Raw genomic sequence first — 55,300 nt, 5'->3', positions numbered from 1 at the left:
AGGTCGTGCGGGAATTCCCCATCATGCTGAACCGGGCGCCTACTCTGCACCGACTGGGCATCCAGGCTTTCGAGCCGATCCTCATCGAAGGAAAGGCAATCCAGCTCCATCCCCTCGTGTGCACGGCGTTCAACGCTGACTTCGACGGGGACCAGATGGCCGTTCATGTGCCACTGTCCATCGAGGCGCAGACTGAAGCGCGCATTTTGATGATGTCCACCAACAATATCCTCAGCCCGGCCCATGGAGACCCCATCATTGTGCCGTCTCAGGATATCGTTCTCGGCATCTATTACATGACCCGTGAAAAGCCTTTCGCCAAAGGAGAAAATCGCATCTTCTCCAGCAGAGGTGAAGTTCGCTGCGCCTACGATGCCGGTGAAGCCGACCTCCACGCCCGCATTTTTGTCCGCATGGGGGGCGAGCGGGTGCAGACGACGGTGGGAAGAGTCATTCTTTCGGAAATCCTGCCCGACGGGTTCCCCTTCTCGGCCGTCAACCGGGTCATGAACAAGAAGGTTTTGGCCCAGCTCATCGACATGTGCTACCGGACCGCTGGTGTCAAGGCAACGGTCATTCTCGCCGACCGGCTGAAGGATCTGGGCTACGCCTTCGCCACGCGCTCGGGAATTTCCATTTCCATCAAGGACATGACCATCCCCCGGCGCAAGACGGAGATCCTGGACCAGGCCTTTGAGCTGGTGAAGGAGATCGAGCGTCAGTACAACGAAGGTCTCATCACGGAAGGTGAGAAATACAACAAGGCGGTGGACATCTGGGCCAAGGCGACGGAAGACGTTGCCGCGGAGATGATGAAGGAAATCGCCACGGATGAGATCACGGATGCTGAAGGCAAGACAAAGCAGACGGAGGCCTTCAATTCCATTTACATGATGGCGGACTCCGGGGCCCGAGGCAGCAAGGACCAGATGCGGCAGCTGGCTGGCATGCGCGGCCTCATGGCCAAGCCCTCTGGTGAAATCATTGAAACGCCCATTACCGCCAATTTCCGGGAAGGCCTCACGGTGCTCCAGTACTTCATTTCCACCCATGGCGCCCGGAAAGGCCTCGCGGACACGGCCCTCAAGACCGCCAACTCCGGTTACCTCACGCGTCGCCTCGTGGACGTGTCGCAGGACGTCATTGTATCCGAGCACGACTGCGGAACCATGGACGGCATTGAAGTAGAAGCGCTTCTGGAGGCGGGTGAGGTCATCCAGCGCCTGGGGGATCGTATCCTGGGGCGCGTCACGCAAGAAGACGTTGTGGACCCCGTCACGGGAGACATCCTTGTGGAAGCCGGTGTTGAAATCGACGAGCACCGCGTTCAGATTATTGAAGATGCGGGCGTCGAGCGGGTCCCCATCCGGTCGGCCCTCACCTGCCGCAGTGAGCGGGGCATTTGCGCCATGTGCTACGGGCGCGATCTGGCTCAGGGGAAGCTGGCTCAGATCGGGGAGGCTGTCGGCATCATTGCGGCACAGTCCATCGGAGAGCCCGGGACACAGCTCACCATGCGGACGTTCCACATCGGCGGTACCGCAAGCAAGAGCATCGAACGGACGGCCATCAACAACCGGTATCCCGGAGCGGTGCGCTTCATCAACCTCAACACCGTGCGCAACCGTGAGGGAGACCTGGTGGCAATGAACCGTAACGGCGAAATTGTCATCATGAGCGAATCCGGGCGTGAGCGCGAGCGCTACGTCATCAACTATGGCGCAAAACTGAAGGTCCAGGACGGACAGGTCGTGGAAGCGGGAAATCTGCTGGCGGAATGGGACCCCTTCACAACCCCCATTCTCACCGACGTCGCCGGTACCGTCAAATTCGGCGACATCGTGGAAGGCCAGACGATGCAGGAAAAGCTGGACCCGGTGACGGGCAAGTCCAGCAAGGTCATTGTTGAATACAGGGATTCGGATGTCCGTCCCCGCGTCTCCATTAAGGATGAGAAGGGGAAGACGGCCCGCGTGGGGGAAGGCGGCGCAGCCCGATACTTCATGCCGCTGGGAGCTATTTTGATGGTTTCCGAAGGAGATCCCATCTATCCCGGTGACGTATTGGCCCGTATTCCGCGGGAAACAACCAAAACGAAAGACATCACCGGTGGTCTTCCCCGTGTGGCTGAGCTCTTCGAAGTACGAAAACCCAAGGAAAACGCCGTCATCACAGAAATCGACGGGGTGATCAGTTTTGGGAAGGACACCAAGGGCAAGCGTAAGGTCACCGTGACTCCCGATGTCGGTGACCCCAGGGATTACCTTATTCCCAAGGGCAAGCACATCAGTGTCCATGAAGGCGACTATGTCCGGGCAGGCGAGCCCCTCATGGACGGCTCTCCCAATCCTCACGATATCTTGAATGTCCTCGGAGAAAAGGAGGTCGCCAAGTATCTCGTGGATGAAGTGCAGCAGGTCTATCGCCTGCAGGGCGTCAAGATCAACGACAAGCATATCGAAGTCATCGTGCGGCAGATGTTGAAGCGCGTTCGCATCACGGATCCCGGCGATTCCGAATTCCTGATGGGCGAGCATGTGGAAAAGCAGCTGTTCGAAGAAATCAATGCCGCCCTCATCGCCGAAGAAAAGCGCCCCGCTGCTGCGGAGCCCCTGCTGCTGGGGATCACCAAGGCGTCCTTGAGCACTCAGAGCTTCATTTCCGCGGCTTCCTTTCAGGAAACGACTAAGGTGTTGACGGATGCCGCCACTGCTGGCAAAGTGGACAACTTGCTTGGACTCAAGGAAAACGTCATCATGGGACGCCTTATTCCTGCCGGAACGGGGATGCGGAACTATCGCGAGGTACGCAAATAGGGGGCGTCACCGGCAGGGACCCGTCTTTCATCTATAAAAGAGCTTGACAAGGAAAGTCCCCATTTTGTAAATAGAGGAGATTTGGAAGCCAAGACAATTGGCCTTTTGCGAAGGATTTCCGAAAAGAGCGGAGTAAAAGAGAAATGCCCACTATCAACCAGTTGGTGCGAAAAGGCAGAGAAGAGATCAAGAAGAAGTCCACCACACCGGCTCTTCAAAACTGCCCCCAGAAGCGCGGAGTGTGTGTGCGTGTCTACACCACCACCCCTAAAAAGCCTAATTCGGCATTGCGAAAGATCGCCCGTGTTCGCTTGACCAACGGCATCGAGGTCACTTCATATATTCCCGGCATCGGGCACAACCTGCAGGAGCACTCGGTCGTCCTGATTCGAGGGGGCCGCGTCAAGGATTTACCCGGTGTACGTTATCATATCATTCGTGGGACCTTGGACGCTCTCGGGGTGGCAAACCGCAAGCAGGGACGTTCCAAATACGGCGCCAAGAAACCGAAATAGTGCAGCACAAGGTTAACTCTGGGGCCATGACACGGATCGAGCCGTCATGGCCTCTCTTTTCTCCTGATTAATTTAAAACGGTCGAGGAAGCGGATGCCTAGAAGAAGAGAAGTTGCAAAGCGATATGTCTTGCCGGATCCAAAATACAACAGCAAGCTGGCGGCAAAGTTCATCAACAATGTGATGCGTCGGGGCAAAAAGAGTGTTGCGGAGAATATCTTCTACGGAGCACTGGATCTCATCGAGCAGAGGTCCAAGCAGGATCCGTTGGAAATGTTCAACAAGGCCCTCGACAATATCCGGCCCATCATCGAGGTCAAGTCGAGACGCGTCGGCGGCGCCACGTACCAGGTTCCTGTAGAGGTGCGCCACGAAAGGCGTGATGCCTTGGCCATGCGCTGGCTCATCAATTATGCCAACCAGCGCTCGGAAAAAACCATGGTCCAAAGGCTTGCAGGCGAGCTGCAGGATGCGGCCCAGGGTCGAGGCGCATCGGTCAAGAAAAGGGAAGATACACATCGCATGGCGGAAGCCAACAAGGCATTTGCTCACTACAGGTGGTAACCTCCCGGACCGGATTCCATCATCTGGAGGAAGGTGTTGTTGCGAGCTCAGTGAAGCAGTCGGAAATCAGGGCTTCTTCGCTATTCCCCTCGCAATGACCTTGTGTGCAGTCAAGGAAAAACGCAAAAGGCAACAGAAAGATTTCAGGGCCGTCGGTGGGCGGATCGCTGGATCTGCAATGCACGGTTTATTCAATATCGGCGAGGAGGAAATACGATGGCGAAGAAGAAGTTTGAGCGGACGAAGCCACACGTGAATGTGGGGACGATTGGGCACATCGACCATGGCAAGACGACACTGACGGCGGCCATCACGAAGCAGTTGGCCAAGCGCGGCAAGGCCGACTTCGTTCCGTTCGATCAGATCGACAAGGCTCCCGAAGAGCGCGAGCGCGGCATCACCATCGCCACGGCGCACGTGGAATACGAGACGGAAAAGCGGCACTACGCCCATGTGGATTGCCCGGGTCACGCCGACTATATCAAGAACATGATCACCGGTGCGGCGCAGATGGACGGCGCCATCCTGGTGGTGGCCGCGGACGACGGCCCCATGCCCCAGACCCGTGAGCACATCCTGCTCTCCCGTCAGGTCGGCGTTCCCTACATCGTGGTCTTCCTGAACAAGGTGGACATGGTGGACGATCCCGAGCTCATCGAGCTCGTGGAGCTCGAGATGCGCGAGCTTCTCTCCAAGTATGGGTTCCCCGGCGACGACGTTCCCATCGTGAAGGGCTCCGCCCTGAAGGCCCTGGAAGCCGAAGATCCCGAGGATCCCAACGCCAAGTGCGTTTTTGAGCTCATGGAGGCCATCGACGCCTACGTTCCCGATCCGGTGCGCGACATCGACAAGCCTTTCCTCATGCCCGTGGAAGACGTCTTTTCCATCAGCGGCCGCGGGACCGTCGTGACGGGCCGTGTGGAGCGCGGAATCATCAAGGTGGGCGAGGAAATCGAGATCGTGGGCTTCAAGCCGACCTTCAAGACGGTCTGCACGGGCGTGGAAATGTTCCGCAAGACCCTGGATCAGGGGCAGGCCGGCGACAACGTGGGCGTGCTCATGCGCGGCACCAAGCGCGATGAAGTCGAGCGCGGGCAGGTGGTGGCCAAGCCCGGCAGCATCACGCCGCACACGAAATTCAAAGCCGAAGTCTACGTCCTCAAGAAGGAAGAAGGCGGACGCCATACGCCCTTCTTCCCCGGCTATCGGCCCCAGTTTTATTTCCGCACGACGGACGTGACCGGCATCATGACCCTTCCCGAAGGCGTCGAAATGGTCATGCCCGGTGACAACATCAGCACGGAAGTCGCGCTGATCACTCCCGTCGCCCTGGAAAAGGAGCTCCGCTTCGCCATCCGCGAAGGGGGGCGCACCGTCGGGGCAGGGGTTATCACTGAAATCATCGAGTAGTTGAACGCAGTGGCCTATCGACCGGGGTGTCTTTGAGCACTCCGGTCGCATCATTTGCATAGGAACGAAAAAATTATGATGACGAATCAAAGAATTCGCATCCGCTTGAAGGCATACGATCACAAATTGCTGGACCAGTCGACGAACGAGATCGTCATGACTGCCAAAAAGACTGGCGCGCGGGTGGCCGGACCGATTCCTCTTCCCACGAAGATTCATAAGTACACGGTTCTGCGCTCACCCCACGTGGATAAAAAGTCCCGTGAGCAATTTGAAATTCGCGTCCATAAAAGACTCATCGATATCCTGGAACCGACACAGCAGACCGTGGATTCACTGATGAAGCTGGATCTCTCTGCGGGAGTCGACGTAGAGATCAAGCTCTAGCACTTCAAGCGGGCGGTTTTTACCGAAAGAGAGCAAGCCAACATGATCAAAGCCATTATTGGACGCAAGCTGGAAATGATGCAGGTTTTCGCCGAGGACGGGACCAACATTCCCGTGACATTGCTGGAAGTCGGCCCTTGCACGGTTTCTCAAATCAAGACGCCGGAGCGGGACGGCTACTCAGCACTGCAAATTGCCTTCGGAACCTGTAAACCGAAACACATCAACAAGCCCCTGAAAGGCCACCTGGACAAGGCCGGCAAAGGCTACTTCCAGGTCCTGCGCGAGGTTCGCGTCGAGGATCCCGGTCAGTTCCAACTGGGTCAGGAAATCACCGTCGACAGCTTCCAGATTGGGGAGCGCATCGACGTCATCGGCACGAGCAAGGGCAAGGGCTATGCGGGGACCATCAAACGATGGGGGTTTCAGCGCGGTCCCGACGGGCATGGCTCCAAGAATGTGAGAGAGCCCGGTTCGACGGGTAATGCCACCTATCCGGGCCGCGTCATCAAAGGCAAGAAGATGCCCGGCCAAAAGGGCAACAAGCGCATTACCACCATGGGCCTTAAGATCGTTGACGTACGCCCCGAAGACAACCTGCTCCTCGTCAAGGGGGCGATTCCCGGCTCCAGGAATGGAATCGTATTTATCCGGAAAACCAACCGGGTCTAGTGCGAATACGGCGGAATGGACCGGAAAGAATTTGAGGATCACCATGCCAACAGTGGATGTTTACAATACCAATCGTGATGTAGTAGGACAGCTTGACCTGAACGATAGCATTTTTGCGGTCGCGGTGAAGCCCCATGTCATGCATGAGGTGGTACTTTACCAACTGGCCAAGCGTCGTGCCGGAACGGCAAAGGTCAAGGGGCGCAGTGAAGTGCGGGGCGGAGGCAAAAAGCCCTGGCGTCAGAAGGGCACTGGACGCGCGCGCGCGGGGACAAGTCGTTCTCCCGTCTGGCGCGGTGGTGGGACCATTCACGGGCCGCAGCCGCGTTCCTACGAAATGAAGGTCCCCAAGAAAGTCCGTAAGCTCGCCGTGAAAATGGCCCTTACGCAAAAGCTTCTGGATCGCGAATTCACGGTGCTCGACCAGTTTCAAATGCAGTCCATCAAGACCAAGGATTTCGCCGCTCTGTTGAACCGTTTCGAGCTTGGCAAAACCCTGGTTGTGATCGCTCAACCCGACGAAATCGTCGAAAAATCAGCACGCAACATTCCCAATGTGAAGGTTTTGCGATCTGAAGGCTTGAACGTTTACGACTTGCTCAACTACCACAACCTTCTCGTCACTCGGGAAACAGTTGGAAGAATAGAGGAGTCATTTGCATCATGAACCCCAAATCGTATGAGATACTCAAACGACCTCTGGTGACCGAGAAAAGCACGGCGGAAAAGGAAGATCACAACAAGCTTCTTTTCGAGGTGGATCGACGGGCCAACAAGATCGAAATCAAAGAGGCTGTGGAAAAGATTTTCAAAGTCGATGTGCTGGATGTCACCACCATGAACATGAAAGGCAAGAGAAAGCGCGTGGGCCGTTTCTTCACGAAGCGCCCCGACTGGAAGAAGGCATTGGTGACCATCAAATCCGGCCAGCGCGTTGAATTCTTCGAAGGTGTCTAAGTTAGAGAGGGTTATCCATGGGCATTAGAAAAGTGAATCCGACCTCCCCCGGTCGTCGGTTCCAGACGCATGCCACGTTTGACGAAATTACACGCACAGCCCCGGAAAAGAGCCTGTTGCAGCCTCTCAATAAATCGGGCGGCCGCAACAACCAGGGCCGTGTGACGGCTTGGCAGAGGGGCGGCGGACACAAGCGTCAATATCGCATCGTTGACTTCAAACGAAACAAGGAAAATATACCCGCCAAGGTCGCAAGCGTTGAGTACGATCCCAATCGATCGGCACACATCGCTCTCCTGCACTATGTCGACGGCGAAAAGCGCTACATCCTTGCTCCCGTGGGGCTCACCGTGGGCGACACCGTCCTCACGGGACCCGAGGCGGACATCAAACCGGGCAATTGTCTGCGCCTTGTAAATATTCCCCTCGGCACCGTCTTGCACAATGTGGAGCTGAAACCCGGCAAGGGCGGGCAGCTTGCTCGATCTGCAGGCTCCAGCACGCAGCTCATCGCCAAGGAAGGCAAGTATGCCATCCTTCGCCTGCCCTCCACCGAAATGCGCATGGTGCCCCTGGAATGCAAAGCCAGCATCGGCCAGGTGGGCAATATCGAGCACGAGAACCTCTCCCTTGGCAAGGCGGGACGCAAACGCTGGCAGGGGAAACGGCCCCATGTACGTGGTGTGGCCATGAACCCCGTCGATCACCCCATGGGCGGTGGTGAAGGACGAAGCTCTGGCGGTCGCCATCCCTGTACACCCTGGGGGGTACCCACCAAAGGCTATCGCACCCGGAAATCCAAGCAGAGTGATAAGCTGATCGTTCGTCGCCGCAAATAGTCAGTCAGGCGTTGATGGCTCATAGCTCATAGCCGATGGCTCAGTCCTGGCACCTGATCCGGCCGCTTCGATACTGCAATGCTATGACCCTGAACGGATATTTGAACCATGCGCTATGAGCCATGAGCTTGAAGGAGTTAGAAATGCCTCGATCTTTAAAAAAGGGACCATTTGTCGATGGTCATTTGTCGGACAAAGTTTTCAAGGCCAAAGACACAGGCGATCGCAAGGTGATTAAGACCTGGTCGAGGAGATCCACCATTCTGCCTGAGTTTGTCGGAGTCACCCTTGCTGTGCACAACGGCAAGAAGTTCATTCCCGTTTTCATTTCAGAAAATATGGTGGGACACAAACTGGGGGAATTCGCTCCAACCCGGACCTTTTACGGCCATGCCGGAGACAAGAAGTCTAAAGTGAAAGGGAAGAAGTAATGGAAGTGAGAGCCGTAAGCAAATACTTGCGTGTTTCTCCCCACAAGGCACGCCTCGTGGCCGATCTGGTGCGTGGCAAGGACGTGGGGGATGCCTTGACGATTCTCAAGTATTCGCCTAAGAAGAGCTGTCGTCTGATCAACAAGACCCTGCGTTCCGCCGTGGCCAACGCCGAGAACACCAAAACCATGGATGTGGACAACCTCTTCATCAAGACGATCACCGTTGATGAGGGGCCACGCCTGAAGCGCTTTCGCCCGAGAGCCATGGGGCGTGCCACGAGAATCCTTAAAGGAAGCAGTCACATCACGGTCGTATTGTCTGAAAGATAGGACTTTCAGCATACGGTCGTGTGCTCCCCCGGCCGAAGCAAGGCCCAAGGGGCGTGATATGAGAGACAACAGGCATACGATGAGACCGTCGTCCTCACACACAATGGAAATAGAGAGAGACGACCAGCCATAAGGCGCGGAGGTGGAGTTTGGGACAAAAGGTACATCCGACGGGATTTCGTCTGGGCGTGATCAAAACTTGGGATTCCAAGTGGTTCGCTACCAAAGACTATTCCAAGCTGGTTTATGAAGACCGCATGATCCGTGATTACATCAAGACCCGTCTGTTCCACGCAGGTATTGCCAAAGTGGAGATCGAGCGGGCGGCCAACAAGGTCAAAATTCGCATTTTCACTGCGAGACCCGGTATCGTCATCGGCAAGAAGGGGTCCGAAATCGAAGCATTGCGGCGAGACCTCGAGAAGAAGTTCAAGAGGGAAATTCTCATTGACATCCAGGAGGTGCGGCGGCCCGAACTGGATGCCACCCTGGTGGGTGAGAATATTGCGCTGCAGCTCGTTCGCCGCGTCGCATTTCGTCGCGCCATGAAGCGCGCCGTGACGGCTGCTCTCAAGTTCGGAGCCAAGGGCGTCCGGGTTGCCTCATCGGGAAGGCTTGGCGGCGCAGAAATGGCTCGTCGCGAATGGTATCGTGAAGGCAGGGTTCCCCTCCATACACTGCGAGCCGATATCGACTACGGCACGGCCCTCGCCAAGACGACTTACGGCATCATCGGAGTGAAAGTGTGGATTTTCAAGGGTGAGGTTCTCCCCTGATTGCGTCTTCCGGCGGGATAGCTCATCGCTCATAGCTTGTAGTTCAGGACCACCGGAAATGGGCTACAGCGTAAGACACCGGTATACACGACTATCAGCCATGAGCCGTGGGCTATCAGCCATGAGCTCCAAAGCGACAGCGTCCGAACGGTGACGAACAGGAGAAGTTTCAATGTTAGCACCAAAACGAGTCAAATTCAGAAAGCAGCAAAAGGGTCGCATGACCGGCACCGCATTTCGCGGGAGCGACCTCAGCTTCGGGGATTTCGGCCTCAAGGCATTGGGGTGTGGTTACCTGACTTCCAGGCAGATTGAAGCCGCACGTATCGCCATCACCCGGCATGTGAAGCGTGGCGGCAAGGTTTGGATCCGCATTTTTCCCGACAAGCCCTTCACCAAAAAGCCTGCTGAAACGCGTATGGGCAAAGGGAAAGGTTCCCCTGAGGGATGGGTGGCCGTCATCAAGCCGGGCCGCATCCTTTATGAGATCAAAGGCGTTCCCGAGTCGGTAGCCAGAGAGGCCCTTGGTTTGGCATCTCACAAGCTCCCCCTTCCCCTGCGTTTCGTATCAAGACAGGATGTACTATGAAAGCCAGCTCTTTACGCGATATGACCAGAGACGAGCTCCTCCAGAAGCTGTCCCAGCTTCGAGAGGCGCTTTTTAATCTAAAATTTCAGCATGTCACCGGGCAGCTGGAAAATACCGCTCAACTCCCCAAGACCCGCAAGGACATCGCACAGATCCTTACGGTCTTGCGAGAGATGGAACAGAAACCTGCGGCATGAGGGCACGATCTATGGAAGAGCAGAAGTCAGCGAAAAAGACGCGCGTCGGCATGGTGACAAGCAACAAGATGGACAAAACCGTTGTGGTTTCGGTAGACCGCCTGATCCATCATCAGAAGTATCGTAAATTTATTCGCCGCCAAAACAAGTTCAAAGCCCACGATGCACTCAACGCATGTCAGATCGGCGATCGAGTACTCATCGAGGAAAGCCGCCCTCTCAGCAAGGACAAACGCTGGGTCGTGGTGAAGATTTTGGAAAAAGCGGCTCTCTAGCCCCTGCGCTGCGTCACTCCCCCGCGACAATGGGGCGGTTTTGACAGCAATGCAAAAACGGAGTAAACCATGATTCAAACCGAAACTCAACTCAACGCCGCCGACAATTCCGGTGCCAAGCGTCTCTACTGCATCAAGGTACTTGGGGGAACCCGGAGGCGCTACGCCACGCTGGGAGACATTATCGTGGTTTCTGTCCAGGAAGCCATTCCCAATGCCAAGGTCAAGAAAGGCGATGTGCTGAAGGCCGTCGTCGTTCGTACCAAGAAGGAAGTGCGGCGGCCCGATGGCTCCTATATCAAATTCGACGACAATTCGGCTGTCCTCATCAACGCAGCCAAAGAGCCCATTGGAACACGCATTTTTGGACCGGTGGCGAGGGAATTGCGCGCCAAACAATTTATGAAAATCATCTCCCTCGCTCCCGAAGTGCTTTAGTGGGTATAAGGAAACTGGACCAATGGAAGTTCAGAAAAAATTTCATATCAAGAAGAACGATACGGTTATGGTGATTGCCGGCAAAGACAAGGGAAAGAGCGGCAAGGTGCTGCGACTCGTTCCCAAGAAGAACCGGGCCATTGTGGAAAAGCTCAACATGGTGAAACGCCACATGCGTCCTGGTGCTCAGAGCCGGCAGGGGGGAATCCTTGAGAAGGAAGCTCCCATCGAGATTTCCAATCTCATGTTGGTGTGCTCCAAATGTACCGATCCGACCCGAGTGGGCTATAAAATACTCGATGACAACCGCAAGGTTCGTTATTGCAAGAAATGCAAAGAAGTCATCGACTAGAGACGTCCATGGCAAGGGTTTAGGAGTGGAGGCAATTCATGGCAAGAATGCAGGAAATTTATGAGAGCGAGATTATCCCGAAGCTGCAGGAAAAATTTCGCTACAAGAGCCCGATGCAGATCCCCAAAATGACCAAGATCATTCTCAACATGGGGCTGGGCGAGGCAATTCAGAACATCAAGATTCTGGATTCGGCAACACAGGAGCTTGCACAGATCGCAGGCCAGAAGCCCGTCATCACACGCGCACGTCAGAGCATCGCCGCTTTCAAGCTGCGTAAAGGGATGCCCATTGGCTGCATGGTGACGCTGCGTGGTGACCGTATGTATGAGTTCTTCGACAAGATGGTCAATGTCGCGCTTCCTCGAGTCCGAGACTTCCGGGGGATCTCATCCAAGGCTCTCGATGGCCGCGGAAACTATACTCTCGGCATCAAGGAGCACATCATTTTTCCGGAAATCGATTATGACAAGATTGACAAAATCAAAGGCATGAACATCACCATCGTTACCAACGCTCAAACGGATGACGAGGCGCGTACACTCCTCGATCTGATGGGCATGCCTTTCAAGCGCTAAACGGGAGATGAAGGAGGCAACATTGGCTAAGAAGTCACTCATCGCAAAATCGAAGCGCACGCCGAAATTCAAGGTCAGAACATACAATCGCTGTCCCATCTGTGGACGTCCCAGAGGGTACATCCGCCAGTTTGGCATTTGCCGCATCTGCTTTCGCAAGATGTCCCTGAAGGGTGAGCTTCCAGGCGTGATCAAATCCAGCTGGTAGGCAGGCGCATCTATCAAGGAGCGAGTTTTATGGTCGTATCGGATACAATTGCCGATTTCTTGAATCGCATCAAGAATGGTCAGAAGGCGCGGTTTGACAAGGTGGACATTCCTGCCTCCCGCATGAAAGCCAGTCTAGCCCGTATTCTCAAGGAAGAAGGCTACATCAAGAATTACAAGCTCATTCGCGACGACTTGCAGGGTATCCTGCGAGTCCAGCTGAAATACGGTGAGGGTCGTGAAGGGGTCATCGCCGGCGTCAAGCGCGTCAGCAGGCCCGGTCGCCGCGTGTATGTGGGACATGGAGAGATCCCCAGGGTCATGAACGGCCTGGGCATCAATATCATATCCACCTCCAAGGGCGTCATGACGGATCGCCAGGCACGCAAGGAGCGCATCGGCGGCGAGCTTCTCTGTTCTGTATGGTAGCCGATTCCGCCCCCTCCCCCTCTTGAGCGGGAGCATATTTCGTAAGATCGTGTAGGCGTAAAGGAGCACAGTCATGTCACGTGTGGGAAAATTGCCCATCAAAGTCCCTCAGGGCGTCAAGGTTTCCATGGACGGGCCTGTTTTGACGGTTAAAGGCCCCAAGGGCACTTTGGCACGCCAGTTGCCTGATACATTGGATATCAATTTAGAGTCGGATGCGATCCTGGTGCAGCGCAGGGACGACAGCATCCAGTCCCGGTCTCTTCACGGCCTGGTGCGGGCTTTGGTCCATAACATGGTCAAGGGAGTCAGTGAAGGCTTCAAGAGATCTCTCGAGATCCAGGGCACCGGCTACCGTGCAGAAGCGCAGCAGAACGTTTTGAACCTGAATCTTGGTTATTCTCACCCGGTGAATTTTGCCCTTCCGCAGGGAATCACCGCCTCTGTCGAACGTACAAACATCATTCACCTGGAAGGCATTGACATGGAGCTCCTGGGCCAGACTGCGGCGCGCATCCGTGCCATTCGTCCCGTCGAGCCTTACAAGGGGAAAGGTGTCCGCTACGCGGGTGAGCATATCCTGCGCAAAGCCGGGAAAACCGGTTCCAAGAAGTAAGTACTATGGGGAGAAGCACAAATGCCATTTAAAACGAATCCACGAGAGGTTGCACGCCTCAAGCGCAAAAAGCGTATCCGCAAGAACATCACGGGAACAGGGGAACGGCCGCGCCTTTCCATTTTCCGCAGTGACAAGCACATATACGCGCAGATCGTCGACGACGTACAGGGCATCACGCTGGTCGCGACCTCCACTCTCTCATCGGAGTACAAGGAAGGCGAAATGGCTGCCGGCAAAGTCGGTGCAGCCAAGCGGGTGGGTGAGCTCATCGCCCGGAAGGCCCTTGAGAAGGGCATTGCCAAGGTCGTTTTCGATCGGAACGGCTTCATTTACCACGGTCGGGTTCAAGCGCTCGCAGATGCGGCCCGTGAGGCGGGTTTAGATTTTTAAATACAGGTTTTACATCCAACGGAGGCAAATAAATTGATAGCTGCGGAATCGAGCCAACTGCAATTGATCGACAAAGTGGTCCATATCAGCCGTGTGGCAAAAGTCGTTAAGGGTGGACGCCGCTTTTCCTTTAGTGCCATTGTGGTGGTCGGTGACGGTAATGGCCGTGTGGGATTCAGCCTCGGCAAAGCCAACGAAGTCCCTGAAGCCATTCGCAAAGGCATGGAATCAGCCAAACGGAGCATGTTTGATGTTCCCCTTATTGAGGGCGGGACCATCCCCCATGAAATTCTGGGGTGCTTCGGTGCCGCGTCCGTTGTCCTGAAACCGGCTTCTCCCGGTACGGGTGTCATTGCAGGGGGTGCGGTCCGCGCCATCATGGAAGCTGCCGGTATCCATAACATCTTGACCAAGTGCATCGGCTCCCGTAATCCCCACAACGTCGTCAAGGCGACCCTAGAGGGGTTGAAGCGTCTTCGCAGCATCGAGGCCGTATCCAAAATTCGTGGCATCGATGCTCAGGAGATGCGAGCATAAGGTCCTCTTCACCTGTCAAAGGAACTGAACATGGCAAAGCCCATACAAGTGAAACTGGTCCGAAGCCCCATAGGCCGCCCGGAAAAATACCGGATCATCCTGAAGGCTCTCGGGCTCACCAGACTCAATAAGACGGTTGATCTTTACAGCACTCCAACCATCGTTGGCGCCATTCGCAAAGTGATTCATCTCGTCGAGGTGACCGAGCGATAGCTCCTTAAATTTATTTTGATCACACAGATAGAACAGGTGTTTCCATGAGACTTGACGATTTGGCTCCCGCTCCAGGAGCAAAGAAGACCAAAAAGCGCATCGGCCGTGGTCCGGGCTCCGGCCTTGGCAAGACTGCCGCTCGTGGCTCCAAGGGCCAGAATGCCCGTTCCGGCGGAGGCACTCCTCCATGGTTCGAGGGCGGGCAGATGCCGCTTCAGCGTCGCATTCCCAAACGCGGCTTCAAAAACCCCTTCAAAAAGCAGTTTGCAGTGGTCAATGTGGGGGACCTCCAGGTTTTTGAGAGTGGCACCGAAGTTGCCCTTCACGACTTTTTCGAAGCCGGCCTGGTCAAAAAGCTCTTTGATGGCATCAAATTATTGGGTGATGGTGAAGTCAATTCCCCCTTGACCGTTCATGTACATAAAGCCAGTGCTGCAGCTGTCCAAAAGATTGAAGCAGCCGGTGGCCGAGTCGAATTGATCGTTCCTCAAAAAAGGAATTAAAGGGTGATTACAGGGTTTCAGAATATCGGTAGAATTCCTGAGCTCAAACGCAGGATTGGGATGACCCTTCTCCTTCTTGCCGTTTACCGCATTGGCGCCCATATTCCGACTCCGGGCATCAACAATGAGGCTTTGGCCGCATTCTTTCGGGCAGCCCAGGGAACCCTCCTGGGACTGTTCGATATGTTTTCCGGCGGCGCTCTAAGCCAGCTTTCGGTTTTTGCTCTCGGGATCATGCCCTATATCAGTGCGTCCATCATTCTTCAGCTGCTCACGGTGGTCATTCCCACACTGGAACGCCTCAGCAAGGAAGGAGAGGCAGGACGCAAGAAAATCACCCAGTATACCCGCTATGGCACGGTCGTTCTCGCCATCATCCAGGGATTCGGTATCGCCTTCGGCCTGGAGGGAATGTCGGGTCCCGGCGGTGAAATGGTCGTCCTGTTTCCAGGATGGGGCTTCCGGATCACAACCGTCATCACCCTCACCGCGGGAACCGCTTTTATCATGTGGCTCGGTGAACAGATCACCGAGCACGGCATTGGCAACGGGATTTCTCTCATCATCTATGCAGGCATCGTGGCCGGCCTGCCCAACGCTCTCATCAACACCCTGCGGTTGACCAAGACCGGTGAAATGAGCATTTTTCTCACTTTGATCCTCCTGATTTTCATGGTCGCGGTGGTGGGTGTCATCATTTTCGCCGAACGGGGACAACGCCGGATTCCCGTGCAATACGCCAAACGAGTTGTGGGGAGGCGCATCTATGGTGGGCAGAACACGCACATCCCGCTCAAGATCAACACGGCCGGGGTCATTCCGCCCATCTTTGCTTCTTCCATCATCATGTTTCCTGCCACGGTAGCGAACTTCATCCACGTGCCCTGGGTGCAGTCCGTGGCCAAGAGCCTCACACCGGGCCATTGGCTTTATTCCGTCATGTACGTGGCATTCATCGTCTTCTTCTGCTTTTTTTACACAGCCATCGTCTTCAACCCGGTGGACGTGGCCGACAACATGAAGAAATACGGTGGCTTCATTCCGGGAATCCGCCCCGGCAGGCCCACGGCGGATTACATCGACAAGGTTTTGAGCCGCATCACTTTGGGCGGTGCGATTTACATTTCGGCAGTATGCGTTCTGCCGACGATCCTCATCCAGCGGTTCAATGTGCCGTTCTATTTCGGCGGTACGGCGCTCCTCATCGTTATCGGGGTAGCCATGGATACGCTGGGCCAGATCGAGGCGCATATGCTTTCACGTCACTACGAGGGCTTTCTCAAGCAGGGACGTGTTCGCGGACGCCGTTGAGAGGTCCATAGGCTGGGAAAAAGCCGCAAGCAGGGTATCGGTATTCGCTCCATCATGGCCAGCAGTGAAATCTCATATAACGGATGATCAGTCCAACAAGCAGGGAGGAGAGGAAAAATGAACATTATTTTGTTAGGACCCCCGGGAGCCGGCAAGGGAACACAGGCAAAGCGTCTCATCGACAAGTACGGTATCCCCCAGATTTCCACAGGTGACATGTTGCGCGCAGCGTTGAAGGAAGGTACCCCCCTTGGGCTCGAAGCCAAGAAATACATGGATCAGGGAGCCCTTGTGCCCGACTCCGTGGTCATCGGGCTCGTGAAAGAGCGCATCCAGAAACCCGACTGCGCGAAGGGATACATGCTCGACGGATTCCCCCGCAACGTCAGCCAGGCCGAAGCCCTGGACAACATGCTCAAGGATCTGTCCCAGAAGATTGACGATGTGATTTGTGTCGAAGTTCCCAGCGGCGAGCTTCTCGGTCGCCTGACCGGTCGACGCACCTGTCGTGCCTGCGGAGCCGGCTTTCACGTTCTCTTCGATCCTCCCAAGAAGGAAGGCGTTTGTGACAAGTGCAACGGCGAGCTCTACCAGAGGGATGACGACAATGAAGCGACCGTTTCGTCACGTCTGAAGGTCTATGATGAGCAGACCAAGCCTCTCATCGATTATTACGAGAAGCAAAGCAAGTTGCGCCGCATCAACGGCGTCGGCAGCATGGCCGAGATTTTCGATCGCATTACCGCCGTTCTCGGCTAGAGGGTTTTTCGTTGATCACACTTCGTTCTCAACGTGAGATAGAAAAAATACGTAAAGCATCCCTCATCGTAGCGGAAGTTTTGCTGAAGCTGAAAGAGCACGTTCTACCGGGTGTTACGACATTCGAATTGAACCAGATCAGTGAGGACCTGGCCCGTAAGCATAAGGCCAGGCCCGCTTTCAAGGGATACCAGGGGTATCCCTTTGCATTGTGCACCTCGGTCAATGAAGAAGTTGTACACGGCATGCCTTCCAGGAAGCGCCATCTTCAGGAAGGCGACATCATCAGCATCGATTTCGGTGTGGTTTTCGATAATTATTTCGGGGATTCGGCCATCACGGTTCCGGTGGGCCGGATCTCCGAAGAAGCTCAGCTTCTGTGCACAGCCACGGAAGAGTCGTTGCACGCGGGCATCAGTCAGGTCGTGGTGGGAAACCGCCTCTCTGATATTTCGCATGCCATCCAGTCTTATGTCGAATCCCGGGGGTATTCGGTGGTAAGGGAATTTGTGGGGCACGGCATCGGTCAGCACCTTCATGAAAGCCCCCAGATTCCCAATTACGGTCCTCCTGGCCGCGGGGTTAAACTTAAGGCTGGAATGGTTTTCGCCATCGAGCCCATGATCAATCTGGGACGACCCGAGGTCGAGATCCTCAAGGACAAGTGGACGGCTGTGACGGTGGACCGAAAAATTTCTGCACATTTCGAGCATACTGTCGCGGTTACGGACAATGGACCTGATATCTTGAGCCACCTGTAAAGATTTTGTTTACAAGATCAAATTAAGGGGATATATTCCCAAATTTCCGAACACTAAAAAGCACATTGCAAGGAGATGATGAAAGGCATGGCTAAAGAGGACTCTATAGAAGTGGAAGGCACCGTTGTCGAAACCCTTCCCAATGCCATGTTTCGCGTGGAGTTGCCGAACGGTCATCGGATACTGGCCCACATCTCCGGCAAGATGCGGATGCATTTCATCCGCATTCTTCCAGGAGACAAGGTGACGGTAGAGCTCTCCCCCTATGACCTCAACCGAGGCCGCATCACGTATCGATCCAAATCCTAGCGCCTCTTTGCGGTGTCTTGTAGAAGGGAGTCGTTGGCATGAAAGTCCGAGCATCAGTTAAGCGTATTTGCCGTAAGTGCAAGATCATACGCCGTCATGGCACAGTACGCGTTATTTGTGAAAACCCCAGGCATAAGCAGAGACAAGGGTAAGGGGAGGAACGGGCATTGGCACGAATTGCAGGGATTGACTTACCCAAGAACAAGCGGATTGAGATTGCTCTGACCTATATCTATGGAATCGGGCGATCCACTTCACAGAAGATTCTCAACCAGGCAAACATTCCTTGGGATACGAAGAGCGACGACCTGGATGACAATCAGGTCAATACGATCCGACAGATCATCGATTCGCAGTTGAAGGTCGAGGGGGATCTGCGCACAGAAGTGTCCATGAATATCAAGCGATTGATGGATCTCGGCTGTTACCGGGGCTTGAGGCATCGCCGCGGGTTACCCGTTCATGGCCAGCGCACGCACACCAACGCGCGCACCCGCAAAGGACCGCGACGCTCCGTCATGGGCAAGCGCAAGAAATAATCTGGAGGCATTATGGCAAGGGAAAAGGGCGTCTCGCGCAAGAAAAAAGAGCGCAAAAACATCTTGAACGGTGTGGCTCACATCCGTTCCACTTTCAACAACACCATTGTCACCATCACGGATATGAGCGGAAACGCCATTTCGTGGTCCAGCGCCGGCAGCCAGGGCTTCAAGGGGTCACGGAAAAGCACGCCGTTTGCTGCGCAGATTGCTGCGGAGATAGCCGGAAAAAAAGCCATGGAGCATGGGCTCCAGAACCTCGAAGTGTATGTCAAGGGTCCCGGCTCAGGTCGTGAAGCTGCTCTTCGTGCTCTTCAGGCAACAGGCTTCACCATCACGGTCATCAAAGATGTGACTCCGATCCCCCACAACGGCTGTCGCCCTCCCAAGCGGCGCCGCGTTTAATGGAGTCCATCGAATATTATAGGTTTGTCATGCTCATTCAATAGGAGAAGAGGAGGAATCAACCTTGGCTCGCTATACGGGTTCAGTCTGCCGGCTCTGCCGCCGCGAAACCATGAAGCTCTACTTGAAAGGCGATCGTTGCTATTCGGACAAGTGCGCCGTAGAGCGTCGCAACTACCCCCCCGGACAACATGGACAAGGCCGTAGCAAATTTTCAGATTACGGGTTGCAGTTGCGTGAGAAGCAGAAGATTAAACGCATGTATGGCCTTGTAGAAAAGCAATTCAAAACCTACTTCAAGCATGCGGATCGGCAGAAAGGTGTGACCGGCACCAACTTCCTCATCCTCCTCGAGCGTCGTCTGGACAATGCCGTTTACCGCATGGGCTTTGCCGACTCTCGCGCCCAGGCCCGCCAAGTAGTTCGTCACAATCATATCCTTGTCAACGGGAAGAAGGTGAACATTCCCTCTCACCTCCTGCGCCCGGGGGATGTTGTCAGCATCACCGAAGGCAGCCGTCAGATGGCTTCCATCAATGATGCACTCGAGGCGCTCCCCCGTCGTGGACTCTCTCCCTGGCTGGAGTTGGATAAGGCCAAGTATCAGGGCATTTTCAAAACGATTCCAACCCGGGAAGAGATGAACCTCCCCGTACAAGAACAGCTGGTTGTAGAATTCTATTCTAAATAAGGTGAGGAGCTCCTCACGACCCTATGCCGGATATAGAGCTCTGCCGCGCGGTTGACTCCGTATCCGGTTTTTCCCTTTCCCCCCTGGAAAGGGGACCCCTGGTGAGATCTCTTGATGAGGAAACATTATGCAAAGGAACTGGCGCGAACTGATTAAACCCAAGCGCTTGGAAATTGAGACAAATGAACGTCCAGATACCTACGGGAAGTTTGTTTGCGAGCCTTTGGAACGAGGCTTCGGAATCACGCTGGGGAATGCCCTTCGAAGGGTGCTTTTGTCCTCGCTGCAAGGTTCGGCCATCACCAGTGTCAAAATAGATGGCGTGTTACACGAGTTTTCAACGATCCCCGGGGTTTTGGAAGACGTCACGGATGTTATTCTGAATCTGAAGGAAGTTCGGTTCAAGATGCAGACAGAGGGCCCGGTCGTCCTCGTTCTGGAGAAGGATGGCGAAGGCGAAGTTGCTTCCAGGGATATCCAGGGGACATCCCTGGTGGACGTTCTCAACCCGGACCAGCACGTGTGCACCCTTGCCAAGGATGCCAGGCTCCGCATGGAGCTGACTGTCAAACAGGGCAAAGGCTACATGCCGGCCGATCGGAATGCCGACGAGAACCAGCCCATCGGAACGATTCCCATCGATGCCATCTTCTCTCCCATCCGAAAAGTCAGTTACGCTGTCACGCAGGCCCGCGTCGGTCAGATCACTGACTACGACAAGCTGACGATGGAGATCTGGACGGACGGAAGCATCAGGCCTGAAGATGCTCTGGCCTACGCTGCGAAAATCTTGAAGGATCAACTGACGATCTTCATCAACTTTGAGGAAGAGGCGGAGACGCTCGAAGAAGAGATACGCGTTGAACCGGCTTTCAATGAAAATCTCTTCCGCAGCGTGGATGAGCTCGAGCTCTCGGTTCGGTCGGCCAACTGCCTCAAAAATGCGGACATCCGGTATATTGGGGAGCTCGTTCAGAAGTCTGAATCCGAAATGCTGAAGACGAAGAATTTCGGTCGTAAATCTCTCAATGAAATCAAGGAAATCCTGAGTGAGATGGGTCTTTCCTTGGGTATTCGAGTAGAAAATTTCCCTAGCCGTGAGGAAATTGAAGGACGAAGAAAGGAACAGGAATAGCCATGCGCCACGGAGTTTCCGGTAGAAAATTGAATCGAGTGACGAGTCACCGATTGGCCATGTTCCGAAACATGGTGACTTCCCTGCTGCGGCATGAGCGTATTTACACGACGGTCCCCAAAGCGAAGGAATTGCGGCGATGGGCTGAATGGATGATCACTCTCGGGAAGCAGGGAGATCTCCACGCGAAACGCCAGGCCTTGTCACTGATCCAGGAGAAGAGCGTCGTGTACAAGCTTTTCGAGGATTTGGCCCCTCGATATCAGAGTCGCCCGGGGGGGTACACCCGCATCGTCAAGGTGGGTTTTCGCAGGGGAGATGCTTCTCCCATGTGCATCATCGAGCTGGTGTCGGATGCCAAAGCCGTTCCCAAAAAAGCCAAGCCAACAGAGGGCGCAGAGAGCAAGGCACCGGTGTCTCCACAGCCGACCGCCCCTCCCGAAGCACCTGCGGAGTAGAGCTCCTGAGGCCATCCAAAGAAATCGATTTCGACAGAAAAAAAATAACCCGCACATGCGGGTTATTTTTTTTCTATCAATTCCAGGGAGAGAGCATCCTTCAAGAAAGGCTGTCTTCCTCCTTCAGACAATAGCAGCAGCATTCTCTGCATGTGAAGCCGCTCCACATCGCCTTCGCCGCCTTGTCCAGGCAAATGTCATAGTTCTGGCAAGCAAAATTACGAACGCCCTTCCCTTCCTTGCACATCACGGGTCCTAACGAAAACCTGCTGTTTTTGTCAGCTTGACCTGATTGCCCGCGATATCCTTTCTCCTTTGCCATACGCTTCATCTCCTAGTCGAAACCGTCGAGCTCGGCTCATTCCGCCGTCCCCTACGCTCCACAGTCTATATTGTGTAATGATGGAACACCACTATCTGTTCTAATGATCCAGGCCATCCAAGGCGCACTGACAGCTCCCAATGTCGAGGCAATTCCACAGTCCATAGATTTTTCAAGAAGGAATAAGGAAGGCTCGTCCCGAACTTGAACAAGTTAAACATGCAGTCCTCTAAAATCAAATCCCTGAACCACGCCTTGCGGTATCTCCGGGCAAGCATCGCGTATCCTATTTTAACTTTGCGTTTTTCCGTTTCAAGGTGCTTTCCGCATTTCCGAAAGGCGTGTTATAAACCAAACGGTTTAGAAAGAAACCCGTAAATTCACTCCCATGCGACAGGAACCCATGACAACCCATCGTGCCAATACAATCTCCAAGAAAAACAAACCCCTTGCTTCTCTGGTGAGTCTCGGTTGCGCCAAGAACCTTGTGGACAGCGAAACCATGGTCCCCCAAATTCTGGCCCATGGATACCAGATGACGGAACACCCCACCCAGGCATCTCTCATAGTCGTGAACACCTGCGGGTTCCTGGAAAGCGCTGTGGAAGAAGCGATCCAGCATGTACTTGAAATGGGCCGCCTCAAGGAGTCCGCTTCCTGTGAGAAACTCGTGGTGACAGGGTGCATGGTCCAGCGCTACGGAAAGAAATTGCTCTCTTTGCTGCCTGAGGTCGATCTCTTTTTGGGCACATCCCATTACCATCGACTGGGAGAGATCCTCCTGGCCTCTCGAGATGGCGATTCCAAAAAACTCTGGATCTCCAGGCCCCTTTCCCTGGCAACTTCTCAGTCTCCGCGTATGCGCTCCACATCATCCTTTTCCGCTTACCTGAAGATTGCCGACGGGTGCAGCAACCACTGCACCTATTGCATGATCCCCCATCTGCGGGGGCCGTATCGGAGCCGCACGGTAGAAGACGCTTTAGAGGAAGCTTCTCTGCTGGCCGCAGAAGGGGTGAAGGAGATCAACCTCATCGCACAGGACACCACTGCCTTTGGATGGGATCGAAAGAATGAGGGGGAGCTCATTTCCCTCCTGGAATCACTCGATACCCTAGAAGGCGTGGAGTGGATTCGTCTCCTCTACGTTTATCCCGACCGCGTCACTCCCCACCTCCTCCGCACCATGGCCCAGGCGAAAAAGATTGTCCCTTATCTCGACATCCCTTTCCAGCATTGTGTTCCGCGAATTTTGAATGCCATGCGCCGTGATGGATCCCAGGTCGATGCCGAAAGGCTCATCGACGCGATGCGCCGACACATCCCGAACCTGGCCCTCCGTACTTCACTCATGGTGGGGTTCCCAGGGGAATCAGCAGGGGATTTCCGTCGACTCCTGCAATTTGTAGAAGAGACCCAATTTGACCATGTGGGTGTCTTCGCTTTTTCTCCCGAGGCGGGGACCAGGGCTGCTAAAATGCCGTTTCAGGTTCCCCAAGACATAAAGGAAGAAAGGCGCCACACCCTCCTGGAGTTGCAGCGAGGAATCTCTCGACAGCGCCTGCAAAATTTCGTGGATCGGGAATTGCCCATGCTCATCGAAGGGTTTCATCCGGAAACCAATCTCCTGTTGTCAGGTCGCCTGGCCGTACAAGCTCCCGAAGTGGATGGGTCCGTCATCATCACCGCGGGCGAGGCTGAACCGGGAGAGATTGTCCCTGCAAGAATCACCGTGGCCCATGATTACGACCTCGAGGCTGAAATACTACCGTTCTCTGGATGATTCCCTGTGCGGAGCGAAGTGCCCAGAGCGTTTTTTTGGTCGGGGCAGAGCGTCTCCAATGAACGCTAATACGACAACGAGACATTGCTCTCCCGCGTAGAGTGGGCTTTGCCCACCAACCAATGCTTTCGGCGCAGAATGGTGGGCAAGCCCACCCTATGCGGCAACTCTCGTTGTAGTACGAAGAAACCGAAGGAATGTGGAATTGGACCCACTCCCCCGCATGCCTTCCGGAGTCCTTCCAGAGACTAAAACGCTTTGACATATGGCAAAATATTCGTTATGAAGTGGCTTTTACAGGGCGATTTTGGCCTTGGGGGCGGGGGTTACAGCTTCATCTGAATCAGATACTGAACCACCAACAGTCGATATATGGATCAAGCAGGCACATAATATAGTGGACTCTTTCGTTCTGCCCGGTACTGTTTCACCCGACTCTGAAGACATCAAGCAGCGGATTTACGCTCAGATTCGCCCTGACTTGCTGCGCATCGAGGAAGAAATCCATCGCAACCTCGCTTCCAGCGTGCCGCTCATATCCGTTGTCGCCCGTCACATCATGGGAAGCGGCGGCAAGCGACTGCGTCCCCTGCTCATGATCCTTTCCGCCCGCCTTTGCGGTTATGCCGACAACCACGACGTACCGCTGGCAGTCGTTTTCGAGCTCCTTCACGCATCATCCCTGTTGCATGACGACGTGGTGGATCATGCTGAATTTCGTCGAAATCAACCCGCTGCCAATACGATCTGGGGAAATCCCAGTGTGGTTTTGGTGGGTGATTTTCTGTATTCCAAATCGATCTTAATGACTGTCGGATATGGAAGCGTTCGCATTCTCGAGGTCCTCTCATCAGCTACCACCCAAATGGCTGAAGGCGAGGTGCTCCAGTTGGTTCATTCCGACAATCTCGAAATAGGCGAAGAGGAATACCTCAAAGTCATCACACGGAAGACGGCGGTCCTCATCAGCGCAGCCTGCCAGGCGGGCGCCATCTTCGGTGGAGGGACTCCTGAACAGGAGGAGGCGCTGCGGGCCTACGGATACTATCTGGGCATCGCTTTTCAGCTCATCGACGACACCCTGGACTACACGGGAGACGTCAAGGAACTGGGCAAACCGGTCGGCAACGACATCCAGGAAGGCAAAGCAACCCTTCCCCTCATCCATACCATGAAGACGGCCACTCCATCCGATAAAAAGCGACTCCGAGAGATCTTCTGCGCAGAGCATATCTCCCAGGAGGACTTCGGACTGGTCAGAGAGATAGTACACCGCGCGGGAGGAATCGACTACACGATCCAATCGGCCATGGATCATGTTCAGATGGCTAAAGAGGCCCTGCAGGTGTTTCCTCCACATCCCACAAAGACAGTCCTGACGGACATAGCAGATTATGTGCTCTGCCGCCGCGTGTGACCTTTTCCCCTTCTAAACGATCTTTGCTGCTCAAGCCCCAAAATGGATGTCAAGTGCGATGGTCGCCATTCTCGGGCCGAGGTCCCGCGGCACCTGTTCCATCCCATTCCCTCTCCTTGTTTCACAGTCTCATTCATGTTAAAAACAGCTACTTTTCGGAGTTTAGCGGGCAGGCTCTATTAAGACAACAAGACATTGCTCTCCCGCGTAGGGTGGGCTTTGCCCACCAACCAATGCTTTCGGCGCAGGATGGTGGGCAAAGCCCACCCTACGCAAGAACTCTCGTTGTAGTAGTACTGCCTGCCGCATGGAGCCAGCCAGGAATCCTTTGAGCGCTTCGCGAGACCAGCAGGAGCAGGACAGCCACCATGACCATGGATCGAAAGGTCGATTGAGCCGCATGCAGCCCATGTATTATCCATTGTTCGTCTCGCTGGAGGAGAGGGTTTGCCTCGTGGTGGGGGGAGGCTCCGTCGGAGAGCGTAAGATCAAAGGATTACTCCGCTTTGGCGCGACAGTGCATCTGGTATCCCAGGGGCGTACCCCCTGGGTGCAGGAGCAGTGCGAGAAGGCTCATATTCGTTTGCTTGGGGCAGAGTACAGCATACAAGCCCTGCAGGGAGTGGATCTCGTGTTTGCAGCTACCAGCGACAGGGCTTTGAATCGCCGGATCGCAGCAGATGCCCGCATGAGGAAGATTTGGTGCAATATGGCCACCGACCCCGATGAGGGATCGTGCATGGTGCCCTCCATCTTTCAACAGGGCCCCCTCACCATCGCTATCGGAACAGGAGGTTTGAGCCCTGCACTGGCGCGCCGCATCCGAGAGGGGATCGAAGCCCAGTTCGGGCGAGAATGGGCGATTCTGCTTCATTTCATGGGGCTGGTGCGAAAGGCTGTCCAGGCGTGCGGCATGGACACTGCCGAGAATCAGGCCATCTTTCAGAAAATTTCACAACTGCCCCTGACGGTATGGATACAAAACAACCAAAAGGAACCGGCCATCCGAACCATTCACCCCATCTGCAAGTCCTGCATCAGTTGGGAAGCATTGAATCAATTTTGGGATGAATCATGGAATCTGTTTTCCTCGTCATCGCTACCCTCTGCTACTGCATCGGAACGGTCGGATACCTGATCTATCTGTTGAGAGACTGGACTCCGATCCATTGGGCTTCGTGGGGGATCTTACTGGGCGGTGCACTCTTTCATGCCGCCGCCATCCTGCTTCGTTCCATGGAGCTCCACCAGCTGGCGGTGACTTCAAGCCAGGAGGCCCTCTCCTTCTTTGCTTTGATGCTGGTGACCACCTATCTTGTCATCCAGATACGGCTGCAACTGCGCATTCTGGGGTCCTTCGTCGCTCCCCTCGCGGTTCTCTTCATGTTTCTCTCCAGCCTTCTGCCGGCGCACATCATCCCCAAAGGCGGGATATTCCAGAGCGGCTGGGTGATTTTCCATGTAACGACTCTTTTTTTTGCCAACGCATTGTTTGCGCTGGCGTTCAGCGCTGGTGTCATGTATCTGCTGCAGGAGCGCCAGATCAAACGGAAAAATTTCGGTTATCTGTATGAACGCCTCCCCTCTCTTGAGCGTTTGGACAAGATCAACTATTATTGCCTGACGACAGGCTTCCCCCTGATGACCGCAGGTTTGATCACCGGCTTCGCTTACGCCAGCTCCAGTACGGTGTGGAGATCTCCGTGGAGTTGGGATCCCAAGGAGATTTTTGCGCTGATCACCTGGATCATCTATGCCGTTTCATTGCACGAACGGCTGACCGTGGGCTGGCGTGGGCGGAAAGCTGCCTGGATGGCCATTTTGGGCTTTCTGGCTGTCCTCATCACCTTTTTGGGTGTCAATTTGTTTTTGAAGGGACACCACACGACATTTATCAGGTAACATTTGCGATGTGTCATATTATCCTCCTGGGCATGAACCATAAAACAGCTCCCGTGGCCATACGGGAGCAGCTGGCGGCAGCGTGCAAGCAAGAGCTCGAACCACTGCGGATGCTGCCGCACCTGGAATACGTTGACGAGCTCCTTTTCCTTTCGACCTGTAACCGCGTGGAATTTTTGTTCACCTGCACCCAGGTGCACGAGGCGATTCAGCAAGTCACCGCGCTGCTGAAGGCCCACCTGGGGAGTCCTGTAACGTCTCACGTGGAATCCTATTTTTATGTCTACCAGAACCTGGAAGCAGTCACTCACCTGTTTCGAGTAGCCGCCAGCCTTGACTCCATGGTGGTTGGTGAACCCCAGATCCTGGGACAGCTCAAAACCGCTTATCGGGATGCTACTGAATGCCGAACGGTAAAGGTCATCCTCAATCGACTCCTTCATAAAACCTTTTCTGTGGCCAAGCGGGTGCGCTCCGAGACCTGTATCGGCTCCTGTGCGGTCTCCATCAGTTATGCCGCCGTGGAGCTGGCAAGAAAAATCTTTGGTGAACTGGACGACAAGAAGGTGCTCCTCATAGGGGCGGGAGAGATGGCCGAACTTGCCGCAGAGCATCTCCTGGCCCAGGGGGTCCGCAACATGGCCGTGGCCAACCGGACATTGGAGAGAGCGGTCCAACTGGCCCAAAGATTCAAAGCGGAAACCATCCGTTTTGATCATATCCACGATGTCCTGAAGGAAATGGACATCGTTTTGACTTCCACGGGCTCCCCCGAGCCCATTCTGAAGTATCAGGACATCAAATCCAGGATGCGCCAGCGCCGCAACAGGCCTCTTTTTTTCATCGACATTGCCGTGCCACGCGACGTGGAGCCGCGGGTCAATGAAATAGACAACGTGTACCTTTACGACATTGACGATCTCCAGGGCGTCATCGAGCTCAATCGGGAGGAACGCAAAAGAGAAGCAGAGCGCGCCGAGCACATCATTGCAGAAGAAACGCTGCGCTTTCAGGAGTGGCTGGGAACTCTGGATGTCGTGCCCACCATTATAGCCCTGCGTGAAAAGGCGGAGACCATTCGCAGATCGGAGCTCCAGAAGACCCTTTCCCGCTTCACACATCTCGGTGAAAAAGAGCGCCTGGCACTCGAAACACTCACTCAAGCCATTGTCAAGAAAATGCTTCACGACCCCATCCTTTTCCTTAAGAAAAAGGGGGAGCGCAAGAGCCGGCAGTTTTGCGTCGACTATGTGCAACAAATTTTTAACCTGTCTGATCGGATGGATGGGTTGGATATCGATTCTTGCACATTGACTCATGGGTCCACAAATGTTAAAGACTCGACTAACCTCTTGAAAAGTATTAAAAAATAGATAGGGTTACGCCATGGCTGAAATCATCGAGTTTGGAAGAAGAGCGCAGAATTTGAGGTCGGTGAAAGACTCCGGTCTCCGCCAGCGCAAGATCGAGGCATTGAAAAAGATCTTTCAGTGTACCCGGTGCATGATGAAATGCGCCAAGTGTGGAGCTCAGATCGAATCGGACTGGAACGATCCTCAGAAGTTCGCCACCCCCTATCCCTTTTGCAGAAATTGCCACGAGGAGTACGAGGAGTACAAAGAGCGGATCAACGGCAAAGGGTCTGCTCCCCGGTATTACTGGCACAATGAGGCTTGGATGGAAGTGTGGGGAAGCTGGTTGGAGCATCAACAATGGCTGGACCAGTACAGACAATCCAAAGAATTCCTCCAGCTCCTCGAAGAAGCCGAGGAGCTCATGAAACAATAGCACTCCATTTTCTCATCAAGGAGCACTTATGATCGGTGGAATCGGTATGCCCGAATTGATTATCATTCTTGTCATTATCCTCATCATCTTTGGGGCGGGGAAGCTCCCTGAAATCGGAGCAGGCCTGGGCAAGGGCATTCGTAATTTCAAGAAGGCCACGGCGGAAGCGGTGGATGAATCCGGGGAAAACAAGGAAAAGATTGAACAGAAGTGAGGATAGGATGCATTTTATGCACCATCCTTACTTCAGAAACTTTTCTGTCAAGAATGGTACGTAAAACGCACCCTACTACATCTACAAACGACGGATATACATCGGCAGGATGAATAGCTGTTTCCTGCCTGAATCCTGAAGTCCCCCTGCGAAGGGGGACTTCAGGGGGATGCATCGTAACGTCAACACCCCCCTGCCCACTTCAAGGCGGGAAGTGCACTGTTCCATGGGATGGAAACTGTCGCCAGCCTGTACTAAAAGGGAATATCGTCCTCTTTCACTCCCGAAGGGGGAGGTAGCTCTTCGCCGCCGGCGTGCCCGGAATAGGCTCCTTCACCACCAGTCTTGCCATAGGCTGCACCGCCCTGCCCCTGAGGCGCAGTTTCCTCGCCTGCCCCTCCTGCCCCTCCCAGAAGCTGCATTTCCCGTGCGATGATCTCTGTAGTATACCGCTTGACGCCCTGAGCATCTTCCCACTGCTGCGTCCGGAGAGATCCTTCGATATAGACCTGTCGTCCCTTGCTGAGGTAGTTGCCGGCTATTTCCGCTGTCTTTCCGAAGGCCACCACGCGGTGCCATTCCGTACGCTCCTTGGTCTCGGAAGAGGGATCGTAGTCGTTGGTTGCCACATTGAATTTCGCCACAGCGGTTCCGCTGGCGCTGTAACGGATGTCCGGATCGGCACCCAGCCTGCCTACCAAAATGACCTTGTTGACTGTACCTTTCGCCATGTCCTTATCCTTTACAGAGGGATAAAAATTTGGATTCTGGAAATGATTTTTATAACTTAAAAAAACGTATAGCACAGGCAGCGAACCCGGAACAAGCCTTAATGAGGACGGCCAGTCCGACTGTCCGAGCATTGTCTCGAGCCGGGATACATACGCTGAAAACGGTGAAAAGTACCACTGCGGGAAAATGCCCGGTTGACTCGATTTGCGAAACAGTTTACATTCCCAGCACGGACAGAATAATACAACCATTTGTTTTTTATACTTAATCCATATCGTCTTTTGTTGATTCAACGGGCCAGAGAGGAAGTCCATGAAGACGCTGCGCTCTGTTTTTTTTTACTTCACCATCGTTTGGTCCACCATCCTTTTGGGAGCGTCAGCCGTAATCCTTTTTTACACAACACGAAAGCACGCCGCACCGCATGCCTGCAGCAGACTCTGGGGAAAGGTGCATCTCTGGGCTGCCGGGGTGCGGGTTGAGGTAAAGGGCCTGGAGAACATCGATCCCACAAAGCCTTGCATCTATGCAGCCAATCACCAGAGCTGGTTCGATATTTTCGCCATCCTGGCAAAGCTCCCGGTAGAGTTCCGTTGGCTGGCCAAGGAAGAGCTCTTCAAGATCCCGATTCTAGGGATAGCCATGACTGCCAACGGTTATATTCCCATCGATCGCAGCGACCGCCGCAAGGCATTTGCAAGCCTCAATCGCGCTGCACTCATCGTGCGGAATGGGGCATCCATCGTCATCTTTCCCGAAGGGACCCGCAGTCCGGACGGCGTCCTCCAGGATTTCAGGATGGGCGGGTTTGTCCTTGCCCTCAAGTCCCAGCAGCCCATCGTTCCCATCAGTATCAGCGGTTCCTACCGCATCCTCCCCAAGCATGGCGGCTGGAAAATCCACCCCGGAGTGATTCAATTGACGATCGGCGCCCCTATCCCTACGGCGGGGCTGACATCCAAAGACCGGGAGGACCTCGTCCAGGCTGTGAGGCAAGCCATCCGCGCACACCTGACGGAGCGCGAGGGCGGATTGCTTCCAGATCATTCATCTGTTTGAGCATCTTTGTTTTTCCATTGTCACGAAAGGATCTGCTCGTCAATCATGACTAATCATTCAGAACCATTGCAACCCCTCAAAGTCATTCCCCTGGGTGGGCTCGGAGAAATTGGGCTCAACATGATGGTCGTCGAATACGGCGAGACGATCTTCCTCATCGATGCCGGCCTCATGTTTCCCGAAGACGACATGCTGGGCATCGATATCGTGATTCCGGACTTCTCTTACCTCCAGCAGAACCGACAGCGCGTCCGTGCCCTTGTCGTCACACACGGACATGAAGATCATATCGGCGCCATTCCCTTTCTCTTGAGAGAATTTCAGCTTCCCATCTATGCGACTCCCCTGACCCTGGCCCTCATCCGGGAAAAGCTGAAGGAGCACGGACTCCTGTCGCGGTCGGAGCTCATTCAGGTTCTCCCGGGTGAAGAGGTCTCCATCGGTCCGTTCGGAGTCGAATTCATCAGAGTATGCCACAGCATTCCAGACGGAGTCGGGCTGGCCATTCGCACCCCTGTGGGCGTATTGGTGCATTCGGGGGACTTCAAAATCGACACTACTCCCATTGACGCTCGGCGGTTTGATGTGGCGCGTTTTGGAGCATACGGCGAAAAGGGGGTTTTGGCTCTCTTCTCGGACTCCACCAACGTGGAGCGGCCGGGATACACTCTTTCAGAGAAGGACGTCGGACAAACCTTGCGCAGCATTTTTCAGGAATGCTCCGGACGCATCATTGTGGCTGTATTTGCCAGCAATCTGCATCGCATCCAGCAGGTCATATGGCTGGCACGGCAATTCAAGCGGAAAGTGCTTCTCAATGGGCGGTCCATGGTCATCAATGTCCGCATCGGGAGAGAACTGGGTTACCTGGATTTTCCCCCGGAGGAGGAGCTCACGCTGCAGGACTTGGCGAGGTTACCCGATGCGGAAGTCCTGATGCTCACCACGGGAAGCCAGGGGGAGCCCATGAGCGCACTCACCCGCATGGCTTTCGACGATCACAAGAAGCTGAAGGTCCAGGAGGGGGATACTATTGTCTTTTCCTCCAAGTTCATCCCTGGTAACGAACGCACCATACAGAACATCATCAATCATCTCTACCGCCACGGCGCAGAAGTCATCCATGAACAGGTCAGGGATATCCATGTGTCGGGACACGCCTACCGCGAAGAACTGAAGGCCATGATCTCACTGATAAAACCTCGTTTCTTCATTCCGGTTCACGGTGAATACAGGCACTTGGTAAAGCATCGGCAGCTGGCCATCGATATGGGAATGTCCCAGGAAAACTGCCTCCTGGCAGAAGATGGAGCCACGCTGCTCTTCAGCCCCGAGGGGGCCCGCCTGGGGGCGCGTGTGGCGACGGGAAGAGTCCTGGTGGATGGCAAGGGCGTGGGGGATGTGGAAGGGCTCGTCCTGCGAGATCGCCGTCATCTCTCGGAGGACGGTCTCGTCATCGTGTCATTGGTGATCGACAAGGAGACCAAGGAGATTCTCAGCGGTCCGGATATTTTAAGCAAGGGATTCATCCAGGAAGAAACGAAACCCGAAATTCTCGACAGCGCCAAATGCGTCGTCTTTGAAATCCTGGACCGTTTGCTGGAACAGGATTTCGAAGTGGATTGCAGCCTGCTCCAGGGGGAAATCCAAAGGGAGCTGAAGCGCTTTTTCAACCGGGTACTCTACCGTCGTCCGGTAATCTACGCCTTGGTCGTGGACATCTGACGGCCGGCCTGGCGCCTGACAGCAGCCCCCATCGGCAGCGCAGTAACTCATTCTTGCAGATCGATCCTGACTCTGTCGGAATCCGCACTCTTGATTTTCATCTCCACCAAGAGCTTCAATTTTTTGAGGTCCCTTGCCAGTTCCGGTGTCGATAAACCCTCGCAGCGGTCCACCAGATCCGACGCCCGGGCATAGATGTTGCGATCCAGGTAAAGCTGCCCCCCATTTTTGGGCACGGCCCTCAGGGCCGGCAGTGCATCCAGTACGATATCCAGGGCATCCCAGACCAGTTGGGGGTTATCCTGGACGAGGCGGGTAAACTCGGATCGATGGCGGCGGTAGAGTTGATCCACGAAATCCCTGGTGGGCTTGGAGACCGGAATGTCGATATCTCCCAGGAGCTCCTCCGCGAGCATCTCCTGCCCAAAGATTTCGCCACCGCTCGCTTCCTGAGCGTAACGCACACTCGTTCGTGAGGTCTCACGTGCCATGGCCCCGCCTTCCCACGGAAACGGCAGGCCGATCGTCAAGACCAGGAGTGAGATAAGCCAGCTCCCTGCCGTTGTATTCCACTTCCTTTTTGGCTTCATTGTTGGATCCCTCGAAAGTTTTGAAAAAAGGGTTGCAGCAGCATACTTCCTGAAAGGCCATCTGGTACATGATTCCAAGTTTCTCCAGACGCTGCGTCGTGTCAGCGGCGTCCGCGGATTTCCAATCCCATCGCAAAGGGCCATAGCAACAGGGGACGCCAGAACGTCTTGATATGGAGAAAATCTCCCTTGGAAAAAATATCCTTCAACACAATATCCGGGTTGTCCTGCCACTTGAGAATGGGTGGCTCCACCGCATGACTTCGTGCAAGCAGGGGCAGAGAGACGTTTTTCGGCAGAAGCTCCCCCTTCCAGGTAAAGAAGTACTGCTCCACGACGGGAGCGTCATGGGCATAATCCACGTAGCAAAGCTGGAATCGGCTCCAGGGCATGATGATTCTCTCAAAAACGATGGAACCGTGCGGCCAGGACTCAAAACGCACAAAGGGAAGCGGTACGAGCAGAAGCAAGACAATGGAAAGAGTGACATATCGGTCCCACTTCCTGGCCTTTTTTTCCAGCGCCCCGGAAGTGTCATGGGATGGTGTATCGAGCGTTTCCGAGTGCAACCCAAACTCCCCTTTTCAGATCCAAGATTTCGATCAATCGCCCTTGCCGGATGTTTCCATTCGACATGGGAGCATATCCGCACCCCACCGGCATGACAACCATCTTTTATGTCTATCGCGCCGTTCAGGATTTCCACAGCCCCGACAGGCCCATTCCTTGCCCTGCTTCCACCGAGGCCTTGCCGTTCATCTCAGACTATCTTCAAGGATTCACCGTCGGATCGAAATGCCGGGCAGAATTTCAAAGGCGGCATATTGACCCGGTTCCACAGGAAAGATAGGATGAATCCTCTGGATTTTCACTGAACCTGACTCAAGGAGAAAAAATGTCCCCCACTGAAACACCGAGGACCGACGGCTTCACCAGGGTCCTTCAAAACGAAGCACGGGAGGCAATCCGGCAATGGCGTGAGCAGCATTCCGATGACAACTACTGGGAGGAACCCCTTCTGGCTGTTGCCCGAGCCGAAGATCCCCTTTTCCCGAGGCTCAAAGAGGTGGCAAGCCCGGAGCACTCCATGCCACGGGACATTCTTCCCGGGGCCGGCTCTGTTGTTGTTTTCTTTCTGCCTTTTCAGAAGCGCGTCGGACGCGAGAACGCCGAAGCCACCCCTTTTGCCGCCCGTTCCTGGGCCGAAGCCTATGTGACGACCAACCGCCTCATCGAGTCCGTCAACATTCGTTTGAAAGCCTGCCTGGAACAAGCAGGCCACCAGGCATCCATCACCCCCGCCACTCACAATTTCGACACCCAGAGGCTCGTCAGCGGATGGTCTCACAAGCATGTCGCCTACATTGCCGGCCTGGGAACTTTCGGGATCAACCACCTGCTCATCACCCGGGCGGGCTGCTGTGGAAGACTGGGCAGTCTCGTCACCAGCATGCCCCTGCCGCCTACCCCCCGCCCCCATGAAGAATGGTGCCTGACCAAGGCTGGCCGGAAGTGCCTTACCTGTGTCGCCAGGTGCAGTTACGGAGCCCTCCACGAAAACCGCTTCGACCGACACGCGTGCTATGAACAGTGCCTGCGCAATGACGCACATTTCAGCGACTTACCCCTGGTGGATGTGTGCGGGAAATGCTCCTGCGGGATGCCGTGCAGTCATGAAATTCCCGCCCCCATACGGAGGAACGCTGAATGAGACGGAGAGATCCCGTCGCACTGCCTCACAAATTACTGTTCCCTGGCCTCAAGAACTTCTCGTAGATGGTCTACCCAGACCTCGACGATTTCAGGGAATTCGGCAATTCCCGTAAGGGATACTTCGCACGTGTACCCCTCCCTCTGGAGGATGGACTTCCAGCTGTCCGGCCCGTCTCCGGCCATATCGTCGACAGCGTGCACGCCCGCAACCACCATGAAGGGCATCAAGTACACCTTTCGGCTGCCCTTCGTGGCGAGCCGGGGCAAAACGTCATGAAGGGATGGGTACCCGTCGACTGTCGCCACATGCACAGCAGGGGCCACATTCTGCAGGAGATAATTCATGGCCGCGTAGAGGGCGTCTGCCGGGTGTTTTTTGCTCCCATGCCCCATGAAGATGACGGCGTCTTCAGGTCTTCGGTCTCCGGGAATGGTGTTGAGCAACCCTCGGGCCACTCGCGCCAGGTCTTCCTGGGAGGAAAGGAGAGGACGAGCGATGCCGACACGCCGAAATCCTCCGCTCATCTCGGCAAAGAGATGGGCATTGCGCGTCAGATGATGGAATTCCTCACCGGGGATCACGTGCAGCGAGAGGATCGCCACCTCCTCAATGCCTTCATCCATCATACACGCCAGGGCCGTTTCGGGAGAATCGGCCGTGTTTCCCTCCCGCCACAGCTTTCTCCTGATGGTCCTGGATGTGAATGCCCAGCGGATATCCGCGCTTGGAAAGGCTTTCCTTACTCTCTCTTCAATGAAATGATAGGTGTTTCGTCCTCGCGGTTCACTCGTCCCAAAAGCCACCAGGAGGATGGCTCTCTTTGGATTGGAAGGCAGCATCGGTATTCATTCCAGTGATTTAATGCGGCAGCGGTGCGGCTTGCGCAACGGTCAAAGGCTTTCGGCCACTCTGGAGACGCGGATGAGGACACCGTCCTCCAAAACTCTTTCCACTTGGGCAGCCCCTCCGTTGTGAGCTGCGACTCTCTCGAACTTGCCCTGTTGCTCCTGCGTGCAGAGCATTTGAAAACTGTCGCCGGGGCGCATGAACCTGAGACGTAAACTTACGTCCTGAAAGCCGGATCAACAATCCGAGCGGTAGTCCGTCCAGGGAGACTTCTGTGTCTCCCCCTCTTTTGCAGGCAGGCGGGTTTCTCTCCCGGGCCGGGATTTTTCTTGGTGATCAAGTTTCATACGCTTCTCCAATGATTAACAGGCAAAACCTTGTCATCAAATGATTTTACTTTTATTTCGGCAAAGGATGTGTACAAATCCTTTCACGTTGTAATGCGGGCCTCCCCGCACTTCGACAGGCGGTGCGCTATCCAATGGTCCACAGCCCGTCTCACATACCGGTAGTGACCGGCGGATCCCCCCAGTCCTTTTCGGCCGAAATGAAAATTGATCTCAACGAATACGGGAGGACCATCATCAGGGAACATGAGGTCGAAGCCTGCAATATCAATTTTACTGCGTTGGCAAAAATTCTGCACTGCCTCAATGCCGCGCTGCTGGTCCTCCGGATAGGCCTCATGGTCCAGACGCCCTCCCCGGCAGACATTGTTGTAGAAACGGCCATCACCCATGCGGAAGTAGCTGACGGCAAAGTCTCCGTAAATTACCACACGGAGGTCCCGCCCCCCGTGAACGATCCACTGCTGCAGCAAAGCCGGTTCATGGGGAGAAAGATGGGCACAGTGCCGGGAGATGTCAGCCGGGGAATAGATGGGGAAGACGGTGCTTCCGCCTCCCCCCCTGTCGCCCTTGAGAACCAGGGGATATCCCCAGGGTGAGCCCCATTGCCTGAAAAAAGCCAAAAGCTCCGGCGTCGAGTCGAACAACCGACTTTCGGGGTGACGCACATCCAGCTCCCGGAAGAGTCGTATTTGCGCGACTTTTCCCACGCAGGTAAAACGCGTTTCCAACCTGGGGAACCAGTCGCAGGCCCAACGCGTGATCTCACGGTAACGCCACGGAGAAATATAGCCGGGGAGGATGACTCCGACAGCCTCCTGGATGAGACGCTGGACGGGAGCCACGTCAATGGGCTCAAACAGGGGCAGGTTTTCTTCCATCCGGATGGCTGGATGAAAAGACAGAAAATACGGGGGCATGACCGTAACGCCTTAAGATCGTCTGCAGTTTTAAAGATCTGAGCTCACACAGGGCAGAAACTCTGACAACATAGCATTAACGGCTTCGGAAGCGAAGGGTCAGCTCATGGGCGGTACGGGTATTGCCGCCCCCCATGGTCAGCCTATCGCTCCGTCCCAACGCCTGCAAAACAGCACTTGCAGGTGATTTTCCTCTTCGATTATATTACCCGCGCATTCATACAACACATGTGGAGGGTCCGTGCCTGAATTTGAAAATGAAAAATGGATTGTCAGAGCTGCTTTGATCACGGTCGTTCTTGTTCTTTGCACGACGTTGACCACTTTCAAGATCGCCTCGTCCCTGGCGACGGTCGAGGAAGAAAAAGCTTCCACCATCTCCAGAAGCGCTGATTTTTTTGCCAAGAATGTTCGCGATCACAGTTTTCAACTCCAGATGGATGTTTTTGAATTGAAAAAAATGCTGGGAAATGCCGGCCCATCTGCGCAAAAGTACATTGAAGGGAAGGTCCGCGACTATGACGAGGCAGTCAACCGCTTCAAAAAGGAGCAGGACAAGATAGAGGAGGAAAAGCAGCTCATCCTCAAGGAGGTGGAAGCTTCCCGGAAGCACAACAGAAATTTGATTCTGGCCGTAATTTTCCTCCAGGTGGCGATATTCATAGCCGTCGTCAGCGCTCTCCTCAGGAGGAGAGTCCTCTGGCTCTCATGCCTGAGTGTGAGCGTGCTTGGCCTGATATACATGGCCAACGGATTTTTCCTGTGGTTCTGATGCACGAATGGAGTGATCCGCCTGACGGTATATCCCCACCAGTGAAGCCCCAATTCTCTGCTATCGTCTCTATCGTCAAATGCTTTTCTCCATTCTCGAATTCATGCGATGATACCTGGAAGGCGTCTATCCGAGTGGAGAAAACCGATATATTCCTTTTTCGCTGCTGTCAAAAGCCACTTCATGGCATGGCCCTGCAGCCCATTGCAGATCCCCTGAGGATCCATCTGTGTTATAAATGATCCAATCGGCACGACTCTCTACCGTATGAACCCTTGCAAAGTAAGGAGTTTCCCATGAAAAAGGCTGCGATATTCCTTGTCGCCCTGATGGTTCTGGCTCTTCAAGGTCTCGCCCATGCCGGTGCACCCCGTGAGATTGCCGGCATTCGCCTGGGAGCCCCCCTCGAGCAGTACAGGGATTTGATTCAAGAAGACACGAGGATTCCGGTCCGCCATATGAAATATATCTCGGAAGTTCAAATGAAGCCCATGGACGGCTACAAGAGCGGATATATTTATTATGGAAACTGCACCAGCCCCGGCACAGTTTTCAAAATCAAATTGAAATACCTGCGCGATGACAAAGAATTCTTCAATGAGCTGCTGGAGCTTTTCAAGGGCAAGTTTGGAAAAGCCAGCGAGTACAGGGGGGATGCTTTTGGGGGCTACATCGCGTGGAAATGGTCTTTCACGGATGAGCACAAGAACAAAATCAGCCTGATCCTGCAGCACAACAGTATAGACGAAGAAGAGTACACGAGCGGAAATTCCATCAAACTCGCGATCACGACGGCAATGGACAAGGAACGTCAATGCTATGAAGCAAAATACCCCGGAACCAGGAGAGATGCCAACACGGCCCAGGACCAATCGAAGGAGATCAAAAACCTGAAGATTTTTCTTCCGGAATGATTGCCTCCATCCGGCAGGTCGGGAACAACTGCCCGAAAAGCCGAATCCCGCTCATGCCGGTACCCTGGCACGCGCTGTTACGCCGGGGTAAACTCTGCATCTTTGAAATGAAAACGGAGATTTCATGAAGACCCTTCTGCTCAATCCCCCATCGTTTGAGAACTTCGATGGCGGCGCCGGCGCACGCTGGCCCGCACGGCGAGAAATACTCTCTTTCTGGTACCCGGCCTGGCTGGCCTATCCCGCTGCGCTCATCGGGAACAGCAGACTGCTGGATGCGCCTCCCCACGGCGTAACTCCGGACGAAACCATTCGCATCGCTCGAGATTTCGACTTCCTGGTCCTTTTTACCAGCACGGTGGGCTTCGCCAAGGATGTACATCTTGCGAAACAGATCAAGGATACCCATCCCCAAATCAAGATCGCCTTTGTAGGCCCCCCGGTCTCCATACAGCCTGCCGAGACCCTCCAGGCCTCGACCGCCATCGATTTCGTGGCGCGCAGGGAATTCGATTATTCCGTCACGGAATTTGCCCAGGGCAGGGAGTTGGGGGACATACTGGGCATCAGCTATAGAAAAAGCGGGCAGATCGTCCACAACCCGGACCGCACGCCGCTCACGGGCCGGGACTTGGATGCTCTGCCGTTCGTTGTGGACATCTACAAGCGAGACCTGGATGTCACCAGGTATAATATTCCCTTCCTCCATCACCCTTTCATTTCACTTTATACCTCACGCGGGTGCCCTGCGCAGTGTACCTTCTGCCTTTGGCCGCAGACCTTCAGCGGCCACCCCTGGCGGACGCGCAGCAGCGAGAATGTCGTGGCGGAGCTCCGGCGTGCTTTCGAGCTTTTTCCCAGCGTCAAAGAGTACTTTTTTGACGACGACACCTTCGCCTGGGGAAAGTCAAGGGTGCTTGATATCTGCAGGCATCTGAAGCCGCTGAACTTTACCTGGTCCTGCAACTGCCGCGTCCATGCCGATTACGATATGCTCAAGGCTATGAAGGATGCGGGATGCCGACTCCTTGTCGTAGGGTTTGAATCGGGAAATCCCACGATTCTAAAAAACATCAAGAAGGGCGCGACGGTAGAACAGGCCGTCACCTTCATGAAAAACTGCAAAAGCCTGGGGCTGACGGTTCATGGGGATTTCATCATTGGACTGCCGGGAGAGACGCGAGAGAGCATACAGCAAACCATGCGGTTCGCCGAGCAGCTGGATCCGGAAACCATCCAGGTCTCCATTGCCCACGCCTTCCCGGGAACGGAGTTTTACGAATATGTCACCCGAGAGGGCTACCTGACGAACGACAGCATCGCCGACGAAATGGGGCACCAGCTCCCGAACCTCCGCTACCCGGGGCTGAATCGCCAGGAAATCGTGCAGGCAGTGGAGGATTTTTACGGCCGCTACTATTTCAGACCGCGCGTGATTTTCCGGATCGTGCGGCGGGCTCTTTCCGACAGAAACGACCGGGCGAGACTTTACAATGAAGCGCGAGAATACCTGCGCCTGAGGGCCAAGAGAAAGATATTTACGCGCAGCAAGGCTCCCGCATGAAGGCGAGAGTCTCAAAGTACTCCTGATGATTGCTCGGACGAAGAAGGCAGAGAAGCCCCGGCTGATCATCCATGCCGATGACTTTGGCGCATCACGGGAAGTCAATGCAGCGGTACTCCGCGCTTACCGGGAAGGGCTTCTCACCAGCTGCAGCCTGATGGTGGGAGGCGAAGCCTTCCAGGATGCCGTCCTGGGCGCTAAGGATCACCCCGGCCTCGCAGTGGGGATACACCTTGTGACCGTCATGGGACGGGCTGTGCTCCCGCACCGGGCGATTCCCCATCTGGTGGACCTTCAGGGGTATTTCCGTCGGAACCCCACCTGGAGCGGGCTGAAATACTATTTTCTCTCCGCGGCACGTCGGGAACTGCGGCAGGAGCTGCAGGCCCAGTTCGAGCGCTTCGCAGCGACTGGGCTGACCTGCTCACACGTCGACAGCCATCTCCACATGCATGTACATCCGGTTATTTTCGATGCAGCTTTGGAGCTGGGAGAGCAATTCGGGATACGCTGCATGCGTGTGCCCCGGGAGGATCTGGGCGCTTCCCTCCGGACAGAAACAGGAGGATTGCTCGGAAAGGCGGTCGTAACATTTATTTTTGATCTCCTCACGCGGACCATGCGGAAAAGGCTTCGCCATCACGATTTTGTCTTCACCGACCGGGTATATGGCCACCTCATGAGCGGCAGGATGGATGAGCGCTATGTCGTCTCCGTCATCCAGAGCCTTCAACCCGGAACCACCAGTGAGATTTATTTCCATCCCGCCGTCTATCCTGCCGGAACGGCCCTTCATCCCCGGGAGGCCCAGTGTGCTCGGGAATTCGACATCCTCATGAACGGCAGCCTACTGCGGCGGATGGAGGAACTGGGAATCCGGCGGAGCGTCTATCGGGACTTGCTGAAAGGGGCTGAAGCTTCCCGGCTTGCAGCGCTGCACTGATCTTCCATCGACCCAACAAGTGGACACGGAGAAATGAAAACCCCCATTGTTTTGACACTGGCTATCCTGGCTCAGGCCATTGGAAACACCTGCCTCAGCAAAGGAATGAAAAACATCGCCGCCCTAAGCTCCACCGAAAATGGGTTTTTTCTCAGGATGATCCTGCATGCCATGGGAGATCCCACCCTCTGGCTGGGGACTCTCCTGCTGATCCTCTTTTTCATTCTTTTTGCCGCTGCCCTCTCCTGGGCGGACCTGAGCTTCGTCATTCCGGTCATTTCGTTCGGATACATCGTCAATGTCGCTCTCGCCCATCAATTTCTCGACGAACCCGTCTCTTCCATGCGGTGGCTGGGCACGGGGTTCATCTTTCTGGGAGTCATCCTGGTGTCCCGGACAGGATCCAGGCGCACGGCAGCGGCAGACAACCCGATACAACGATCCCCGGCCCGCTGACAACCGTCTGAAGGAATCCTCACATGCTGACTGCCGTCATGATCACGATCATCGTACTTTCCAACGCCGCGGGAGATGTTCTCATATCCCGGGGAATGAAATGCATCGGGGAAGTGAGCACTCTGCATCCCCGGAAGCTCCTCACCATCGGGCTTCAGATCATCACCAACAGGGATTTCCTCCTGGGGGTTTTTTCCCTGGCCATCAGCTTTTTTTCTTTCCTGGCTGTTCTCACATGGGCGGACATGAGCTTCGTTGTGCCGGCGACGTCTGTGTACTATGTGGTGAGCATACTCGGCGCAAAATTCATACTGGGAGAGCGAATCAGCCGGCTGCGATGGGCGGGGACCGTCCTGGTGTGCGTGGGAGTGGCCCTCATTTGCCTTCCTTGACGGCCCGATTCGTGGAGCTTACCGCCATGGGACCCGGATGGATCGACCTTTTGCTTACCGCCCTGACCTCGTGCTCCATTCTCTACTATTGTCTTTGCATTGCTGCGGCCAGGAGATTTTTCGCGGCGAAACCGTCCACTCCGGTAGGAGTCTTCCCACCGGCCACCCTCTTGATCCCCCTCTGCGGCTCGGATTTCAAGGCGTATGAAAATTACGCATCCTTCTGCCGGCAGGAATACCCAGCCTACCAGATCGTTTTCGGCGTTCAGCACCCCGAAGATTCATCCATCGAGGTCGTTCGAAAGCTTATGGCGGACTTTCCACAGGCAGACATGGACCTGGTGATCGATTCCCGATGCATCGGCGTCAATCCCAAGGTGAACAATCTCCACAACATGCTCGCAAAAGCCAAGTATGACGTGCTGGTCATCGTGGACAGCGACATTCGCGTGAAGCCCGATTACCTGGTGACACTCATTCCCCCCACCCAGGATGAACGGGTCGGCCTCGTGACAACTTTCTACCGGACCGGTGAAGCCCCCTCTTTGGCAGCGAAGATTGAAGCCCTGGGCATCACCGCGGAATTCGCTCCCGGGGTCCTGGCCGCACGGCTGGCCGAAGGGATGTCCTTTGCCCTGGGCGCCACCATGGCCCTCACACGTGAGAAGCTGGAAGCCATCGGGGGATTTGAAGCCATCGCCCATTACCTGGCGGACGATTTCATGCTGGGAAATCTCCTCTGGAAGGCTGGATTTGAAATTCGCCTCCTTCCCTACACGGTGGAAACCTTCCTGCCCCCGTCAGGCATGCGCAAGATGTTCCGGCACCAGGTTCGCTGGGCTCGGGGGATCCGAGCCTGCCGTCCGTGGGGTCATACGGGTTCCCTCGTGACCCATGGAACAGTACTCGCCATCCTCAACGCTCTCGTGCACGGCGGATCTCCCTCCAGCCTCGGTTTCTTCGTCCTGGCCGTTTCGGCCCGGCTGGCCATGGCCTGGACCGTGGGGGTGCAGATGCTGGGCGACCGTATCCTGGCCCGGAACTTTCACCTCCTGCCCCTGCGGGGCATTTTCAGTTTTGCCGTATGGATGGTGAGCCTGGTGGGAAAAAAAGTGGAGTGGCGGGGACGATTTTACAGAATCGTCGAGAATGGAAAAATCGTCCCCATGAAATCAGCGGGTGAATGAGAGGGTGGTCCAACTTTGAATCATGTCTTTCGGGCGACTCCTCCCGTTTCAGCCCCGGCTTCTTCCTGCTCGCCGTCATGCAGACTCGCCCCTGGACCACTCCTGCCGGCCTGGAAGGCTGCCGGAATTTCACTGCGAGGCCCACTGCATGTGTTGGAGATCTCGATCCCCATGCTCTGGTGATCACGCCGCATGTGAAAGTTGAGCCACGAGGATGTCCGATTGAGCTCCCACATGCGGGGCGGGACGCAACCGAATGCCAGCTCTTTCGTCGCACCGACCGCCGCCAGTCGATTGTAGGCCCTGAACCAGACGCAATGCCGCTCCGGACGCACTTCACATCGGCCGTCGCGGCTCCCGCCGCATGGACCGTTGCGAATGTGCTTGGGGCACTGGGATTCCGGGCAAAGAAACGCAACGTGCTGAATGGCGCAATCCCCGCAGCGTCGGCAGCTGAGGAGTAGTGTCTTCGTCGAATCTTCCACCACTCGCATCACGAGATGTCCCGCCCTTCTCTTGTCCATCTCGCTCGCCACAATGCGCAGTCCGCGCGCCAAAGGACTGTCGAAAGCGAAGAGGAAATCGTGGGTATGCTTGAACCACTGGTAGCCGATCCGTTCCAGCCGGGAGGATGTGCCGCTGAAGGGATGGAGTGCGTTGGTCGAAAGTCCTGTCGTGGGATCTTTCTTATAGACATAGAAGCCGTTTTCTTGAGGAAAATCGAAGTCGCGTACAAACTCTTCCCATCGGGACTCTATTTCCACCGACCGGTCCAGGATTTGGGCCACCGTCTCAAAGCTCTGGTGAACACCGCTGACGTGAACTCCACGATACCCCATCCCCTTGACGACAGCGATCAGCCGCGCCGAGCGCTCGATTGCAGCCTTGCGTCCTGCATGCTTGTTGCGCCATTCGTCCTTCACCAGCTTGAGCAGCTTGTCGGTGACGACCACACCCGGGATCTTACCGCTGTTCATGATTTGAGCGACAGCCGGGGTCAGGTGGTATATGGACGCCAGGGTGGGGATTTGAATCCCGAAGTCACGTTGGATCTGCAAGAGCTCCTGAAACTTTCGAGCATCGTAGCCCAGTTGAGTGATGACGAAATGTGCCCCGGCGGAGACCTTCCGGCAGAGCTTGGCATACTGCGCAAAGGTTTCGGCCTCGGTACTTTTGAAGGGTGAGACGGCACACCCAATGAGAAAGCTTTCGGGATCGCCGCGCTCTTCCACTTTTCTGCTCATCATGTTCAGGGCGCAAATGAGATTCACGGAATCGAGATCGAACACGGGCTTGCCCATTCCCCCAAAACCGGTGCCGGAATAATCTCCTGTCAGTGCCAGAATGTTTTTCATTCCCAGCCGGTCCAGCTGCCAGGCCCGACTTTCCATGCCGATGCGGTTGGAATCTCGACAGGTAAAGTGAATGATCACGTCCATTCCGAAACGGAAGATCTCATTGCCGAGCCCATCGGGACTGAGGGAGGGATTGCCTCCCGGATTGTCCGTAATGGAGACGGCCGAAATGCGTCCGTCGGCATAGGCGTCGGCGGCCATTTGCAGGACGGTATCGATCTTGAATCCCCTGGACTCCCTGCCTGGTACGAGCTCCAGGGTAATGACGAATTTGGCGGGGTCCAAAATGTCGTGACGCAATACGCGCAGCATGGTTTACCTCGTGAGCCTGAGAAAGGTCGCCATCGTCTTATTTCACGACCTCAATGGATTGAAAGCTCTACTCTTCCGGGGCAGGTGCGGAAAGACAGCACCCGCCCCGGAGTTCTCCCTTAACCGAGGATCGCCTTGAGGTCCTCATCCGGCGTGGAAATCGGCATGATATTGAAGTTTTTCACCAGCACATCCAGCACGTTCGGCGTAACGAAAGCCGGAAGCGATGGACCCAGTCGAATGTTCTTGATCCCCAAATGGAGCAGCGTGAGCAGGATCGCCACAGCCTTCTGTTCGTACCAAGACAGGATCAGAGAAAGCGGCAGATCATTGACTCCCACGTTGAAGGCCTTGGATAGCGCCACTGCGATCTGGATGGCCGAATACGCGTCGTTGCATTGCCCCACATCCATGAGACGGGGAAGGCCCCCGATGGTTCCCAGGTCTTTGTCGAAGAAGCGGAACTTGCCGCAGGCAAGGGTCAGCACGACGCAGTCCTGGGGGACTTTTTCCACGAATTCCGTGTAATAGTTGCGGCCGGGCTTTGCCCCGTCGCATCCGGCCACCAGGAAAAAGTGGCGGATCGCCTTATTCTTGACGGCATCAATCACCGTATCGGCAACGCTCATGACGGTGTTGCGCCCGAAACCGACCATGACCTCTTTCCCATTGCTGTCTTCCTGAAAGCCCGGCAGTTCGAGGGCACGTTTGATCACCGGGGCAAAATTCCCGTTGGGGACATGCACGACTCCCGGCCATCCGACGAGTCCCGTCGTGAAGATATTGGCCGAGTAGGAGCCCTGGGGCTTCTGGATGCAGTTGGTCGTCATGAGAATCGCCCCCGGAAATGCGGCAAACTCCTTCTGCTGATTCTGCCAGGCCGTTCCATAGTGGCCGTAGAAATGGGGATATTTTTTCAGCTCGGGATACCCATGGGTGGGAAGCATCTCGCCATGGGTATAGATATCGATCCCTTTGCCCTCCGTCTGCTCGAGGAGCTCTGCGAGGTCCTTCAGATCGTGGCCGGAGACAAGAATCGCTTTGCCCTTTCGGTGCCCCAGGGGGACTTTCGTCGGAACGGGGTGTCCGTAGGTCCCTGTGTTGCCCGAATCCAGGAGCTCCATAGCCCTCAGGTTCACCTCGCCACACTTGAGCACCAGACCTACCCAATCGTTCAGGCCAAGGTCGCTCCTGGTGAGAGAGGCGAGCCCTTCGTGAACGAATGTATAGACGCTGTCATCTTCCTGGCCGAGGATGTGGGCATGATCCGCATAGGCGGCCACTCCCTTCAGACCAAAAAGCAAAATATGCTCAAGAGAGAGGATGTCGGGGTTGATGGACGTGTCGGCTTTGAGGCCCGCGCGTGCACTCTGTGCAACCATTCCTTCCATGGTGGACTCGAGCTTGAACGTTGCGGCGTCGTGGGAGCTCTCCACCGCTCCCCCAGCCCCTTGCACTTTTCCCCGCAAAGAGTCACGCATGGCGACAGCCCGCCTGGTAAGATCGGCCACACGTTCCTGATCGAAATTGACGTTGGTCAGAGTAGAAAAAAGAGCTTCACAGGTGAAGACGTTGACTTTTTGATCGACCACTCCGACTTTTCTCCCCGCGACAGCGTAGATGGAGAGTCCCTTGAGGGCGTATATCAAAAGATCCTGAAGGTCTGAGACTTCCGGCTGCTTGCCGCATATCCCCACCTTTGTACACCCTTCACCCTTTGCCGCCTGCTCACACTGGTAACAGAACATGGGCTCACTACGTTCCATCACCTGTTGGCCGCCTGCCTCTGCTCCCCTGGAAAACGCCTTCGCCAACCCATCTTTGATCATTTTCATAAACGACATAGCTGAAACCTCCCAATGAATCATGATTCGGATCAAAAAAACCTCTTACACCACATCAACTTCCCGAGCTCCACATTGTCACCCCCTCCAAGAACATGGCGCCTCGGAGGGCAGTCTCGCATTTTTGTAGCCGTTGCTTTCGTCCCTTCTATATCGTACCGACTCTGCGGGGGGGTTGACTCAAGTCAAATGCCTGCGCTTTTGCCAGAGGTAAAGTGACGACAACCTCTACTCGGTGTCGGTGCGATGCAGGCTTCCGCATGTTCCACAACGGGTGCAGGCCTGCTTGCCGATGAGTACGACCTTGACAAACAGGCGGACTGGCCCTAGCTAATGTGAATATACATTCAGTTGAGGGTATACATGAGCGTTAAAAAATTCGCCACGGAAATTCGCCGGGAACAAATCGCTCAGGCTGCTGTGGAGCTCATCGCCAGCCAAGGGATGAAGGGATTCAATATGGCCGGGCTCGCCCGTCAGGTGGGTGTCGCTCCCTCGGCCATTTATCATCATTTTAAAAACAAGGATGAGGTGATAGAGGCTGTACTGGACCACCTCCAAAACCGTCTTCTAGGGAATGTTCGGTCCGTGCTCTCGATGACGCCCCATCCACTGGACCAGCTCAAGCAGCTGCTGGCCGCTCATGTGGAGCTCGTTGTGGGGCACAGTGCCATGCCGAGAATCCTCTTTTCTGAAGATATTTATGGAGGAAAATCTGAGCACAGGTCCAGGCTCAAAGACATCATCATGAGATACATCTCCGAGCTCGCATCCATTTTCCGCCAAGGCCAGCAGGTCCGTTCCATTCGGCCCGAGCTGGATCCAGAAGCACTCGCTGTCATGTTCCTGGGTCTTTTGCAGCCGACCGCCATTCTCTGGCACCTGAGCGACGGCGAATTTGACGCCAAAAAACAGGTGGAAAAAGGTTGGTCCATCTTTGCAGAAGCTATCCGCCCATGATGTATGGAGGATTGTGACGGCTTTTGCCCACAATGGTTTTAATCGCTGGGATCGAATCCTCGGTCTGGATCATTGCCTGAGCGATGCACGTTAAATTCAATGGCACCCCTGAAGGGGATGGGCGCCGGGCTTTCGGTTCCCGTTCAAAAAACCGGGCGCTCCTCTGTAACAACCCAAGACAAAAAGGAGAAAATGGACATGTTTTGCTACCAATGTGAGCAGACGGCAAAAGGCGAAGGCTGTGTAAAAATCGGTGTGTGCGGGAAACAGCCCGACGTTGCAGCACTCCAGGACCTTCTGACCCATGCCTTGAAAGGACTCGCCCTTTATGCTGTGGAAGGGCGAAAAGTCGGCGTCGTCGATGGCGAAGTCAATGTTTCCACCTGTGAAGCCATGTTCTCGACACTGACCAATGTCAACTTCGATCCCGCGGATCTGATGAATTTCCTCAAACGAGTGGTGGCGTTGAGAGACAGCCTCAAAGCCAAAGTCAAGGCAGCAGGCGGGAAGACGGATTTTGCCGACGATGCGGCCAATTTCCAGCTGGAATCGACTCTCGAGGGCATGGTGGCCCAGGGAGAAAAGGTCGGCGTCAAACCCGACCCCAGCGTAAATGCGGACATCCTCTCCCTGCAGCACACCGTCCTCTTCGGTCTGAGGGGAGTCTGCGCCTATGCGGACCATGCCCAGATCCTGGGGCAGGAGGACGATTCCGTTTACGCATTTGTCCATGAAGCCCTCGCTGCCATGATGAAAAAGGACCTTGACCTCAATGCCTGGGTAGGGCTGACCCTCAAGTGTGGTGAAGTCAATCTGAGAGCCATGGATCTTCTGGATGCGGGCAATACGGGGACCTATGGGCATCCCGTTCCGACGAAAGTTCCCCTGGGGCACAGAAAAGGTAAGGCGATCCTCGTCTCCGGCCATGACCTCAAGGACCTCGCAGAGCTCCTCGAGCAGACGGAGGGCAAGGGGATCGATATCTATACCCACGGTGAGATGCTCCCCACCCATGGCTATCCCGAGCTGAAGAAATATCCCCATTTCTACGGCCACTATGGAACGGCTTGGCAGAACCAGCAAAAGGAGTTTGGTCAGTTCCCCGGCGCCATCCTCATGACGACCAACTGCATCCAGCGACCTCAGGAGAGTTATACGAAGAACATTTTCACCTCGGGCCTGGTGGGTTGGCCGGGAGTCCCCCATATCGCCGATCGCAACTTCTCCCCCGTCATCCAAAAGGCCCTGGAGCTTCCAGGTTTCCAGGAAAACTCCAACGGCAAGGAAGTCATGGTGGGTTTCGGGCGCAACACCGTCATGAGTGTTGCCGACAAGGTGATCGATGCCGTCAAAAACAAGGCGATCCGGCACTTCTTCCTGGTGGCCGGCTGTGACGGAGCAAAGCCCGGCCGCAACTATTACACGGAATTCGTGGAAAAGGTTCCCCAGGACTGCGTCGTGCTGACCCTTGCCTGCGGCAAGTTTCGCTTCTTCGATAAAGACCTGGGAACCATCGGGGGGCTCCCGCGGCTCATGGATGTGGGGCAGTGCAACGACGCGTATTCGGCCATCCAGATCGCCGTGGCACTCTCCAAGGCCTTCAACGTGGGAGTGAATGACCTTCCTCTCTCCCTGGTGCTTTCATGGTATGAGCAAAAGGCCGTGGCCATCCTGCTGACGCTCCTCCACCTCGGCATCAAGAACATCCGGCTTGGCCCATCCCTGCCGGCGTTCGTTACGCCGAACGTGCTGGATGTTTTAGTGAAAAATTTTAACATCATGCCCATCAGCACACCCGATGAAGACTTGAAAGCCATCCTGGGTTAACCTGCCATACAGGGGGAGGACTTCGGGCCTCTCCCTGGTGTTGGAATGTGAATGCCGGAACCCATCCAGCAGCAGCATGGATTGAGGTTCCGTATTGTTTTGCCCTGGTTCGCTAAAATGAAGAAAGGGGATTGATCATGAAGCCTGTGGAAGAGCTCAGAATGGAGCATGAGGCCGTAAAGCTGACACTCAGGGTGCTCGAAGAGATTTGTACGAGAATGGAGCGGCAGGGAGATCCCGGCGTCGGCGATGCCGTCGCTCAGCTCTTGGAATTTTTTTCGGTGTTTGTGGACAAATGCCATCACGGCAAAGAAGAAGAGCTGCTTTTCCCCGCTTTGGAGCAGGTAGGAGTTAAAGTGGAGGGCGGCCCCATCGGTGTCTTGCTGAAAGAGCATCAACAGGGACGCGAATGTGTTCAGAGGATGAGTAAATCGTTTTCGGCACACAGGCCGGGGGAGCCTGGGACCTCTGTCGATTTTAATCGGGATGCAAGAGAATACGTTGCTCTGTTGGGCCTGCACATCGAAAAAGAGAACAATGTCCTGTTTCCTCTGGCCGAACGAGAGCTTTCGGAGGCGAAGCAGGCCGAACTGTCCGACGGATTCGAGCGAATCGAAAACGAAAAGATCGGTGTCGGCAGGCATGAACAGTTTCACCTCATGTTGGACAATTTAAAAGGCCTCTATCTACACCCGTAGAAAGCAGCTGTATTGGAAAGAGCCATGCCATGAAAAAGAGAACAGAAAGCACAGAGGTGGATTTATCCGGAGTGGGATTGACCGATGCCGATATCTACGAGGCCATGAAGTCCATTTCGGGATATATCGATATTACTCCAGGAGATTTCAAGGAACTGTACTGTATTGCGTACAGGCATGCCATGGAGCGATTCGCCCGGTCCGTATCCGCTCGGGATATTATGGCGACGAAGGTCGTCTCCGTGCAACCCGAGAACCCCCTGGCCGACGTCGTTGAAGTCATGAGTGAGCACGGGGTTTCCGGTGTACCCGTATTGGATTCCGAGGGAAAGGTCCTGGGGGTCATTTCAGAGAAGGACATTCTCTTTCAATTCCTGGGTGAGAAAACGGGAAATTTCATGGCTGCCCTGCAGCGCTGTCTCCATGCGGGAGGCTGCATGGCTGTTCCTGTCCGGAAGCTGAAAGCCGGCGAGGTGATGACCTCTCCCGCCGTCACGGTCTCAGAAGATGCCTTCCTGGGTGAGATCGTGGAATTGCTCACTCAAAAGGGAATCAACAGGCTGCCGGTGACGGACCCCGACGGTCGACTGGCAGGGATCATCGCACGAAGCGACATCGTGAATGCCACAATGAGAGGCAGGACTTGCTCATGGAATACCTGAAAAAGATGAAAGGAAGCACCCAGAGTCCTCCCAGAGTGGGCTTTCGCGAGATCTTCTGGTCCTGGATAGGAAGCGTTCTGGGAATCGCCGCTGTCGGCTATCTCAATGACCATTTTTTTAAAGGCACCGATCTCATGCTCATCATCGGCTCCTTCGGTGCCTCTGCCGTCCTCATTTTCGGGGCCACCAAGAGCCCCCTGGCACAGCCTCCCAACCTCATGGGCGGGCACCTCATTTCAGCCCTCATCGGCGTTTCTGCATACAAGCTCCTGCATCCCTGGATGTGGCTGGCGGCTGCGGTTGGGGTAGCCACAGCCATCGCAGCCATGCACGCCACCAAAACACTGCACCCGCCGGGAGGAGCGACAGCCCTCATCGCGGTCATCGGCGGCGACCAGGTACACCGTCTCGGCTATATTTATGCCCTCATTCCTGTGACGGCAGGGGCCGCCATCCTCCTGCTTGTGGCCTTGATTGTCAACAATATCCCCAAGACCAGGAGATACCCGGAATTCTGGATTTGATCCCTTTGATGCGAGCCGAAGATGCCATCACCTGGCCCGTGCCTCGACACAAAATCCCAGGCGACATTTCTCGAGAGGGAATTGGATGAAACACAAAGAGTTTCTGTCTTCATTGCGTTTTTTTCGAAAGACCCAGGAAAAGGAAAACGATCGTGACGCCGGTCCCTCTCGGAATTGGGTGGAAGATCGCTGCGGAGGAAGGGAATGGGAAGACCTTTACCGCAGGCGCTGGCAGTACGATAAGGTTGTTCGATCCACGCACGGGGTCAACTGCACGGGCTCCTGCTCCTGGAATGTATACGTCAAAGACGGAATGATCGTTTGGGAGACCCAAAAGCTGGACTATCCCCAGGTAGGCGTCGATCTTCCAGCCTACGAACCCAGGGGATGCCCGCGGGGAGCCACCTTCTCCTGGTATGTCTACAGTCCTGTCAGGGTAAAATACCCCTATGTTCGAGCCGCTCTGCTGGAATTGTGGCATGAGGCACTGAAGGACCGGAATGACCCTGTGGCCGCATGGAAGAGTATCGTCGGCGATCCTCAAAGGGCGAAGCGCTACCGGGAGGCGCGGGGCAAAGGCGGGTTCATACGCGTATCGTGGGAGGAGGCCAATTTGATCATCGCCGCCGCCCTGGTTGCAACCATTCAAGACTACGGTCCGGACCGTATATGGCGCACGCTTCACGGATCTGCCTTTCCTTGTCCTGCTCCGAAAGAATGGCGACCGGTACGCTTCACATCGCTTTCTACGGGCATCGGACCTGGGGATGGCGGTGCAAAACGGCACCTCTTTCTATTACATGGCCACAGACCATTGGCGGTATGAAAACCTCGATTTATCGGCCCTCCGATCACCCGTCCACCCATCCTCGGACAGACTGGAGCACCCGGCAGACTTCAACGTCCTCGCCGCACGCCTTGGCTGGCTGCCGTCCTACCCACAGTTCAACGCAAACCCTCTGAAGATCTGTGAGGACGCATTGGCCGACGGTGCCGCGGACGACGCGTCCATTAAAGCTCGGACGGTAGAAAAGCTCCGCAATGGGGATCTCAAATTCGCCGTCGAGGACCCCTGCCACCCGGCCAATATCCCGCGAATTCTTTTTCTATGGCGCGCCAACCTGTTGGGAGCGAGCGGCAAGGGGCATGAATATTTCCTCGATCACCTCCTGGGGGCAGACCACGCCGTCATGAATGAGGAGGCCCTATACAAGGCACCGGAAACGATGACCGCTGGAGATGCCTCTCCTCATGGAAAGCTGGATCTCCTGGTGACGACGGAGCTGCGCATGAGCACCAGCGCTCTCTACGCCGACATCGTGCTGCCCGCAGCCGGATGGTACGAAATGCACGACCTGAGTACCACGGACATGCACCCTTTCATCCATCCTTTCAATCCTGCCATCGACCCTCCCTGGGAAACCAAAACCAATTGGGACCAGTTCAAGGCCATCGCAAAAACCTTTTCTCACCTTGCGGAACAGCATTTGGGACAGCGTAAGGACCTCGTGGCGACGCCCCTCCTCCATGATTCCCCCGGCGAAAGAGGAGAAGATTCCTTTCCGTACGCTGACGGGCCGGGCCCACTTTTATCTGGATCACGACTGGATGCTGCAGTTCGGGGAAGGGCTTCCCCTCTACCGGCCTCCGCTGGACATGCGCGCCCTCGGATCGACCGATGTACAAGCACCTCGCCAAAAGGGCAGGGAAATCATCCTCAATTATCTGACGCCCCATTCCAAGTGAAGCCGACCCAGATGATTGGAGGCTATGCTCAGTTGAGCTACGGATTCAATTACTACGGACCGACGGGAGCTCAGCGCGATGAAGTCATTATCGTGCGAAAGGCGGAGGAGGTGAACTGGTATGAAGGTTAGAGCTCAGCTGGCCATGGTCATGAATCTCGACAGATGCCTCGGCTGCCACACCTGCAGCATCCCCTGCAAAAATGTATGAACCAACAGGCAGGGCGCTGAATATATCTGGTACAACAATGTGGAAACCAAACCGGGAATAGGCTATCCCAAACGGTGGGAAAGCCGGGAGAACTGGAAAGGCGGTTGGACGATCAGGAACGACCGACTGGAGCTTCTGGCCGGCGGCCGTTCTTCCAAACTTTTGAAGATTTTCCACAATCCGAACCTGCCTTCCATCGATGATTACTATGAGCCCTGGACGTACAATTATAAAGATCTCATCGATTCGCCGTCGAGGAAGCATCAACCCTCGTTGCGCCCCAAATCCTTGCTTCTCCTGCTGGTCATCGGTGTGGGCACCTACAACGTCTTTTTTGGACATTATTACGTCCTGGACACTGTCGCTCCCTGGATCCGGGGAATCGTCACTCTCACTCCCGAACCAGGGCTCCTGTATGATGTACCCTGGTCTTACAAGCTGCACATCCTGCTGGCGTTTACTCTCTTCGCCCTCTCCCCCTTCACCCGCCTGATCCACATATGGAGTATTCCAATCCCTTATCTTTTCAGAAACTATCTCGTCTTCAGAAAACACTGCGCAGAGCCTGCTCGAACAACCGCTGGAAGAGGGGCATCACAAGCCGATCGAGGGGAGGAGGACACCAAAGATTACCATGCCTACGGACTACCACGGCAACTCCAAGGACGCGCTCAGCTCGCCACCAGACGGCAGAGGGGCAGGGAGCACCCTCTGGAATCGGATTGCCGAGGCATTGCGTGATTTCCCTCCCGCTTATTTTGCCATGGTCATGGCTACCGGAATTGTCTCCATCGCCTGCCACTTCCTGGGGTATGAGCTCCTGGCATTTCCCCTGTTCTACCTGAATATCCTTCTGTATTGCATCCTGTGGGCACTCACCATCGCACGGCTGATCCTCCACCGCGAACGTTTTGTGAAGGACCTGAAAACTCACAACCGTGGGGCCGGTTTTTTCACCATCATCGTCAGTACAGGGATTATGGGGAACCAGGCCGTGATCCTGGCGGATGCACGACAACCCGCTCTGATTCTCCTGGGGGTTGGGATCATCTTTTGGGTGGTTCTCATCTACACGGTATTCACTCTTTTCACGGTCCAGCCAGAAAAACCGACTCTTGAGATTGGAATCAACGGCACGTGGCTGGTGGCTACAGTGGCCACCCAATCCATTTCGGTGTTGAGTGGAATCCTTGCCCAGGAGGCGGGTCAGGCTCGCAATGTGTGGCTTTTCTTCTCTCTGTGCATGTTCCTTACGGGATGCATGCTTTACCTGCTCATCATCGCGCTCATTTTTTACCGTTTCATGTTTTTTGAGCTGACACCACAAAGTCTCGGACACCCTTATTGGATCAACATGGGAGCCGTTGCAATAACGACCCTGGCGGGAACGACACTCATCGCCAACAGTTCCGGGTCCCCCTTTTTGATGAGCATCCTCCCCTTCACTACCGGATTCACACTTTTTTTCTGGACGACCGCCACATGGTGGATCCCCTTGCTGGTCCTTCTGGGAATATGGCGTTTCGTGATCCATCACGGAGGATTTGCCTATGATCCTTCGTATTGGAGCATGGTGTTCCCCCTGGGAATGTACACCACCTGTACGTTTCAACTGGCCAGGGTGAATGGCTTGGAATTCTTGATGCCCATTCCCCGTCTTTTCATTTTTGCAGCCATCTTGGCCTGGGCTCTGACATTCTGGGGATTCGTCAAGAGCTTACGTCAGTTCTTCCGTGCAGTTCCGACAGATGAAGACCTGTAAGGGGTTTATAAGCCGGCGTTTTCGCCGATGGCCTTTTGCTGCAGGCGCATTTTTTCGAGCAGATCCTCGAACGACCCCTTCCCGATCACTTTGCGAAAGGTATTGGTGTAGTTGCTGACAATGCTCACGCCGTCGATGTCCACATCACGGATGAGCCAGCGTCCGCTCTTCTGAACCAGGTGATAGTCGACGGGGATATGCTCGTTGGTGCGCAAGATTACGGTACCGACGCGCATTCCTCCGGATTCGGACGACTCCCCTTTGTACTCGATGTTTTCCTTTTTCAGAAAATTCAAAACCATGCGGGTATAGGAATCCTGAAACAGAACCGTAAAGAGGTCCTCGAATTCCCTGCGCTGTGCTGGGGATATCTTATCCCATTGATCTTTTATGGATTCCTGAGCCATTTGACCGGCAAG

General features: G+C 55.0%; 68 protein-coding genes and 2 pseudogenes (2 of these 70 only partly in view). 61 read left to right on the top strand and 9 right to left on the bottom strand.

Going from position 1 to position 55,300, the window contains the following annotated elements; all coding sequences use genetic code 11:
* The 42 genes from rpoC to tatA form a co-directional block, all read left to right on the top strand.
* Positions 1-2,816, top strand: partial view of a DNA-directed RNA polymerase subunit beta' gene (rpoC, locus tag MWC30_RS08210; RefSeq protein WP_244083681.1) — the 3' portion only. It extends 1,240 nt beyond the left edge of the window; the window shows 2,816 of its 4,056 coding nt (coding positions 1,241-4,056); its start codon lies off the left edge, out of view; the stop codon is at positions 2,814-2,816.
* Between the two features lie 143 nt (positions 2,817-2,959).
* Entirely contained in the window at positions 2,960-3,331 is a 372-nt protein-coding gene (rpsL, locus tag MWC30_RS08205; protein ID WP_244083680.1) for a 30S ribosomal protein S12, read from the top strand.
* A 93-nt stretch (positions 3,332-3,424) separates the two neighbouring features.
* Complete coding sequence (gene rpsG / locus MWC30_RS08200) at positions 3,425-3,895, top strand: 30S ribosomal protein S7 (protein WP_244083679.1); 471 nt, start codon at positions 3,425-3,427, stop codon at positions 3,893-3,895.
* A gap of 216 nt (positions 3,896-4,111) precedes the next feature.
* The gene (gene tuf, locus MWC30_RS08195) at positions 4,112-5,305 is read left to right on the top strand and encodes an elongation factor Tu (RefSeq protein WP_244083678.1); all 1,194 of its coding nucleotides are present in this window, start codon (positions 4,112-4,114) and stop codon (positions 5,303-5,305) included.
* 78 nt (positions 5,306-5,383) lie between these two features.
* Entirely contained in the window at positions 5,384-5,692 is a 309-nt protein-coding gene (rpsJ, locus tag MWC30_RS08190) for a 30S ribosomal protein S10 (RefSeq protein WP_244083700.1), read from the top strand.
* Between the two features lie 42 nt (positions 5,693-5,734).
* Complete coding sequence (gene rplC, locus MWC30_RS08185) at positions 5,735-6,364, top strand: 50S ribosomal protein L3 (protein ID WP_244083677.1); 630 nt, start codon at positions 5,735-5,737, stop codon at positions 6,362-6,364.
* Between the two features lie 43 nt (positions 6,365-6,407).
* Positions 6,408-7,031 carry a 50S ribosomal protein L4 gene (gene rplD, locus MWC30_RS08180; protein WP_244083676.1) on the top strand — a complete coding sequence of 208 codons (624 nt, stop codon included), beginning with the start codon at positions 6,408-6,410 and terminating at the stop codon, positions 7,029-7,031.
* Positions 7,028-7,321, top strand: coding sequence for a 50S ribosomal protein L23 (locus MWC30_RS08175; protein WP_244083675.1), 294 nt, complete (start codon positions 7,028-7,030; stop codon positions 7,319-7,321). The genes rplD and MWC30_RS08175 overlap by 4 nt, the downstream gene beginning before the upstream one ends.
* A gap of 17 nt (positions 7,322-7,338) precedes the next feature.
* Positions 7,339-8,160 carry a 50S ribosomal protein L2 gene (rplB, locus tag MWC30_RS08170; protein ID WP_244083674.1) on the top strand — a complete coding sequence of 274 codons (822 nt, stop codon included), beginning with the start codon at positions 7,339-7,341 and terminating at the stop codon, positions 8,158-8,160.
* 143 nt (positions 8,161-8,303) lie between these two features.
* Complete coding sequence (gene rpsS / locus MWC30_RS08165) at positions 8,304-8,591, top strand: 30S ribosomal protein S19 (protein ID WP_244083673.1); 288 nt, start codon at positions 8,304-8,306, stop codon at positions 8,589-8,591.
* Positions 8,591-8,923 carry a 50S ribosomal protein L22 gene (gene rplV, locus MWC30_RS08160; RefSeq protein WP_244083672.1) on the top strand — a complete coding sequence of 111 codons (333 nt, stop codon included), beginning with the start codon at positions 8,591-8,593 and terminating at the stop codon, positions 8,921-8,923. Before rpsS ends, rplV begins: the two co-directional genes overlap by 1 nt.
* 149 nt (positions 8,924-9,072) lie before the next feature.
* A complete protein-coding gene (rpsC, locus tag MWC30_RS08155) occupies positions 9,073-9,699 on the top strand; it encodes a 30S ribosomal protein S3 (RefSeq protein ID WP_244083671.1) in 627 nt (208 codons plus the stop codon).
* A gap of 172 nt (positions 9,700-9,871) precedes the next feature.
* Positions 9,872-10,288, top strand: a complete 417-nt coding sequence (gene rplP, locus MWC30_RS08150; RefSeq protein ID WP_244083670.1) for a 50S ribosomal protein L16 — start codon at positions 9,872-9,874, stop codon at positions 10,286-10,288.
* Complete coding sequence (gene rpmC / locus MWC30_RS08145; RefSeq protein WP_244083669.1) at positions 10,285-10,485, top strand: 50S ribosomal protein L29; 201 nt, start codon at positions 10,285-10,287, stop codon at positions 10,483-10,485. Before rplP ends, rpmC begins: the two co-directional genes overlap by 4 nt.
* Positions 10,486-10,496: 11 nt before the next feature.
* Positions 10,497-10,760: a 30S ribosomal protein S17 gene (rpsQ, locus tag MWC30_RS08140; RefSeq protein ID WP_244083668.1), complete on the top strand. Its 264-nt coding sequence runs from the start codon at positions 10,497-10,499 to the stop codon at positions 10,758-10,760.
* A gap of 69 nt (positions 10,761-10,829) precedes the next feature.
* Positions 10,830-11,198, top strand: coding sequence for a 50S ribosomal protein L14 (rplN, locus tag MWC30_RS08135; RefSeq protein ID WP_244083667.1), 369 nt, complete (start codon positions 10,830-10,832; stop codon positions 11,196-11,198).
* Positions 11,199-11,220: 22 nt separating this feature from the next.
* Positions 11,221-11,550: a 50S ribosomal protein L24 gene (gene rplX / locus MWC30_RS08130; protein ID WP_244083666.1), complete on the top strand. Its 330-nt coding sequence runs from the start codon at positions 11,221-11,223 to the stop codon at positions 11,548-11,550.
* A 38-nt stretch (positions 11,551-11,588) separates the two neighbouring features.
* A complete protein-coding gene (gene rplE / locus MWC30_RS08125; RefSeq protein WP_244083665.1) occupies positions 11,589-12,128 on the top strand; it encodes a 50S ribosomal protein L5 in 540 nt (179 codons plus the stop codon).
* Between the two features lie 22 nt (positions 12,129-12,150).
* Complete coding sequence (locus MWC30_RS08120; RefSeq protein ID WP_244083664.1) at positions 12,151-12,336, top strand: type Z 30S ribosomal protein S14; 186 nt, start codon at positions 12,151-12,153, stop codon at positions 12,334-12,336.
* Between the two features lie 29 nt (positions 12,337-12,365).
* Positions 12,366-12,764: a 30S ribosomal protein S8 gene (gene rpsH / locus MWC30_RS08115; RefSeq protein ID WP_244083663.1), complete on the top strand. Its 399-nt coding sequence runs from the start codon at positions 12,366-12,368 to the stop codon at positions 12,762-12,764.
* A 73-nt stretch (positions 12,765-12,837) separates the two neighbouring features.
* Positions 12,838-13,380 carry a 50S ribosomal protein L6 gene (rplF, locus tag MWC30_RS08110; RefSeq protein WP_244083662.1) on the top strand — a complete coding sequence of 181 codons (543 nt, stop codon included), beginning with the start codon at positions 12,838-12,840 and terminating at the stop codon, positions 13,378-13,380.
* A 21-nt stretch (positions 13,381-13,401) separates the two neighbouring features.
* Positions 13,402-13,773 (top strand): 50S ribosomal protein L18, encoded by a 372-nt coding sequence (gene rplR / locus MWC30_RS08105; protein ID WP_244083661.1) that lies wholly within the window; start codon positions 13,402-13,404, stop codon positions 13,771-13,773.
* 33 nt (positions 13,774-13,806) lie between these two features.
* Positions 13,807-14,310: a 30S ribosomal protein S5 gene (gene rpsE, locus MWC30_RS08100; protein WP_281430541.1), complete on the top strand. Its 504-nt coding sequence runs from the start codon at positions 13,807-13,809 to the stop codon at positions 14,308-14,310.
* 30 nt (positions 14,311-14,340) lie between these two features.
* Positions 14,341-14,523, top strand: a complete 183-nt coding sequence (rpmD, locus tag MWC30_RS08095) for a 50S ribosomal protein L30 (RefSeq protein WP_244083660.1) — start codon at positions 14,341-14,343, stop codon at positions 14,521-14,523.
* 44 nt (positions 14,524-14,567) lie between these two features.
* Entirely contained in the window at positions 14,568-15,026 is a 459-nt protein-coding gene (gene rplO, locus MWC30_RS08090; protein WP_244083659.1) for a 50S ribosomal protein L15, read from the top strand.
* 3 nt (positions 15,027-15,029) lie between these two features.
* Positions 15,030-16,337 (top strand): preprotein translocase subunit SecY, encoded by a 1,308-nt coding sequence (gene secY / locus MWC30_RS08085; RefSeq protein ID WP_256461230.1) that lies wholly within the window; start codon positions 15,030-15,032, stop codon positions 16,335-16,337.
* A 117-nt stretch (positions 16,338-16,454) separates the two neighbouring features.
* Entirely contained in the window at positions 16,455-17,096 is a 642-nt protein-coding gene (locus MWC30_RS08080) for an adenylate kinase (RefSeq protein ID WP_244083658.1), read from the top strand.
* A gap of 11 nt (positions 17,097-17,107) precedes the next feature.
* Positions 17,108-17,857, top strand: a complete 750-nt coding sequence (map, locus tag MWC30_RS08075; protein ID WP_244083657.1) for a type I methionyl aminopeptidase — start codon at positions 17,108-17,110, stop codon at positions 17,855-17,857.
* A gap of 87 nt (positions 17,858-17,944) precedes the next feature.
* On the top strand, positions 17,945-18,166 hold the full coding sequence (infA, locus tag MWC30_RS08070) for a translation initiation factor IF-1 (RefSeq protein ID WP_244083656.1): 222 nt from the start codon (positions 17,945-17,947) through the stop codon (positions 18,164-18,166).
* Between the two features lie 38 nt (positions 18,167-18,204).
* Complete coding sequence (gene rpmJ, locus MWC30_RS08065) at positions 18,205-18,318, top strand: 50S ribosomal protein L36 (protein WP_244083655.1); 114 nt, start codon at positions 18,205-18,207, stop codon at positions 18,316-18,318.
* A 15-nt stretch (positions 18,319-18,333) separates the two neighbouring features.
* The gene (rpsM, locus tag MWC30_RS08060; protein ID WP_244083654.1) at positions 18,334-18,705 is read left to right on the top strand and encodes a 30S ribosomal protein S13; all 372 of its coding nucleotides are present in this window, start codon (positions 18,334-18,336) and stop codon (positions 18,703-18,705) included.
* A 12-nt stretch (positions 18,706-18,717) separates the two neighbouring features.
* The gene (gene rpsK / locus MWC30_RS08055) at positions 18,718-19,110 is read left to right on the top strand and encodes a 30S ribosomal protein S11 (protein WP_244083653.1); all 393 of its coding nucleotides are present in this window, start codon (positions 18,718-18,720) and stop codon (positions 19,108-19,110) included.
* A 64-nt stretch (positions 19,111-19,174) separates the two neighbouring features.
* Complete coding sequence (gene rpsD / locus MWC30_RS08050; protein WP_244083652.1) at positions 19,175-19,801, top strand: 30S ribosomal protein S4; 627 nt, start codon at positions 19,175-19,177, stop codon at positions 19,799-19,801.
* 127 nt (positions 19,802-19,928) lie between these two features.
* Positions 19,929-20,936, top strand: coding sequence for a DNA-directed RNA polymerase subunit alpha (locus tag MWC30_RS08045; RefSeq protein ID WP_254006162.1), 1,008 nt, complete (start codon positions 19,929-19,931; stop codon positions 20,934-20,936).
* A gap of 2 nt (positions 20,937-20,938) precedes the next feature.
* Entirely contained in the window at positions 20,939-21,394 is a 456-nt protein-coding gene (gene rplQ / locus MWC30_RS08040) for a 50S ribosomal protein L17 (protein WP_244083651.1), read from the top strand.
* A gap of 725 nt (positions 21,395-22,119) precedes the next feature.
* A complete protein-coding gene (gene rimO, locus MWC30_RS08035; protein ID WP_244083650.1) occupies positions 22,120-23,499 on the top strand; it encodes a 30S ribosomal protein S12 methylthiotransferase RimO in 1,380 nt (459 codons plus the stop codon).
* Positions 23,500-23,896: 397 nt separating this feature from the next.
* The gene (locus MWC30_RS08030) at positions 23,897-24,916 is read left to right on the top strand and encodes a polyprenyl synthetase family protein (RefSeq protein ID WP_244083649.1); all 1,020 of its coding nucleotides are present in this window, start codon (positions 23,897-23,899) and stop codon (positions 24,914-24,916) included.
* A gap of 328 nt (positions 24,917-25,244) precedes the next feature.
* A complete protein-coding gene (locus MWC30_RS08025) occupies positions 25,245-26,054 on the top strand; it encodes a bifunctional precorrin-2 dehydrogenase/sirohydrochlorin ferrochelatase (RefSeq protein ID WP_244083648.1) in 810 nt (269 codons plus the stop codon).
* Positions 25,991-26,818, top strand: a complete 828-nt coding sequence (ccsB, locus tag MWC30_RS08020) for a c-type cytochrome biogenesis protein CcsB (protein ID WP_244083647.1) — start codon at positions 25,991-25,993, stop codon at positions 26,816-26,818. Before MWC30_RS08025 ends, ccsB begins: the two co-directional genes overlap by 64 nt.
* An 8-nt stretch (positions 26,819-26,826) precedes the next feature.
* Entirely contained in the window at positions 26,827-28,191 is a 1,365-nt protein-coding gene (hemA, locus tag MWC30_RS08015; RefSeq protein WP_244083646.1) for a glutamyl-tRNA reductase, read from the top strand.
* A gap of 13 nt (positions 28,192-28,204) precedes the next feature.
* A complete protein-coding gene (locus MWC30_RS08010) occupies positions 28,205-28,606 on the top strand; it encodes a hypothetical protein (RefSeq protein WP_244083645.1) in 402 nt (133 codons plus the stop codon).
* A gap of 28 nt (positions 28,607-28,634) precedes the next feature.
* Positions 28,635-28,820 (top strand): twin-arginine translocase TatA/TatE family subunit, encoded by a 186-nt coding sequence (gene tatA / locus MWC30_RS08005; RefSeq protein WP_244083644.1) that lies wholly within the window; start codon positions 28,635-28,637, stop codon positions 28,818-28,820.
* Positions 28,821-29,074: 254 nt separating this feature from the next.
* Here tatA and MWC30_RS08000 read toward each other — a convergent pair whose 3' ends face one another.
* Positions 29,075-29,551 carry a single-stranded DNA-binding protein gene (locus tag MWC30_RS08000; RefSeq protein WP_244083643.1) on the bottom strand — a complete coding sequence of 159 codons (477 nt, stop codon included), beginning with the start codon at positions 29,549-29,551 and terminating at the stop codon, positions 29,075-29,077.
* 313 nt (positions 29,552-29,864) lie between these two features.
* Here MWC30_RS08000 and MWC30_RS07995 point away from each other — a divergent pair, with 313 nt between their 5' ends.
* Both MWC30_RS07995 and MWC30_RS07990 read left to right on the top strand, forming a co-directional pair.
* On the top strand, positions 29,865-30,611 hold the full coding sequence (locus MWC30_RS07995) for a 1-acyl-sn-glycerol-3-phosphate acyltransferase (protein WP_244083642.1): 747 nt from the start codon (positions 29,865-29,867) through the stop codon (positions 30,609-30,611).
* A 45-nt stretch (positions 30,612-30,656) separates the two neighbouring features.
* Positions 30,657-32,336, top strand: a complete 1,680-nt coding sequence (locus MWC30_RS07990; protein WP_244083641.1) for a ribonuclease J — start codon at positions 30,657-30,659, stop codon at positions 32,334-32,336.
* A gap of 47 nt (positions 32,337-32,383) precedes the next feature.
* On the opposite strand, the gene MWC30_RS07985 is transcribed toward MWC30_RS07990, so the two are convergent.
* The 3 genes from MWC30_RS07985 to MWC30_RS07975 are packed head-to-tail and all read right to left on the bottom strand — an operon-like array spanning position 32,384 to position 33,495.
* Positions 32,384-32,827, bottom strand: coding sequence for a hypothetical protein (locus tag MWC30_RS07985; RefSeq protein WP_244083640.1), 444 nt, complete (start codon positions 32,825-32,827; stop codon positions 32,384-32,386).
* Positions 32,817-32,996 (bottom strand): hypothetical protein, encoded by a 180-nt coding sequence (locus MWC30_RS07980; protein ID WP_244083639.1) that lies wholly within the window; start codon positions 32,994-32,996, stop codon positions 32,817-32,819. The genes MWC30_RS07985 and MWC30_RS07980 overlap by 11 nt, the downstream gene beginning before the upstream one ends.
* Before the next feature lie 31 nt (positions 32,997-33,027).
* A complete protein-coding gene (locus MWC30_RS07975; RefSeq protein ID WP_244083638.1) occupies positions 33,028-33,495 on the bottom strand; it encodes a hypothetical protein in 468 nt (155 codons plus the stop codon).
* 326 nt (positions 33,496-33,821) lie between these two features.
* Between MWC30_RS07975 and MWC30_RS07970 the strand changes: the two genes are divergently transcribed.
* The gene (locus MWC30_RS07970) at positions 33,822-34,637 is read left to right on the top strand and encodes an epoxyqueuosine reductase (protein WP_244083637.1); all 816 of its coding nucleotides are present in this window, start codon (positions 33,822-33,824) and stop codon (positions 34,635-34,637) included.
* Positions 34,638-34,669: 32 nt separating this feature from the next.
* Here the strand turns inward: MWC30_RS07970 and MWC30_RS07965 are convergent, their stop codons facing one another.
* Together MWC30_RS07965 and MWC30_RS07960 are read right to left on the bottom strand one after the other, a co-directional pair.
* A complete protein-coding gene (locus tag MWC30_RS07965) occupies positions 34,670-35,479 on the bottom strand; it encodes a sirohydrochlorin cobaltochelatase (RefSeq protein WP_244083636.1) in 810 nt (269 codons plus the stop codon).
* 437 nt (positions 35,480-35,916) lie between these two features.
* On the bottom strand, positions 35,917-36,753 hold the full coding sequence (locus MWC30_RS07960) for a RimK family alpha-L-glutamate ligase (protein WP_244083635.1): 837 nt from the start codon (positions 36,751-36,753) through the stop codon (positions 35,917-35,919).
* Positions 36,754-36,994: 241 nt separating this feature from the next.
* Between MWC30_RS07960 and MWC30_RS07955 the strand changes: the two genes are divergently transcribed.
* The 7 genes from MWC30_RS07955 to hpnI all read left to right on the top strand — a co-directional run bounded on the left by MWC30_RS07955 (position 36,995) and on the right by hpnI (position 42,981).
* Positions 36,995-37,525 (top strand): DUF4337 family protein, encoded by a 531-nt coding sequence (locus MWC30_RS07955; RefSeq protein ID WP_244083634.1) that lies wholly within the window; start codon positions 36,995-36,997, stop codon positions 37,523-37,525.
* A 296-nt stretch (positions 37,526-37,821) separates the two neighbouring features.
* Positions 37,822-38,439 (top strand): hypothetical protein, encoded by a 618-nt coding sequence (locus tag MWC30_RS07950; RefSeq protein ID WP_244083633.1) that lies wholly within the window; start codon positions 37,822-37,824, stop codon positions 38,437-38,439.
* Positions 38,440-38,563: 124 nt separating this feature from the next.
* The gene (gene hpnJ, locus MWC30_RS07945; RefSeq protein WP_244083632.1) at positions 38,564-40,003 is read left to right on the top strand and encodes a hopanoid biosynthesis associated radical SAM protein HpnJ; all 1,440 of its coding nucleotides are present in this window, start codon (positions 38,564-38,566) and stop codon (positions 40,001-40,003) included.
* Between the two features lie 25 nt (positions 40,004-40,028).
* On the top strand, positions 40,029-40,946 hold the full coding sequence (hpnK, locus tag MWC30_RS07940; protein WP_244083631.1) for a hopanoid biosynthesis-associated protein HpnK: 918 nt from the start codon (positions 40,029-40,031) through the stop codon (positions 40,944-40,946).
* A gap of 33 nt (positions 40,947-40,979) precedes the next feature.
* Entirely contained in the window at positions 40,980-41,402 is a 423-nt protein-coding gene (locus tag MWC30_RS07935) for an EamA family transporter (RefSeq protein WP_244083630.1), read from the top strand.
* Between the two features lie 23 nt (positions 41,403-41,425).
* Entirely contained in the window at positions 41,426-41,794 is a 369-nt protein-coding gene (locus MWC30_RS07930; RefSeq protein WP_244083629.1) for an EamA family transporter, read from the top strand.
* A gap of 26 nt (positions 41,795-41,820) precedes the next feature.
* Entirely contained in the window at positions 41,821-42,981 is a 1,161-nt protein-coding gene (gene hpnI, locus MWC30_RS07925; protein ID WP_244083628.1) for a bacteriohopanetetrol glucosamine biosynthesis glycosyltransferase HpnI, read from the top strand.
* Between the two features lie 20 nt (positions 42,982-43,001).
* Here the strand turns inward: hpnI and MWC30_RS07920 are convergent, their stop codons facing one another.
* Positions 43,002-44,648, bottom strand: a complete 1,647-nt coding sequence (locus MWC30_RS07920) for a methylenetetrahydrofolate reductase C-terminal domain-containing protein (RefSeq protein ID WP_244083627.1) — start codon at positions 44,646-44,648, stop codon at positions 43,002-43,004.
* A gap of 119 nt (positions 44,649-44,767) precedes the next feature.
* On the bottom strand, positions 44,768-46,396 hold the full coding sequence (gene hcp / locus MWC30_RS07915) for a hydroxylamine reductase (protein ID WP_368860819.1): 1,629 nt from the start codon (positions 46,394-46,396) through the stop codon (positions 44,768-44,770).
* A 459-nt stretch (positions 46,397-46,855) separates the two neighbouring features.
* Here hcp (MWC30_RS07915) and MWC30_RS07910 point away from each other — a divergent pair, with 459 nt between their 5' ends.
* The 9 genes and pseudogenes from MWC30_RS07910 (at position 46,856) to MWC30_RS07865 (ending at position 54,881) form a co-directional block, all read left to right on the top strand.
* Complete coding sequence (locus MWC30_RS07910) at positions 46,856-47,452, top strand: TetR/AcrR family transcriptional regulator (protein WP_244083625.1); 597 nt, start codon at positions 46,856-46,858, stop codon at positions 47,450-47,452.
* A 198-nt stretch (positions 47,453-47,650) separates the two neighbouring features.
* The gene (gene hcp, locus MWC30_RS07905) at positions 47,651-49,279 is read left to right on the top strand and encodes a hydroxylamine reductase (RefSeq protein WP_244083624.1); all 1,629 of its coding nucleotides are present in this window, start codon (positions 47,651-47,653) and stop codon (positions 49,277-49,279) included.
* Between the two features lie 137 nt (positions 49,280-49,416).
* Positions 49,417-49,977, top strand: a complete 561-nt coding sequence (locus MWC30_RS07900) for a hemerythrin domain-containing protein (protein WP_244083623.1) — start codon at positions 49,417-49,419, stop codon at positions 49,975-49,977.
* 29 nt (positions 49,978-50,006) lie between these two features.
* Complete coding sequence (locus tag MWC30_RS07895; RefSeq protein ID WP_244083622.1) at positions 50,007-50,639, top strand: CBS domain-containing protein; 633 nt, start codon at positions 50,007-50,009, stop codon at positions 50,637-50,639.
* The gene (locus MWC30_RS07890) at positions 50,627-51,163 is read left to right on the top strand and encodes an HPP family protein (RefSeq protein WP_244083621.1); all 537 of its coding nucleotides are present in this window, start codon (positions 50,627-50,629) and stop codon (positions 51,161-51,163) included. The genes MWC30_RS07895 and MWC30_RS07890 overlap by 13 nt, the downstream gene beginning before the upstream one ends.
* Before the next feature lie 85 nt (positions 51,164-51,248).
* Positions 51,249-53,040: pseudogene (locus MWC30_RS22910) on the top strand (molybdopterin-dependent oxidoreductase).
* Positions 53,030-53,410 (top strand): annotated as a pseudogene (gene narH / locus MWC30_RS22905) (nitrate reductase subunit beta); the annotation flags it as partial. The pseudogenes MWC30_RS22910 and narH, both read left to right, overlap by 11 nt.
* Positions 53,393-53,860 (top strand): respiratory nitrate reductase subunit gamma, encoded by a 468-nt coding sequence (locus MWC30_RS07870; protein ID WP_270049406.1) that lies wholly within the window; start codon positions 53,393-53,395, stop codon positions 53,858-53,860. The pseudogene narH and the gene MWC30_RS07870, both read left to right, overlap by 18 nt.
* Positions 53,754-54,881 carry a tellurite resistance/C4-dicarboxylate transporter family protein gene (locus tag MWC30_RS07865; protein ID WP_244083618.1) on the top strand — a complete coding sequence of 376 codons (1,128 nt, stop codon included), beginning with the start codon at positions 53,754-53,756 and terminating at the stop codon, positions 54,879-54,881. The genes MWC30_RS07870 and MWC30_RS07865 overlap by 107 nt, the downstream gene beginning before the upstream one ends.
* Positions 54,882-54,886: 5 nt before the next feature.
* On the opposite strand, the gene MWC30_RS07860 is transcribed toward MWC30_RS07865, so the two are convergent.
* A protein-coding gene (locus MWC30_RS07860; RefSeq protein WP_244083617.1) for a phospholipid-binding protein MlaC crosses the window boundary here: on the bottom strand, positions 54,887-55,300 show its 3' portion. It continues 210 nt past the right edge of the window; the window shows 414 of its 624 coding nt (coding positions 211-624); its start codon lies off the right edge, out of view; the stop codon is at positions 54,887-54,889.

Origin of the sequence: Desulforhabdus sp. TSK, assembly GCF_022836495.1 — a bacterium.
In the GTDB taxonomy this organism is placed as follows: Bacteria; Desulfobacterota; Syntrophobacteria; order Syntrophobacterales; family Syntrophobacteraceae; genus Desulforhabdus.
The sequence above is the reverse complement of the archived record's forward strand: the minus strand, read 5'-3'. Positions and strand labels throughout refer to the sequence as shown.

Bases quoted from the DNA above. Each gene is read 5' to 3' on its own strand.
- MWC30_RS08045 (WP_254006162.1), top strand. From the start codon at position 19,929: ATGCAAAGGAACTGGCGCGAACTGATTAAACCCAAGCGCTTGGAAATT.
- tatA (WP_244083644.1), top strand. From the start codon at position 28,635: ATGATCGGTGGAATCGGTATGCCCGAATTGATTATCATTCTTGTCATT.
- rpsG (WP_244083679.1), top strand. From the start codon at position 3,425: ATGCCTAGAAGAAGAGAAGTTGCAAAGCGATATGTCTTGCCGGATCCA.
- rpmD (WP_244083660.1), top strand. From the start codon at position 14,341: ATGGCAAAGCCCATACAAGTGAAACTGGTCCGAAGCCCCATAGGCCGC.
- rplO (WP_244083659.1), top strand. From the start codon at position 14,568: ATGAGACTTGACGATTTGGCTCCCGCTCCAGGAGCAAAGAAGACCAAA.
- infA (WP_244083656.1), top strand. From the start codon at position 17,945: ATGGCTAAAGAGGACTCTATAGAAGTGGAAGGCACCGTTGTCGAAACC.
- MWC30_RS07910 (WP_244083625.1), top strand. From the start codon at position 46,856: ATGAGCGTTAAAAAATTCGCCACGGAAATTCGCCGGGAACAAATCGCT.
- MWC30_RS07970 (WP_244083637.1), top strand. From the start codon at position 33,822: ATGTCCCCCACTGAAACACCGAGGACCGACGGCTTCACCAGGGTCCTT.
- MWC30_RS07895 (WP_244083622.1), top strand. From the start codon at position 50,007: ATGAAAAAGAGAACAGAAAGCACAGAGGTGGATTTATCCGGAGTGGGA.
- MWC30_RS07920 (WP_244083627.1), bottom strand. From the start codon at position 44,648: ATGCTGCGCGTATTGCGTCACGACATTTTGGACCCCGCCAAATTCGTC.
- MWC30_RS08010 (WP_244083645.1), top strand. From the start codon at position 28,205: ATGGCTGAAATCATCGAGTTTGGAAGAAGAGCGCAGAATTTGAGGTCG.
- MWC30_RS07900 (WP_244083623.1), top strand. From the start codon at position 49,417: ATGAAGCCTGTGGAAGAGCTCAGAATGGAGCATGAGGCCGTAAAGCTG.
- rplV (WP_244083672.1), top strand. From the start codon at position 8,591: ATGGAAGTGAGAGCCGTAAGCAAATACTTGCGTGTTTCTCCCCACAAG.
- rplC (WP_244083677.1), top strand. From the start codon at position 5,735: ATGATCAAAGCCATTATTGGACGCAAGCTGGAAATGATGCAGGTTTTC.
- hpnK (WP_244083631.1), top strand. From the start codon at position 40,029: ATGATTGCTCGGACGAAGAAGGCAGAGAAGCCCCGGCTGATCATCCAT.
- hcp (WP_368860819.1), bottom strand. From the start codon at position 46,396: ATGTTCTGTTACCAGTGTGAGCAGGCGGCAAAGGGTGAAGGGTGTACA.
- MWC30_RS08175 (WP_244083675.1), top strand. From the start codon at position 7,028: ATGAACCCCAAATCGTATGAGATACTCAAACGACCTCTGGTGACCGAG.
- rimO (WP_244083650.1), top strand. From the start codon at position 22,120: ATGACAACCCATCGTGCCAATACAATCTCCAAGAAAAACAAACCCCTT.
- hcp (WP_244083624.1), top strand. From the start codon at position 47,651: ATGTTTTGCTACCAATGTGAGCAGACGGCAAAAGGCGAAGGCTGTGTA.
- rplD (WP_244083676.1), top strand. From the start codon at position 6,408: ATGCCAACAGTGGATGTTTACAATACCAATCGTGATGTAGTAGGACAG.
- rplP (WP_244083670.1), top strand. From the start codon at position 9,872: ATGTTAGCACCAAAACGAGTCAAATTCAGAAAGCAGCAAAAGGGTCGC.
- rpmJ (WP_244083655.1), top strand. From the start codon at position 18,205: ATGAAAGTCCGAGCATCAGTTAAGCGTATTTGCCGTAAGTGCAAGATC.
- MWC30_RS07990 (WP_244083641.1), top strand. From the start codon at position 30,657: ATGACTAATCATTCAGAACCATTGCAACCCCTCAAAGTCATTCCCCTG.
- rpmC (WP_244083669.1), top strand. From the start codon at position 10,285: ATGAAAGCCAGCTCTTTACGCGATATGACCAGAGACGAGCTCCTCCAG.
- hpnI (WP_244083628.1), top strand. From the start codon at position 41,821: ATGGGACCCGGATGGATCGACCTTTTGCTTACCGCCCTGACCTCGTGC.
- rplQ (WP_244083651.1), top strand. From the start codon at position 20,939: ATGCGCCACGGAGTTTCCGGTAGAAAATTGAATCGAGTGACGAGTCAC.
- ccsB (WP_244083647.1), top strand. From the start codon at position 25,991: ATGGAATCTGTTTTCCTCGTCATCGCTACCCTCTGCTACTGCATCGGA.
- MWC30_RS07950 (WP_244083633.1), top strand. From the start codon at position 37,822: ATGAAAAAGGCTGCGATATTCCTTGTCGCCCTGATGGTTCTGGCTCTT.
- hemA (WP_244083646.1), top strand. From the start codon at position 26,827: ATGTGTCATATTATCCTCCTGGGCATGAACCATAAAACAGCTCCCGTG.
- rpsJ (WP_244083700.1), top strand. From the start codon at position 5,384: ATGACGAATCAAAGAATTCGCATCCGCTTGAAGGCATACGATCACAAA.
- rplF (WP_244083662.1), top strand. From the start codon at position 12,838: ATGTCACGTGTGGGAAAATTGCCCATCAAAGTCCCTCAGGGCGTCAAG.
- MWC30_RS07890 (WP_244083621.1), top strand. From the start codon at position 50,627: ATGGAATACCTGAAAAAGATGAAAGGAAGCACCCAGAGTCCTCCCAGA.
- MWC30_RS07980 (WP_244083639.1), bottom strand. From the start codon at position 32,996: ATGTACCAGATGGCCTTTCAGGAAGTATGCTGCTGCAACCCTTTTTTC.
- rplE (WP_244083665.1), top strand. From the start codon at position 11,589: ATGGCAAGAATGCAGGAAATTTATGAGAGCGAGATTATCCCGAAGCTG.
- MWC30_RS07985 (WP_244083640.1), bottom strand. From the start codon at position 32,827: ATGGCACGTGAGACCTCACGAACGAGTGTGCGTTACGCTCAGGAAGCG.
- MWC30_RS08080 (WP_244083658.1), top strand. From the start codon at position 16,455: ATGAACATTATTTTGTTAGGACCCCCGGGAGCCGGCAAGGGAACACAG.
- MWC30_RS07960 (WP_244083635.1), bottom strand. From the start codon at position 36,753: ATGCCCCCGTATTTTCTGTCTTTTCATCCAGCCATCCGGATGGAAGAA.
- rpsL (WP_244083680.1), top strand. From the start codon at position 2,960: ATGCCCACTATCAACCAGTTGGTGCGAAAAGGCAGAGAAGAGATCAAG.
- MWC30_RS07995 (WP_244083642.1), top strand. From the start codon at position 29,865: ATGAAGACGCTGCGCTCTGTTTTTTTTTACTTCACCATCGTTTGGTCC.
- rplX (WP_244083666.1), top strand. From the start codon at position 11,221: ATGGAAGTTCAGAAAAAATTTCATATCAAGAAGAACGATACGGTTATG.
- MWC30_RS07965 (WP_244083636.1), bottom strand. From the start codon at position 35,479: ATGCTGCCTTCCAATCCAAAGAGAGCCATCCTCCTGGTGGCTTTTGGG.
- MWC30_RS08000 (WP_244083643.1), bottom strand. From the start codon at position 29,551: ATGGCGAAAGGTACAGTCAACAAGGTCATTTTGGTAGGCAGGCTGGGT.
- rpsH (WP_244083663.1), top strand. From the start codon at position 12,366: ATGGTCGTATCGGATACAATTGCCGATTTCTTGAATCGCATCAAGAAT.
- rplN (WP_244083667.1), top strand. From the start codon at position 10,830: ATGATTCAAACCGAAACTCAACTCAACGCCGCCGACAATTCCGGTGCC.
- tuf (WP_244083678.1), top strand. From the start codon at position 4,112: ATGGCGAAGAAGAAGTTTGAGCGGACGAAGCCACACGTGAATGTGGGG.
- rplR (WP_244083661.1), top strand. From the start codon at position 13,402: ATGCCATTTAAAACGAATCCACGAGAGGTTGCACGCCTCAAGCGCAAA.
- hpnJ (WP_244083632.1), top strand. From the start codon at position 38,564: ATGAAGACCCTTCTGCTCAATCCCCCATCGTTTGAGAACTTCGATGGC.
- MWC30_RS07935 (WP_244083630.1), top strand. From the start codon at position 40,980: ATGAAAACCCCCATTGTTTTGACACTGGCTATCCTGGCTCAGGCCATT.
- rpsS (WP_244083673.1), top strand. From the start codon at position 8,304: ATGCCTCGATCTTTAAAAAAGGGACCATTTGTCGATGGTCATTTGTCG.
- rpsK (WP_244083653.1), top strand. From the start codon at position 18,718: ATGGCAAGGGAAAAGGGCGTCTCGCGCAAGAAAAAAGAGCGCAAAAAC.
- MWC30_RS07865 (WP_244083618.1), top strand. From the start codon at position 53,754: ATGCCTACGGACTACCACGGCAACTCCAAGGACGCGCTCAGCTCGCCA.
- rplB (WP_244083674.1), top strand. From the start codon at position 7,339: ATGGGCATTAGAAAAGTGAATCCGACCTCCCCCGGTCGTCGGTTCCAG.
- rpsQ (WP_244083668.1), top strand. From the start codon at position 10,497: ATGGAAGAGCAGAAGTCAGCGAAAAAGACGCGCGTCGGCATGGTGACA.
- MWC30_RS07930 (WP_244083629.1), top strand. From the start codon at position 41,426: ATGCTGACTGCCGTCATGATCACGATCATCGTACTTTCCAACGCCGCG.